This window comes from Nocardia rhamnosiphila NBRC 108938 (assembly GCF_000720425.1).
In the GTDB taxonomy this organism is placed as follows: Bacteria; Actinomycetota; Actinomycetes; order Mycobacteriales; family Mycobacteriaceae; genus Nocardia; species Nocardia rhamnosiphila.
The window spans coordinates 115,344-170,162 of sequence record NZ_JOAJ01000011.1 but is presented as its reverse complement, the minus strand read 5'-3'; the positions used below and the strand labels follow the sequence as shown (position 1 = coordinate 170,162).

Below are 54,819 nucleotides of genomic sequence, written 5' to 3'. Positions count from 1 at the left end.
GAGCCGAAACCCTCGCGTTCGGCGATGTGGGCGACGGCGACATCGTGGGCCCGGCGGCAGGCGCCGAGCCAGCGCATCACATGGGTCATCCGGGCCGGACCCAGCCGGACCTGCGCGTACTCGAAACCGCGGTCTACTGCACCGAGGACCGCGTCGTCGGGTACGAACAGGTCTTCGAAGAAGACCTCGCAGTGCCCACCGATCATGGCCCGGTCCAGGGTGTCGATATGCCGGCCGACACGCAGACCGGGTGTGTCGGCGGGCGCGAGGAACATGGTGGCGCCGCCGCGCTGACCCGGTTCCCCGGAGGTACGGGCCATGATGATGAAGAAACCGGCACCGTCGGCGCCGGTGATGAAGTGTTTGTGGCCGTTGATCCGCCAGCCGCCGTCCACTTTGGCCGCCCGGGTGGCCAGCGCCGAGGGATCCGAGCCGGCGCCGGGCGCGGGTTCGGTCATCGCGAAGGCGGAACGCAGGTCACCGCGGGCCAGCGGTTCCAGGTAGCGGGCCTTCTGCTCGGGGTCGGCGATATGCGCGAGCATGTGCACATTGCCCTCGTCGGGGGCGGCGATATTCAGCGCGGTCGGGCCGAACAGCGAATACCCGGCCTCCTCGAAAACCGGCGCGCGATCGGACATGGACAGCCCGTGCCCGCCGTACTCCACCGGGGCGTGCGGGGCGAATACACCGGCCGCCCGCGCCTGCTCCTGCAGGGTCACCCGGATCTCGTCGCCGCCGGCCGCGGTGATGTCGCCACCGTGGGCGTCCTCGACCGGCAGGACCGACTCGCGGACGAAGACGCGGGTGCGTTCCACCAAGGCTTCTACGTCGGCGGAATAGGTGAGATCGATCGGCATCGCAGTCCTCCTGGCGTTCCGGCGGATCGCTGAGACAACCGAGCGATCGCTCCGAATGAACACTCTCATCGGTACGGTCGGATGTCAAAAAAGTGCGTTGATATGCATATATAAGCGGTCCGCACCAAAGTGGAAGTGTTCGGTTATCCTGAACATCATGCCGGAACCGATCGTCGACGCCCCGCTACCGCCGCACGAGGCGATCCGGGCGGCGCGTCGCGGGGGCGGGTTGTCGCTGCGCGAGGTCGCGCGGCGGATCGGCGTGAGCCCGGCGACATTGAGCGCGCTGGAGAACGGACGCACCGGTCTCTCGGTGGATCGCCTCACCGAACTGGCCGCCGCCCTCGGCGTCCCCGCGCGGGATCTGCTCGGCGGGTCCGGTGCGGCGCGCCCGGCGGTGCCGGTTTCGCGCGACACGGCCGCGCCGGGGGAGTGGCGGGAGTTCGGTCCGCCCGGATTCGATCCGGTACTCACCGCCGCGATCGCCCTGTTCGTGGAGATCGGTTATCACGGCACCACGGTGCGGGCGCTGGCGCGGCGCGCGGGGACCAGCGTGCCCGGCCTCTATCACCACTACCGCGACAAACAGGAAGTGCTGGTGCGCATCCTCGACCTCACCATGGACGATCTGCACCGGCGGGTCCGCGGCGCGCGGGCCGAGGGCCGCGACGGCGTCGAGCGGGTGCGGCTGATCGTGGAGGCGCTCGCGCTGTTCCACACCCATCGCCGGGATCTGGGTTTCATCGGCGCCAGTGAGATGCGCAGTCTGCTGCCCGCCGATCGTGCCCGGATCGCCCGCTCGCGTCGCGAACTCCAGCAAATCCTCGACGACGAAATCGCCGCGGCCGCGGACGCGGGCGGCCTCACCACCCCGCATCCCCGGGCGGCGGGGCGGGCCATCGCCACCATGTGCACGGGAATCGCCCAGTGGTATCGGGAGGGCGGCGGTGCCACCGCGGAGGAGATCGCCGCCGAGTACGGGGAATTGGTCCTCTATATGCTCGGCGCCGCGCCGCGGTCATCGATATCATGACCGCACTGTTTTTCCAGTTCCGGCCAGGTGGTACGCCACCGGAGTGAACGCCGGATTCGGGGCAGGGCGACCGACCGGCTCGCCTCACGTCCGGCCGAAGCGTTTCCGCGAGGCTTCCGCGTGTGCCACCCGTCGCAACGCGGCGAGCAGGCTGTCGCCGAGTACCGTGCCGACCACCGCGCCCTCCACCATGTTCTCGGCCGAGCCCAGCCCGGCGAGGGCCTCGATATCGACGGTGGCCACCCGATCGGCGTGTTCGGCGTAGGCGGAGAGGTTGTCGAGCGGCCATTCGTGGCCGACCGCCCGATAGGTGCACAGCACCCCGGTCAGCGTTTCGATCAGCGGTGACCCCGGTGGCGGTTGCCAGCCGCGTTCCGCGACCACCTCGTCGATCCGGCGCGCGGCCCATTCGCGGTCGGCCGCGGAGACGGTTTCGGGGGGCACGGCCGGTAGGCCCGGCTGGGCGGTGCCGAGTACGTCGTGCAGTGAGCTGCCCGGTTCGTCGATCGCGGTGAGGACGTCGCGTACGGCGGCCACCGAGAGTCCGGCCACTTCGGTGAGCGCCCGGACGAGCGCGAGCCGCCGCACATGCGCCGGACCGTAGCGGGCCTGGTTGGGGCTGGTCAGTTCGCCGGGTGGCAGCAGTCCTTCGCGCTGGTAGTACTTGATGGTCGCGATCGCGACGCCCGACTCCCGGCTCAGTTCCGCCATCCGCATCCGCTGCCGCCTCATTTCTCACGTCGCCCCGGGGGTCGATCATGTCAGCCGTCGTCCCGGCCCGGTGGTCCGGTCGAGGCTCAGGCGGCGGCCGGCCGGGCGCGCCACCAGGCGAGCAGGAAGGCCGCGGCGAAAGCCAGATGGACGACCCCGAATACGGCGGCCACGTCCCGTGCTTCGCCGCTGAGTACACCCCAGACGTCATTGAGGGCGACCACCCCGAATCCGGTCAGATCGGCCAGGAGCACGGTATTGCGGATCGTGGCGGGGGCGAGCGTCCGCGACATCCAGTTCAGCAGCGCGATGCCGAGGAAGGGTCCACCCAGGAGCCGCAGCAGCGCGATCAGTTCGGGGGAGGCGTCTTCGGGTACCGCGCCGACGCCGAACTGCGCGGGGACGAGCAGGAGCGCGAGCCCGATGACCGCGAGGTAGAGCGCGGCGACGGTGAGGAGTGCCTTGTGCATTCGGGGACTTCCTGTCCACGTGTCGATCCCGTCGGGGATCGGCGGATCCGGCGGGCCGGGCCGGGTCCGCCATTATGGATAGGAAAACTATCCATAATGGAAAGCTACGCTATCCATTCAGGTCGTGTCCAGACCCGCGCGCCTGCTTCGGCGCAGTCGGAACGTAAGGATTTCCCGTGGAACAACCCCTGCGGACAATGGCTTTCGTCGTCTGCGAAACGAGGATTCCACGTACGATATCCGCCACCTGATCCTGCTGCGTGACCTCTCCGAACGGGCCACCATGACGGCTGTCTCTGAGCTGCACGGCATCACCACCTCGGCGATGATCCGCTGGTGCTCATCGCGCCCGCCGGACTGCGGGACGAGGTCCGGCGGCGTGGTCTGGCCGCCGTGCGCGACGCCGACTGGATCGCCGCGCGCGACGGCGCGCCCTCCATCGCCTCGGTCATGTTCGCCTGCCGCGAGGCGGGTTTCGCCCCGCGGATCCAGCACCGCAGCGGAAGTTTCGACGCGATGGCCGAAATGGTGGCGCACGGTCTCGGCGTGGCCATCGTGCCGGAGATGTCGCTGTCCGGCGACCATCGGGCACTGGTGGCCTGCCGGGTGGCCGACAGTGTCCGGCGCGTCGGCGTCACCTATCGGCAGGCCTCGGCCGCCCGGCCCGCGGTGGCCGCCGCCATCCGGATCCTGCGCAGCGTCGATACGCCCGCGGGAGCTGGCGTCCTGACACCCGCGGATGTCAGGCGGCGGCGTGCGTGGCCACCGGGCCGATCCCGAACCGCTCCCGCAGGGTCCGCTCGGTGTACTCGTAGCGGAACAACCCGCGGCGGCGCAGGATCGGCACCACCTCGTCCACGAATATCTCCAGGCCCTGCGGGAAGGCGTCGGGCATGAGGTTGAACCCGAGCGTCATCTCCGCGGTGAACACCGCGTTGGCCGTGCGGCCGGCGAGCTCCCGGCCCTGCGGTGAACCCCCGGCCTGCACGATCAGCGGATGGCCCTGGGGCGAGGCGGCCAGCGGCAGCCGTCCGGCGATATCGAAGAATTCGCCCCGGTGGGTGAAGTCGCGGCCCGCGACCGCCGCGCGCCACAGGCCGAGCACGGCGTCGACGAATTCCCCGGCCCGCCGGTAGCGGGTCGCCCGGTCGGGCGTCGTGGTGAGCCCGAAATTTCCCGCCGCCGCGGGGTTGTAGGTGGTGACCGCGTTCCAGGAGGCCCGCCCGTCGCTGAGATGGTCGAGGGTCAACAGTCGTTCGGCCAGTTCGACCGGATCGTTGAAGGTGGTGGACAGGGTCCCGATGAGGCCGAGGTGGCGGGTGGCGGCGGCGACGGTGGCCAGGATGGTGGTCGGCTCCAGGGCGCCATCTCACAGAACTACGACAACGGCGGATCGTGTCGCGCGGCAGCCCGGAGAGCTGCCAGGCCGCCGGGCTGATCCCGAGGCCCAGCACATGCCATCGCGGCCGGCTTTCTGCGTTCGGTGGCCGCCGACGCCGCCGAACTGGTGTGTTCGCGGGTGCGGAATTTCGTCTTCGCCAATACCGAGGAACCGCGCCACGATCCGCAGTTGCTCGCGGTGATCGGTGAACTGGACGCCGCCGCCTTCGCGGCGCAATCCCTCGTCCTCGCCGCCGCGGCCGCACAGGATCTCTCCTTCGCCGCGGCCCGGTCCACCGGGATCGATCCGGTCCTGGAGAGCGACTCCTCGCTGCGGGCCGCCCAGGCCAAGATCGTCATCGAGGACTTCGCGCTGCGCGCGGCCGGCCGGATCTTCGATGTCGGCGGCGCCTCCGCCACCCGCGGGTCGGCCGCGCTCGACCGGCACTGGCGCAACCTGCGCACCTTGTTCTCACACAACCCTGCGGCCTACAAGGCGCGAGCGCTGGGGAACCTACGGGTCAACGGCGAACCACTGCCCCCTGGCCGGCCATTTCTGACAGCGTGTCTGATAACTCGATGGTTATCGGACACCGCCCTTCTCGGGCGTCCAAGGCTCATACCCCGGCCGGGATAGGAGCCTTGGTTCCCGCGTCGTCCGGGCCGGTTGCACCGGCACTCCATCGGGTGCCGGTCAGCGCCTTCCCGTCGGCGGGCATTGGTAACCCGGCCCCCTGCTCGGAGGTCCCGGCGATTACGCAGCATCCCCGCCACATGCAGGTCCTCGACAACGAGCCGGTCGTGGGTTTTGACCAGCTCGTTGGTGACCTGATGCAGGAAATGACGGCGCACATTCGCGACGCGATGATGATGGCGGGCCAGCCGGGCGGCTGCCTCTCGCCGGTTGCGGGAGCCTTTCTCCTTCCTCGACAGGACTTTCGTCAGCCGCCGCTGCCGCGCCAACCCGCGAGCCAGGGGTTTCGGCGGATCATCGACCCGCGCCACTTCACGACCGTCGCTGGTGGCGGCGACCAGGAACGCCGACAACCCACGGTCGATACCGACGCACCCACCACCGTCGTCGGGGACCCGAGCCGGATGGTGGTGGCCCGGGTGCAGATCTGCGGCCTCGATACTCACGCTGATCCACCAGCGGCCTGCCCGCTGGGACACGGTGGCGGACAGGATCTTCGCCCGCCCGGTGGTGAGCATCCGGCGCAGACGGCGGGTGTCTTCTCGGACCCGGAGCTGTCCGAGGCCGGGCAGGGTCACCGACCGTGGGATATCGCCCTCTCCGATGCGGATCGTTGGACGCCCGGTTTTGGCGTGTTTGTTGCGGAGCCGGAACGATACGGTGCTGCTGGTTTTCTTCTTGAACCGGGGAAACCCGACCCTGCGGCCGCGGCGTTTCCCGCTGCGGGAGTCCGACCAGCCGGTCAGTCCGCGGCCGCAGTCGGTGGCGGCTTCCTCGAACACCTGCTGACACACCTCGTTGCGCCATGCCAGCCCGGTCACCTCGACCGTGGTGACCCCGCTGGGGTCGACGGTGAATATCCGGCCCGCGGCCGCGGATTTCTTCCAGGTGTTGAAGGCGTTGATCAGGTCGAACCGGGTCCACGGGACAGGGTGGTCGGGGTCGGTGCGCCGCTGGGTGAGCGCGGTTTTCACCAATGCCAGGCACTGGTTGTAGGCGAAGCGTGCCGCGCCCGCGTGCCGGGCCAGCACGGTCTGCTGCTCGACGGTGGGGTCGAGACAGTACCGGAACGCGGTGTGCCTACTCATCGCCGGCGACTATCACACAGGCCACCGACAACATCGCGAGATACGCGGCAACGACTCCTGCAAGCCGGTCCGAACCCCGAGCAGAACCGCAGGACAACACGGGTTTCCGCGCCCCTCCGGCAGCGCACACGGACCCTACGCCCCGGCCCACCGATCCGGACCCGGCAATCCGAAATCTCAGACACCCTCTGAGACGGCCGGTAGGAAGGTTTGGATTCAGAGTGATCGAGACCGGCGACGCCATGCCGGTCGCTCCTTAACGTCTTTTTCAGCATCCGGGAGACCGCCGTTGGGGCGGCACCGGCCCGACGATGCCGCGGCCGGTCTCCCGGCGCGGTGCGATCCGGAGAACTCGATGAAACGACCCGTTGCCCTGTTCGGGGTATTCGCCGCAACGTTCGCCCTTGCGGCGTGCGGAGGCGGGGTGACCCAGACCGGTGTCAGCGGTCCGCCGCAGCCCGGCGGAACCCTGCGGTACGGTCTCTCCCAGGCGCCGACCTGCTCCGATCCGGCGCAGGGCGGCACCAATCAGACGATCTACGTCAGCCGTCAGATCGCCGACTCGCTGACCGATCAGGACCCGAGGAGCGGCGAGCTCCGGCCGTGGCTGGCCGAGCGCTGGGAGGTGAGCCCGGACGCGCGCACCTTCACCTTCCATCTGCGCGACGGCGTGACCTTCAGCGACGGCACCCCGCTGACCGCGGAATCCGTCCGTGGCACGCTCGATTCCATCGTGCACGTCCTGGGCGGCGCCAAAGCGCCACTGGCAGCCACTTACCTCTCCGGCTACACCGGCACCGACGTGGTGGACCCGCGGACCGCGCGGGTGCGCTTCAGTACCCCGAATGTGCAGTTCCTGCAGGCGACGTCCACCCCGCAGCTGGGCATCCTCGCCGCCGCCACCACCGCGACAGAGGCCGAACAGCGCTGCCTCGGCGATACGATCGGCAGCGGTCCGTTCACCTACGCCGAGTACCGCCAGGGTGATTCGGTGACGCTCGCCAAACGCGCCGGCTACCACTGGGGCTCGGCGGTGTTCGCGCATCAGGGCGAGGCGTATCTGGACCGGATCGAATTCACGGTGGTCCCGGAATCCGGGGTACGCACCGGCAGCCTGGTATCCGGCCAGCTGGACGCGACCAGCGATGCCCTACCGCAGGACGCCCCGCAGATCGAAGCCGCGGGCGGACAGGTGGCCACCGCCTCCAACCCCGGAATCACCTTCGGTCTGCAGCCGAATGTGACGCGGGGCCCGCTCCGTGACCGCGCGGTGCGCACCGCGCTGCTGGCCGCGGTCGACCGTCAGGAACTCGTCGATACGGTGCTGGGCCCGCAGTTCCGGCCCGCGACCAGCCCACTGGCCCATACGACGCCCGGCTATATCGATCTGAGCGGGGAGCTCGGCTTCGATGTCGAGGCGGCGAAGCGGGCGCTGGACGCCGCGGGCTGGGTCCCGGGCGGTGACGGAATCCGTGCCAAGAACGGTGAGCGGCTGTCCTTCGGGGTGCTGTTCAGCGCGGCATTCGCCGGTAACCAGGCCATTCTGGAGCTCCTGCAGCAGCAACTGCGGGTGGCGGGTGTGGAGTTGCGGCTGGAGCCGGCCGCCAACGCCGACTACACCGTGCGGCAGAACACCAAGGATTTCGACACCATCTACTACAACGTGACCCGCGCCGACGGCGATATCCTGCGCACCAACTTCGGCCTGGATGCCCGGAACCTGAACGATCGCGGCCCGATCCCGCCGCTCGACGCCGCGCTGTCCGGCCAGCTGGCCACCGTCGACAACGCGCAGCGTGTCGAGCTGATCGGACAGGCGCAGCGGCTGCTGCTCGACGAGGGATTGTGGATCCCGACCATCGAGCTCTCCCAGGCCATCGGGGTCGCGAACACGGTGCAGGGCCTGACCTTCGAGGCCTCGGCGCGACTGCAGTTCTACGACACCTGGCTGAGCGGCCGATGACCACGCTGACCCGGTATGTGCTGCTGCGTGTGCTCCAGGCGGCCGGCGTGCTGTGGGCGGCGTTCACCGTTTCGTTCGCGGTGCTGTACCTGCTCCCCGCCGATCCGGTGCAGCTCGCCGTGGACGCCAGTCCCGGGACCCCGATCGATGCCGCCGCGGTCGCCGAACTGCAGGCCCGGTACGGGCTGGACAAACCGGTGTGGGAGCAGTACGCCACCGCGGTGGTGCACGCGGTGCGCGGTGACCTGGGGCATTCGCTGAGTACCGGGCAGACCGTCGTCGAGGCCATCGGGGAGGCGCTGCCCTCCACGTTGGCGCTGGCCGGTACGACGCTGGTGCTCGCCGTGGTGTTCGGCGCCGCTCTCGCGCTGGCCGCGGCCTATACCGAACGCACGTGGTTGCGCGACCTGCTGACCGCCCTGCCGCCGGTCGGGGCGGCCATGCCCACCTTCTGGGTCGGATTGATCCTGCTGCATCTGTTTTCGTTCCAGTTGCGCCTGGTGCCCGCGTTCGGCGGTACCGGGTTCAGCGGGACGATCCTGCCGGCGATCACCCTGGCCGTGCCGGTGGGCGCGGTGATCGCGCAGGTGCTCTACAGCAATCTGATCGCCACCTGGAACCAGCCGTTCGTGGCGGTCGCCTTCGCGAAGGGCGCGTCCCGCGCCTGGGTGCAGCGGCGGCATGTGCTGCGCGCGGCGGTCGGCCCGGCGCTCACCATCGCGGGAGTCTGGGTGGGCACGGTGCTCGCCGGGTCGGTGATCGTGGAGACGGTGTTCGCGCGCGCCGGTGTCGGCCGCCTGACCCAGACCGCGGTGCTGAACCAGGACATTCCGGTGGTGCAGGGCATCGTGGTGTTCAGCGCGGCGGTGTACGTACTGGTGAACCTGCTGGTGGATCTGGTGTATCCGCTGGTGGACGCGCGGGTGGTGGACGGGTTCCGCGGGAAGGAGACGGTCCGTGCCTGAGGTTCGCGAACTCGTGACACCGCCGCGCGAGAAGGTCCGGACACCGCGCGGCGGGCGGACCGCAGCCGGTGTGGTGTTCTCCGGGGCGGCGCTGATCCTGGTGCTGGGCTGGGCGACCGTGCCCGCCCTGTTCACCCGGGGCGACCCGCTGACCGGTGTACCGAGCGAGAAGTTCCGGGGCCCGAGCCCGCAGCATTGGTTCGGTACCGACAATCTGGGTCGTGACCTCTATACCCGGGTCGTGCACGCGGCCGCGCTGTCGCTGACGGCGACCGTGCTCGCCGTGGCGATCGGGCTGGTGGCCGGGTCGCTGCTCGGGGTGGTGTCGGGCGTGGTGGGCGGAACCCTGGACAGCATCGTCATGCGCTGTGTGGATGTGCTGCTGTCGATTCCGGAACTACTGGTTTCGCTGGCCCTGGTGACGGTGCTCGGTTTCGGCACCGGCAATGTCGCGCTCGCCGTCGGTGTCGCGCTCATCGCGCGGTTCGCCCGAGTGATGCGCGCCGAGGTGCTGCGGGTGCGGCAGGCGCCGTACGTGGAGGCCGCCCGCGCCTGCGGGGTGCGCTGGTACGGGGTGCTGTTCCGGCATGTCCTGCGCAATTCCTACGCGCCGGTGGCCGCGCTGGCCGCCGTCGAGTTCGGCCTCGCGGTGCTGGCGGTGTCGTCGCTGAGTTTTCTCGGCTACGGTGCCGCGCCACCGACTCCGGAATGGGGATCGCTGATCTCGGAGGGCCGCAACTATCTCGCCACCGCCTGGTGGCTGACCACGTTACCCGGTCTGGTCATCGTCGCGGTGGTGCTCGCCACCCAGCGTCTGGGCCGGGCCTTCGCCCAGGAGGGACTGCGGTGACACGTCAAGAAGTCGCCCGTGCACGGACCGGTCACCACACCGCCCGTACGTGGGCCGGCCGCGAAGCGGCACCCGTCGGATCGGAAGCCGGCGACCCGCTGGTGGCCACGGCGCGCCGGGCCCGCGGATTTCTGCGCGCCGGCTGGCGCTTCCAGTCCGGGCTGGCCGGACAACTGCCGCGACTCTTTTTGACCGGGTGGTCGTTGTGAGCGCGACGGGGGGCCCGCTGCTGCAGGTCGAGGATCTGGTGGTCGAGTACCGCACCGACGCGGCATCGACGACCGCGGTCGACGGGATATCCCTCACGATCGGCACCGGGGAGACGGTCGCCGTGGTCGGGGAGTCCGGTTCGGGCAAATCCAGTCTGGCCCACGCGGTGATCGGGTTGTTGAGCGGTGGCGGAGCGATCACCGCGGGCAGTGTGACCTTCGCCGGAGAGCGGCTCGACCGGCTACCGGCCCGCGGCTGGCGGCGGATCCGCGGCGCCCGGATCGGTTTGGTACCGCAGGACCCCGCGGTTTCGCTGAACCCGGTGCTGCGTATCGGTGACCAGGTTGCCGAAACACTGCGGATCCACGGCCGCGCCGACCGGCGTACCGCCGCTGCCGAGGCGATCCGGATCCTGACCGAGGCCGGAATCGATCGCCCGGCCCTGCGGGCCCGGCAGTTTCCGCAGGATCTGTCGGGCGGCCAGCGTCAGCGAGTACTGATCGGAATCGCCCTGGCGTGCGGTCCGCGCCTGGTCATCGCCGACGAACCGACCAGCGCGCTCGACGTCACCGTCCAGCGGCGCATCCTCGACCATCTGGCCGGTCGCACCGCCGAATCGGGTACCGCGGTCCTTCTGATCACCCACGACCTCGGCGTCGCCGCCGACCGCGCCGACCGTATCGTGGTGATGCGGCACGGCCGGATCGTGGAAACCGGTACCGCCGCCGCCGTGTTCACCGAGCCACGACACGAGTACACCCGCCGCCTGCTGGCCGCCGCCTCGGGAACGGGCCGGTCGCGCCGATCCGCACGTGCCCCCGCCGCCACACCGCTTTTGTCGGCCCACGGTCTGCACAAATCCTTCCGGGTGGCGCGCGGCACCACGCTCGCGGCCGTCACCGATGTCTCGCTGACCGTCGATCGCGGCGAAACCCTCGCGATCGTCGGCGAATCCGGCTCCGGTAAGTCCACGACCGCGCGGATCATCGCGCGGCTGGAGCGGCCCGACCGCGGCACCGTGGAATTCGACGGCACCGATATCGGCGCGCTGCGCGGGGCCCGGCTGCGGGAGTGGCGGCGACGCGTCCAGATCGTGTACCAGAACCCGTACGCCTCGCTGAACCCGAAACTGACCGTCGGCGCCATTATCGCCGAACCATTGCGGGCCTTCGAAGTCGGCGACCGGCCGGCCCGCGGTGACCGGGTCGCCGAACTGCTCGACCAGGTCGCGCTCCCGGTCACCGCCGCGCACCGCCGCCCGGCCGAACTGTCGGGCGGGCAGCGTCAGCGGGTGGCCATTGCCCGCGCCCTGGCCCTGCGCCCGGATCTGGTGATCCTCGACGAACCGGTGTCCGCGCTGGATGTCTCGGTGCAGGAACAGATCCTGGGCCTGCTCGACGCGCTGCAGACGGAACTGTCACTGAGCTATCTCTTCGTCTCCCACGATCTCGCGGTGGTCCGCGGGATGAGCGATCGGGTGGCGGTCATGCGGGAGGGCCGCATCGTGGAGACGGGCCGGACCGCGGAGATCTTCGAGGCGCCGCGGCACGAGTTCACCCGGGAACTGTTGCTGGCGGTGCCGGGGGCCGCGCGCCGGCACCGGCCGAGAGAAAGGACCGCCTGATGACGCAGGTGTCGCCCCTGCTGTTCGCTGTCGAATTGGCCGGTACCGGAGCACATCCCGCGTCCTGGCGGCGCGCGGATTCGCGGGCCGAGGACCTCTTCACCGGCAGGTACTGGGTCGACGCGGCGGCCGCCGTGGACCGGGCCGGCCTGGACCTGGTCTTCCTGCCGGATTCGTTCGCCCTGCAATCCGGCGGCGCGCGCGGGCGACTCGAAGCGGTCGGTATCGCCGCCCGGGTCGCGACGGCCACCACCCGGCTCGGCGTGATCCCGCAGGCCCCGGTCACCCATACCGAACCGTTCCATCTGTCGAAGGCGATCGCGAGTCTCGACTACGCGACCTCCGGCCGGGCGGGCTGGGAGGTGACGGTTTCGCCGGGTGCCGAACAGGCCCGCTTGTTCGGCCGCAAGGCCGAGCAGACCGCGGATTCGCTGTGGCGGGAAGCCGGCGAGGCGATCGAGGTGGTCACCCGGTTGTGGGACAGCTGGGAGGACGACGCCGAGATCCGCGACAGCGGCACCGGCCGGTTCATCGATCGCGACAAACTGCACTACATCGATTTCGCCGGGGACAACTTCTCGGTGAAGGGCCCGTCGATCACGCCGCGCCCGCCGCAGGGGCAGCCGCTGATCGCGGTGCGCGCCGCCGATCCGCACGCGACCAGGACGGCGGTGCGGTACGCCGATCTCATCCGGATCACCGCCCCGGACCCGGCCACCGCCGCGGAGACCCGGTCGGTCCTGCGTTCCGCGGTGGCGGCGGCGGGCCGCGATCCCCGGCAGGTGCGGGTGCTGCTCGATCTCGAGGTCCATCTCGCGCCGACGGCGGCGCGGGCCGCCCAAGAGGTGGCCGAACTGGAGGAGTGGAACGCCACCGCCGGCCCGGCCGGCCTTCGCCATGTGGGAACCACGGACACCCTGCGGGAGCTGGCCGAGCAGGTGCAGCGGGAATGCGCCGCGGACGGGATCGTGCTGCGGCCGCTGGCCCTCGCCTCGTTCCTGGACCGGCTCCCGGCGCCGCTCACCACCTTGCGCGGCAGGCTGGGCCTGCCGCGTCCCCACAACCGCTACGCGACCGAACGGGGCTGATATGCCGAAAGCACAGTCGGGTAGGCAGATCCATCTCGCCGCCCACTTCCCGGGGGTCAACAACACCACCGTCTGGACCGATCCGGAATCCGGTAGCCAGATCGACTTCGCATCCTTCGTCCACCTGGCCCGGACGGCCGAACGCGGACTGTTCGATTTCTTCTTTCTCGCCGAAGGTCTGCGGCTGCGCGAGCACCGCGGCCGGATCCACGATCTGGACGTCGTCGGCCGCCCCGACACCTTCACGGTGCTCAATGCCCTCGCCGGGGTCACGGACCGGCTGGGCCTGGCGGGCACCATCAACACGACCTTCAACGAACCGTTCGAACTGGCGAAACAATTCGCGACCCTCGATCACCTGTCCGGTGGGCGGGCCGCCTGGAACGCGGTCACCTCCTCTGACGCGTTCACCGGCGAGAATTTCCGCCGCGGCGGGTACCTCGAGCATGCCCAGCGATATACGCGGGCCGCGGAGGTGGTCGCGGCGAGCCGCACGCTGTGGGACAGCTGGCCCGCCGACGCGCTCGTCGTCGACCGGGAACAGGGCGTGTTCACGACGGCGCTCCCCGAGTTCCGCTACCGCAGTGATCAGTTCGATATCGAGGGCACGTTCGTCCTGCCGCGCAGCCCGCAGGGATATCCGGTGCAGTTGCAGGCCGGGGATTCCGAGGAGGGCCGGGAATTCGGTGCCGCCACCGCGGACGCGATCTTCAGCCGGCACGGTGAACTCGAAGCGGGACAGCAGTTCTACACCGATATGAAAGGCCGGCTGGCCAAGTACGGCCGCCACCGCGACGACCTGCTGATCCTGCCCGCGGCCACCTTCGTCCTCGGCGACAACCGGGCCGACGCCGAGGAACGCGCGCGGCACATCCGGCGCCGGCAGGTGGGCCCGCAGACCGCCATCGCCTTCCTCGAACAGGTCTGGGGCCGCGACCTGTCCGCCTACGACCCCGACGGCCCACTACCCGATATCGAACCGCTCGACGATGTGACCATCACCCGGGGCCGGGTGCGCCACGCCCGGGATCCGCGGGCCGTGGCCGAACAGTGGCGGGCCCGGGCCGAGGCGGAGAAACTCACGATCCGCGAACTGATCATCGAGGTCACCGCACGGCAGCAGTTCGTCGGGTCGCCGGCGGAGGTCGCCGCCGAAATCGACCGCTACGTCCAGGAGGACGTCGCCGACGGATTCATCCTGGTGCCCCACCTCACCCCGGCCGGGCTGGACGAATTCGTCGACACGGTGATCCCGGAACTACAGGACCGCGGCACCTACCGCACCGAGTACACCGGCACGACCCTGCGCGAGCATCTGGGTCTGCGCCATCCCCATCGAGCCGACGAGAAAGTGCGCGCCTCATGACGGTACCCCTGTCCGTTCTGGACCTGTCGCCGATCAGCACCGGATCCACCGCCCGGCAGGCGATCCGGAACACCATCGACCTCGCCCGGCAGGCCGAGGCGTGGGGTTACCGGCGGTTCTGGGTGGCCGAACACCATTTCGTCGCGGTCGCCTCCTCGGCACCGACCGAACTGATCGCCCTCATCGCCGGTGCCACCGAGACCATCCGCGTCGGTTCGGCTGCGGTCCAGGCCGGCTACCGTACCTCGGCCTCGGTCGTCGAATCGTTCGGCACCATCGACGCCCTGTACCCCGGCCGGCTCGATCTGGGACTGGGCCGTTCGGCACATCGGATCGGACAACTTCGGTCCGCGACCACCCCGGCCGCGCCCGCCCCGCAACGTCCGACCGAGGTCCGCGACGGTGTGGTGATCCCGCCCCCGTTCGCGCCCGACCGGATCCGCGATACCACCAGGCTGGTGGCCTCGCTGGAAGCGCTGCGGCTACCGGGCGCCGAACCCCTCGACTACACCCGGCAGGTCGAGGAGATCCGCGCGCTGCTCGCGGGTACCTATTCGACCGCCGACGGCGTCGACCTGCACGCCGTGCCCGGGGAGGGCGCCGGGGTCGAACTCTGGTTGTTCGGCAGCAGCGGCGGCGAGAGCGCCCGGCTGGCCGGTGCGCTCGGCCTGCCGTTCGTGGCGAACTACCACGTCTCCCCGGGGACCGTCCTGGAAACCGTCGAGGCCTACCGGACGGCATTCCGTCCCTCGCCGCGCTATCCGCGACCGTACCTGGTGGTTTCGGCCGATGTCGTGGTCGCCCCGCAGGAGTCGACCGCCCGCCATCTGGCCTCCACCTACGGCCACTGGGTGGCGGGTATCCGCAGTGGCGCGGGCGCCGCGGAATACCTCGACCCCGACACCGCGCCGCCGCTGACCGTCGACCAGCGGCGGCTGGTCGACGACCGGGTGAACACCCAATTCGTCGGAACCCCCGCCTCGGTCGCCGCCCGGCTGACCGCGCTGCGCGATCTCACCGGCGCCGACGAACTCGTCGTCACCAGCGTCACCCACCGGCACGAGGACCGCCTCACCTCGCACCGCCTGCTGGCCGAGGAGTGGGGCCTCAGCCGCGTCCGCGCCGCATAGCTGCGGCGGCTCGCTGCCCGGTCGATCCGGCCGATGGGGAGATCGACCAGGTCACTGCGGGGCATCGGTGAGCCGGCGCAGGCCTTCGGCGAGTTCGCTGCCGGTGGGGGCGCAGTGGGGGTCGATGAGGTACTGGGCCGCGATTCCGGTGAGTAGGGCTTGATAGAGGGCGCCGCGGCTGCGTGCGGCGGCGGTGTCGTTGTCGTCGGTGCCGTCGAAGAGCCGGGCCAGCCCGGCGCGGGCCTCGCCGAGATTGCCCGCGAGTTGCGCGCGTGCTTCGGGGTGGGCGAGGGCGTCGAAGGTGGCCGACCACACACCGCGATGAGCGGCGATCGTGGATGCCGCCGCGTCCCAGCGGTCGGCGAACCGCTGCCACGGATCACTGCCGGGGTCGGAATCTCCGGCCAACGCCCGCTCCAGATCGGCGCCCCATTCGCGGGTGGCTTCGGCCAGCGCCTCGGTGAGCAGGGCTTCCTTGGAGCCGAAGTGGTAGCCGATGGCCGCCATGCTCACCCCAGCGGCGGTCGCGATATCGCGCACCGTGGTGCGTGCGTAGCCCTTGTCGAACAGACACCGTCGGGCACCGGCCAACAGATCCTCACGATTTCCCATGGCCACCAGGGTAGCGCAATCGATTAATACGATCGTCTTGCGCATCTGCGCAATTTTTCTTAGTGTCTCTGGCATGCAGCAGATGAGCAACCGCAATGTCTTGATCTCCGGCGCCGGCATCGCCGGCCCCGCGCTGGCGTTCTGGCTGAAGCGATATGGGTTCACCCCGACGGTCGTGGAGAAGGCGCCGACCCTGCGTGAGGGCGGGCAGGCCATCGATGTGCTCGGCACCGCCACCGAGGTCGTGCGCCGCATGGGCTTGCTCGAGCGAGTGCAGGAACTCGGCACTGGTAAGCGCGGCACGTCCTACGTCGATGCGCGCGGAAGGGTACGCGCCAGCATCTCCAGCGAGACATTCAACGGTGTGGGCGCCAACGGTGACACCGAGATTCAGCGCGGTGACCTCGCCCGGGTGCTCTATGAGGCCACCCGCGACGTGGAGTACATGTTCGGCGACTCCATCACCGCTCTGACACAAGACCAGGACGGTGCGCGAGTGAGTTTCGAACACGCGTCGCCGCGTACTTTCGATTTGGTCATCGGCGCCGACGGTGCCCATTCGCACACGTGTGCACTGGCTTTCGGCCCCGAAGCGCAGTTCGCACGGCATATGGGCTACTACATCGGCATCTACACAGTTCCGAACTTCCTCGGACTCGATCACTGGGAGCTGGACTACAACACTCCCGGCATGATCGCGGGCGCCTACAGCGCCCGCGAGAACACCGAAGCCAAAGCGATTTTCGCGTGGGCATCGGATCCGATCGACTACGACCACCGCGACGCCGGGCAACAGAAGAAGATTGTCGCGGACGCTTTCGCGGGACAGGGCTGGCAAGTGCCGCAGCTGCTCGCCCACCTCGACGACGCACCGGACTTCTACTTCGACGCGATGACCCAGATCCACATGGACACCTGGCACAACGGCCGCGTCGCCCTCGTCGGCGACGCCGGATACTGCGCCTCCCCACTATCAGGCCAGGGCGCGGATCTCTCATTGGTCGGCGCATACAGCCTCGCCGGTGAATTGGCGACCGCCGCAGGCGATCACACCATCGCGTTTCCTGCCTACGAACAGCAGCTGCGCCCCATGGTCGACGCCTGCCAGAAGTTCGCCGAGGGTACCGGCGCCTGGTACGCCCCGGCCGGCAAAGTGATGATCGGCTTCCGCAATCTCAACGTGCGTCTGCTGCCCTACCTGCCGTGGCGTGGCCTCATCGGCGGTGCTCCGCAGAAGGTCGCGCGCACCATCGCAGCCAAGGACTACGCCGCCTGACCACCCGGTGCCCGACCACCTACTCCCTCCGCCACGATTGATTCAGGAGTACAGATGCGCGTCTTCGGCATCGAACTGTTGGCTCGTGCGTCGCGCCGGATCGCGGCGTAGAGCTCGGCCTTCGTCCGATTCGGCGCATCGACCCCCGATGCCGGCCACGGTTCAGAAGGCCCCGCCCGAGGCGGGTAGGGACGCCCCGGTGATCCACCGGGCCTCCTCGGAAACGAGAAAGCCCACGATATCGGCGATATCGGCGGGTTCGCCGATTCGGCGCATCGGGATGGTCGCGGCGATCCGGTCGACCTGCCCGACCCCCGCGGCGGCCAGCGCGTCGGTGCGTACGGCGCCGGGCCGCACACTGTTGACCGTGATCGCGCGTGGGGCGAGTTCCCGGGCGAGTACCCGCACCAGCTGTTCGGACGCGGCCTTTCCGGCCGCGTAGAGCCCGGAGCCCGGCCGGTGGGTGACGGTCGCGCCGGAGGACACCAGCACGATCCGCCCACTGTCGCGCAACCGGTTCGCGGCCTCGCGCAGGACGTAGAAGGTGGCTTTCGTATTGATCGCGAACTGTTGATCGAAATCGTCGTCGGTGGCCTCGGCGAGGGGAGAGAAGCGGGCGATTCCGGCGTTGCTCACCACGATATCGATACCGCCGAATGTCTGCTCGGCGGTATCGAACAGGGCGCGGACCTGGTCGGAATCGGCGACATCCGATCGCACGGATAGTGCACGGCCGCCTCCGGTTTCGATGGCGTCGACGACCTCCGCGGCGGCCGCGCGGTCGGTTCGGTAATTGACGACGACCGAGGCGCCGGTGCCGCCGAGTCGCTGGGCTATCGCCCGGCCGATGCCGCGGGAACCTCCGGTGACCACTGCGACGGGCACGACTGCCTCCAAAGGTATGGTGTATGGATAGTCGCTATACTCGACTAACTATCCTGCCTCGTCAACCGTCGATCATCTAAACTGCTCGTCGTGGCAGTGAACGATCACGACCTGGTTGCCGCCCTCGGCGGGCTCTACCGTGAGGTGAACGCGTTCTATGGGGCGGTAGCCCGCGAATTCGGCCTCACCGCCCAGCAGATCGCGCTGCTCTGCCTGGTCCAGGCCCGGCATCCGACATTCGGCGAACTCGCCGCCGCGCTCGGCTGCGACAAGACCAATATCACCGGCATGGTGGACCGGCTGGAACGCCGCGGTTACGTAGCGCGGCAACCTGATCCGGCCGACCGCCGGATCAGCCGGGTGGCGCCGACCGCCGCGGGCGTGGCGATCGGCGCGGATATCCAGGCGGCCATCGCCGGAAAGCTCGCCGCCACCCTGCCACATGTCGCGCGGATCGAACTCGCCACCGCCGCGGCCGATCTGGTCACCGCCCTGTCCGACCGCGGCGGAGCGCGTTAGCCGTCGCTATCCGGCCACCGGCTGCGGCGCGTAACGACTCGCCGGTTTGGGCAGCCCGAAGTGGTCGCGCAGGGTGGTGCCGGTGTACTCGGTCCGGAACAGCCCGCGCTGCCGCAGGATCGGAACCACGGTTTCGGTGAAGACCTCGAGGCCGCCGGGATAGTAGGGCGGCATCACGTTGAAACCGTCCGCGGCACCGGAGCGGAACCACTCCTCGATGGTGCCGGCCACCTGCTCCGGGGTGCCCGCGAAGACCCGGTGCCCGCGCGCGCCCGCCAGCCGGTGCAGCAGACCGCGCAGGGTCGGCCGCTCCCGCTCGACGATCCCGGCCACCACCTGACGCCGGCTCGCCGAATTGTCGGTGACATCGCCGGCATCGGCGAACAATTCGACCGGTACCGGTTCGTCGAGTTCGAGATGCCGCAGTGATTCGTTGGCCAGCGATTCCAGCTGCGTGATGCCGTACTCGGGCACGGTGAGCTCGTTGAACTCCCGCTCCAGCTGTTTCGCCGCCGACTCGGTGCCCGCGATGAACGGACTGATGCCGGGCAGGATTTTCACCTGGTCGGGTGCGCGGCCGAAATCCGCCGCCCGCTTCCTGATATCGCGGTAGAACGCCTGGGCGTCGCTCAGCCGCTGATGCGCGGTGAAGATCGCCTCGGCGTACCGCCCGGCGAAGGCGCGGCCGTCGTTGGACGCTCCCGCCTGCACCAGCACCGGATATCCCTGCGGCGTGCGGGCCGAATTGAACGGCCCGCGTACCCGCAGGTGTTCGCCCGCGAAATCGATGGGATGGATCTTGTCCGGGTCCGCGTACCGGCCGCCGGCGCGGTCCAGCAGGATGGCGTCGTCCTCCCAGCTGTCCCACAGCGCGGTGACGGCGTCCACGAATTCGCGGGCCCGCGCGTAGCGCTCGGTGTGATCGGGATGGCGATCCAGCCCGAAATTGGCGGCGGCCAGATCGGTGCCGGTGGTGACGATGTTCCAGCCCGCCCGGCCGCCGGAGATATGGTCCAGCGAGGAGAACAGCCGGGCCAGATTGTAGGGCTCGTAGTAGGTGGTGGACGCCGTGGCGATCAGGCCCAGATGCGTGGTCGCCGCGGCGATCGCGGTCAGCAGCGTGATGGGCTCGAGGCCGGGCGCGGCGTTGTAGGCGACATTGGTTCGCAGTGCCGGTCCGTCGGCGAAGAACACCGCGTCGAAGGTCGCGGCCTCGGCGGTTCGGGCGATCTCCTGGTAGTAGCGGACATCGTAGATCCGGTCGGGGCGGCTGGCCGGATGGCGCCAGGCCGCCTCGTGGTGCCCGGCGGGGTAGATGAACGCGTTGAGACTCAGCCGGCGTGGTTCGGTCATCGGGCATCGTCCTCGTACTGAGTGGGTTCGGTGGAGACACCGAGCGCGGCCAGGAGTTGTTCGCGGTAGTGGGCGACGGCGGGATCACCGTGCCGGCGCGGGCGGGCCTGCTCGATGGACAGGTCGACGGCGATGCGGCCCTCGTCGAGGACGAGCACCCGGTCGGCGAGTAGCACCGCCTCGTCCACATCGTGCGTGACCAGTAGTACCGCGGGGCGGTGCCGGGCGCAGAGATCCTGTAGCAGTCCGTGCATCCGGATCCGGGTGAGCGCGTCCAGCGCGCCGAACGGTTCGTCGGCGAGCAGCAGTGCCGGTTCGCGGACCAGGGAGCGGGCCAGCGCCACCCGCTGCTGTTCGCCGCCGGACAGTTCTCGGGGCCAGGCCTTCTCCCGGCCGGCCAGGCCGACCTCGGCCAGCGCGTCACGGCCACGCTGCGCGGTGCCCGGACCGCTCACACCGAGCGTGACATTGTCGAGCACCTCGAGCCACGGCAGCAGCCGGGAATCCTGGAACACCACCGACCGCTCCCGAGGAACCGTCAGCTCACCGTCGCCGGCGACATCGTGGTCCAGTTCACCGAGTGCCCGCAGCAGGGTGCTCTTACCGGAACCGCTACGGCCCAGCAGCGCCACGAACTCGCCCCGCGCGATATCGAGATCCACCCCGCGCAATACGATCCGGTCACCGAACCCGCGCCGCAGCGCACGGACCCGGACGGTCAGTCCGACAGTGTCTGTCGCCATGCCAGCGCCCTCCGCTCCAGCACGCGGACGGCCAGGTCACCGAAAAGACCCAGCAGCCCGTAGATCACCAGTCCCACCACGATCACGTCGATCTGCCCGTAGGTGCGTGCCTGGGTCATCAGATAGCCGATACCGCTGGTGGCGTTCACCTGCTCGACCACCACCAGGGCCAGCCAGGAGATGGTGACCGCCAGCCGCAATCCGGTGAAGAAGCCCGGCAGAGAACCGGGAAGCGCGACCCGGCGGATGAAACCCCACCGGGACAGGCCGACCGTCTGCGCCAGCTCCACATACCGCGCGTCGACTCCGCGCAGCGAGGCGTGCGTGTTGATGTACACCGGTACCAGCACACTGGCGGTGATGACGATGAGCTTCATCTCTTCGCCGATCCCGAACCACACGATGAACAGCGGGATCAGCGCGAGGGTCGGAATGGAGCGCTTGATCTGCACCGGGCCGTCCACGAGCGCCTCACCGATCCGGCTCAGGCCGGAGACCAGTGCGAGAACCACGCCGATCGACACCCCGAGCACGAGAGCGATCGCGGCCCGCTGCAACGAGGTGAGCAGATTGGACTGCAGGGTGCCCGCGGCGATCAGATCACCCGCGGTCCGGGCCACATCCCACGGCGCGGGTAGCGTCTCGGCATCGAGAGCGCCGGACAGCGAACCGATCACCCAGGCGGCCAGCAGTAGCACGGGACCCAGCGCGAAACCGAACGGGATCGGCCGGCCGGGCCCGAGGCGGACCCGGCGCCCGGACCGGGCGGACCGGGCCGATGGTGCGAGCGGCGCGGAATCCGCCCGTGCGCCCGCGGAGATATCCAAGGTGGCCACTACTGTGCCTCCCGTTCGAATCGTGCGCCCACGGCGGGCACGGTCTCGCTGATCACCTGGTCGAACCGGGTATCGAAACCGTCCGCGGCCTCGACCTTGCGCGGCAGCTGACCGGCTGCGCCGATGACATTTATGGTCGCCTGCTGCGCGTCGATCAGCTTCTGATCCAGATGGGGGAAGGTGAATTCCCCGAGCGAATCGACGATCCGGCCGGCATCGTCGGCGCTGAGCTTCTGATTCTCGATGTAGTAGATCCGGGCCCACTCGTCCCGGTGCGTATTGGTCCAGTGGAACGACCGCACGAAGGCCCCGACGAGGGCGCGCAGCGCGGCGGACTTCGCCGGATCCTGGGTGGCTTCCCGCCGGGAGTACAGATAGCCCAGGCCGTAATAGATACCGGTGGTTTCCGAATCGGCGATCACGGTCGCGCCCGGAGTACGCAGGAACCGGGTGAGCCGCGGCTCGTTCAGCGGGGCGATATCGACCTGCCCGGTGCGGACCGCATCGTTGAAATCGGCCAGCTGTAGCCGCACCAGCTCGACATCGGACGTGGTCAGACCGGCCTTGTCCAGTGCGCGCAATACCGCCGCCTGCTGAGCCGTCCCTTCGGCGTAGGCGATCTTCTTACCTGTCAGATCGGTCAGCCGGGTCGCCGTGACACCCGGCGCGACAGCGAGTTTGATCCCCGCCGGATCGCTCTGATAGGCCGCGATGATCGGCACGTCCTGACCGGCGGCGAGGGCATGGATCGGCGGCACATCACCCACCGGCGCCACATCGGCCGCCCCTGCCCGGAATGCCTCCAGGATCTCCGGGCCGCCGATGAAATTCGCGAACTCCACCTTGAACGGCAATTTCTCCAGTTCGCCGGAGGCGCGCAGCGCGGTCTGGAAACGTTCCTGCTGGTCGGCGACCACCAGGGTGGTGCCCGGCGGAACCTCGGTGGGTAGCGGCGTATCGAGTGCGGCGCCACCGGGGCCGTCACTACTGTTGCACCCGGTCAGCGCCATTCCGGCAGCGGCGACGGCGAGGAGCATCGCGACCGACCGGAGTCGGAAACGCGCGGCAAGAGAACGAGACTGGTGCATAGCGGCATTGAAACAATGTCGCGGTCACGGGGGAATGATTAATAAGACGGTGATCCGAACTGTATCCATCTGTCCTGCCTCCGCAGCAGCAGAACCGGAGGCCGGCCGTCCGAGTGGACGGCCGAAGTGACCCTCGGTTCTGCCGACGGATCACCCGCCCGGCCGGAGGCGGCCGCCGTGGGGCAGTTCCCAGGCGGCCGCCATTCGGACGCCGGTGCCTGCGTCGGTGACATCTCCGACGTAGTACCACTCCATCCGCACTCGATCGGGTACGAGTTCCACCACGCCGTAGCCGTGGGAATCGAGTTCGGTGTAGTGGATGTGCTTGTTGAGCGCCCGCACCGACTCCGCGAGCGCGACCGAAGCCGTGCGCCGCGGGGGCGGCAGCATATCCCCGATCCCGGTGGAGGTCACCGACGGCACCACGAATTCGGCTCCCGCGGTAGGGCCGCCCGGGTAGCGCGCGGCGTCGAGCGGGACGTCGGAGGCCCAGGAGCTGTGGATATCGCCGGTGAGGAAGACGACGTCGCCGACGCCGCGGTCGGTCAGGGCTTGAAGGAGGCGGCGGCGGTCGGCGGGATAGCCGTCCCACTGGTCGGTGTTGAGGGCCAGACCCTCGCGGGGGATACCGAACACCTCGGTGACGGCCGCGGTGGTCCGGGGGTCCAGTGGTGGGAACGCCAGCGGCGCGATCATGACCGAATTACCGACCACCTGCCAGCGCGCGGAGCCGGAAACCAATCCGGCGGTGAGCCATTCCATCTGACGCGAACCGGTGATCGTACGGGCCGGGTCGTCACCTTCCCGGGTACCGAGCTCGGGTTGGCGGTCCCGATAGCTGCGCAGATCCAGCATCGACAGCTCGGCCAGAGTGCCGAACCGCAGCCGGCGGTAGATCCGGGTCTCCCCGGCCGTGGTCTGCAGCCGGACCGGCATCCATTCCGCGTACGCGCGGATCGAGGCGGCGCGCCGATCCGCCCAGCTGCCCTCGGACGCGGGGTCGTGGTTCTCCGCGCCGCCGGACCATGCGTTGTTCGCGGATTCGTGGTCGTCCCAGGTGCAGATGAACGGCACCCGCGCGTGCAGGGCCGTGAGGTCGGGGTCGGTTTTGTATTGTCCGTGCCGGATCCGGTAATCGGCGAGCGAGACGATCTCGTGCACCGGCTCGTGCCGCCGGACCGTCCCGGCGCGGCCGTCGAAGGATCCGGAGCGGTATTCGTAGAGGTAGTCGCCCAGGTGGACGACGGCGTCGAGATCGTCGCGGGCGGCGAGGTGACGGTAGGCGGCGAAATACCCCGCTTCCCAGTTGGCGCAGGAGACCACGCCGAAACGCAGCCGGGCGGGGGAGTCCGCATCGGCCGGGGCGGTGCGGGTCCGGCCGGTCGGCGACGTCGCACCGAGGGCATGGAACCGGTAGTGGTAATCGTGGGCCGGGCCCAGACCGCGTACGTCCACCTTCACCGTGTGATCGGAGTCCGCGCTCGCGGTGAGCGAGCCGGCGGCGACCACCGTGGCGAACCCCGCGTCCTCGGCGATCTCCCACCGGACGGTGGCCGGGGCGCCGATTCCCGATCCCGGCAGGGCCTGTGGCCCGACGGTCACCCTGGTCCAGAGGACGACGCCGTCGGGTAGCGGATCACCGGAGGCGACGCCGTGCCCGAACACCGGGCTCGCCGCATACGCGGTGGGGACGGGTAAGGCGGCCGCCGCGGCGGTCACCGCCCCCGCGCGTAGTACGGTCCGGCGGTCCGGTGCGACCGGGACCCCGATGTTCGAAACGCTGCCGTTTCCGCTCACGTTCTCCGATCACAGCCGATCGGGCGGAATTCGGCAAATCGGGGAGACTTCAGGCCGCGTCGGCGTCCCGGTAGCGGAGTTCGAGGGTCACCCGGCGCGCGAGATATCCGGTCGCCCACGGGGCGAATTCGCGGGCGATCCAGGCGCCGTGCCGGTCATCGAGCCCGAGGAGCCGGCAGGCGTGCCGCAGGTCCTCACGCATTCGCAGGGTGTCGCGCTGGGTGGTGTCGCTCATAGCTGCTCCGATGTGCCGGGAAAGGGGAAAGCGCGTTGTCCGGACATCGTGATTGCGGCACCGGATGTTTCGCGGCCCACTCGGCTCGCCGTCACCGGCAGCTGTCGGGATCCTGGTGTTTCGAGTGCTTCTGCCTGCGGCGGTACTGCTTACCGGACGGGATCGGCCGGGCGGCGTTCGATGCGCGCCGGGCGTGCCGGCGCCGCCAGCCGGTGAGGTCCGGGCGTTCTTCGGGGGGTCGGGAGTCGGGCGGAGCCGGTATCGGGGTTCGTGGTGGCACAGGGCAACGATCCGGATCGTGCGCGCGACGCGCAACCGAAATATGGTCCCGCGCGTTGTTGTGGCCGCCCGATTCGGGAACCGGGAGCGCGGTGTGCCCGGGTTGCCGCCGCGGCGGTAGCCCGTGGTTGACCCCGGTGCCGCCGGCGGGCATGGTGAGGCGATGACCAGTGACGAGGTCCGCCGCGGGGTTCCGGTGACGAATCCGGATCAGCCGCTGTTCGACGGCGCCGAGGCGACCAAGCGAGACCTGCTGGACTATCTGGAGGCGGTCGGGGAGCGCCTGGTGCGGGTGCTGCGGGACCGCCCGCTGTCGGTGGTCCGCGTCCGGCCGGGGCAGGAGTCGTTCATGCAGAAGAACCTGCCGAAGTACACGCCCGAGTGGGTCCGGCGGACGACGGTCTGGGCGGAGAGTTCGCGGCGCGAGATCTCCTATGCGCTGTGCGACGATATGCCGACCCTGCTGTGGTTCGGTAACCAGCGGGCTGTCGAATACCACCCGACCCTGGTCACTTCCGACCCCGGAGCCGGGCCGACGTATCTCGTTCTCGACCTCGACCCGTCACCCGGGCAGACCTTCCGGCACGCGGCGAAGGCGGCACAGTTGATCCGCGCGGCGTTGACGGACGCCGGATTGACCGGTGCGGTGAAGACCAGCGGCGCCAAAGGAGCCCATGTGTTCGTGCCGATCGCGCCGGGTACCCGCCACGAGGACGCGGCCGCGGCGACGCGGGCGATCGCCGCCCGGGCCGAGCGCCTCGATCCCGGTTTCGCCACCACCGCGTTCATCAAGGAGGACCGCGGGGGCAAGGTCTTTCTCGACCCGACGCGCACCGGCGGCGCGACCGTCGTCGCGGCCTACAGTCCGCGTATCCGCCCCGGTGTTCCCGTCTCGTTCCCGCTCGCCTGGGCCGACCTCGACGAGGTGACGCCGGCGGACTTCACGATACGGACGGTGCCTGCTCTGTTGGCGGATACCGACCCCTGGTCGGCCGCCATGCCCGGACCGCAGGCGATTCCGGCCGATCTGGTCGCCGAGGGACACACGATCCCGGTTCCCCGGGTCCAGGCGATGCACGAGGGCAAACGGCGTGCCCGTGCCCGCCGGGCCACCTGATAACGCCCATCCACCGGGCAGGAACCGGCGGCGTCGGAGCCGAGCCGCCGCGGCCTGGCGGATACCGAGCGAGCGGCGGGGCGTTCGTGCGAGGATCGACCGGGGGGCGTAGCGGTATCCCGGCCCGCGGCCGGCAGCGGGTAGGACGGCGCAATGTACTGGGTGGCAGGTGTTTTCGCGGTCCTGCTGGCCGGGTGTGCCGACCGGTACGGGTACCACCGGGACGAGATGTACTTCCTGGCCGCGGGGCGGCGGCTCGACTGGGGGTATGCCGACCAGCCGCCACTGGTGCCGTTGCTGGCCCGGGCGATGGCCGCGATCGACGCGGATTCCCTGGTGGTTCTTCGGCTCCCGGCGATCGTGGCGGCCACCGCGGTGATCGTGTGTACCGGCTGGGCGGCCCGTGAACTGGGCGGCAGCCGGGCAGCGCAGACCCTGGCCGCCGCGGCGGCGGCCTCTTCCGCGCTACTCCTCGGCGGCGGTCATCAGCTCGGCACCGTGATCTTCGACCTGGCGGTGTGGTCGGCGGTGGTGGTGACAGTACTGCGGCTGCTGCGGCCGGAATCGGATCGGCGCTGGTGGTTGCTCGCCGGAGTGCTGGCGGGTATCGGTTTGCAGAACAAGACACTGCTGGCGCTGCCGCTGCTGGTTCTGGCGTGCGCATTCCTGCTACTCGGCCCACGGAAACTCTTCGTCACCAGGTATTTCCCGGTCGCACTCGCGATCGCCGCGGTCATCTGGGCGCCGAATCTGTGGTGGCAGATGCGCAACGGACTGCCGCAGCTCGAGATGAGCCGAGCCATCGCGGGCGGCTCGTCGGGCACCTCGGACGGCCCGGCCGCCTTCGTACTGCTGCAGTTCGGCCTGATGGGGCCGCTGATGGTGGTGCTGTGGGGCGCGGGTCTGTGGTGGCTGGCCCGGCAACAGCGCTGCCGTGCCTTCGCGCTCACCTACGTATTGTTGTTCGTGGCGTATCTGACCGCCGGGGGCAAGGCCTACTACCTGGGTGGGATGTACCCGGTGCTGCTGGCCGCGGGCGCCACCGCGCTGGTGCCGGCGCTGACCCGTACTCGGGCGCGACTCGCCGCGACCGCCGCGGTTGTCGCGCTGAACGCGGCGGTATCGGCGGTCCTTTTCCTGCCGGTTCTGCCGGTGGCCGCCCTGCGCGATTCGCCGATTCTCGCGCTCAACTACGACGCCGGCGAAACGGTCGGCTGGCCGCGGTTCGCCGACCGGATCGCCGAGGCCAGGGCCCGCTCGGCACCGGACGCGGAAATACTCACCGCCAACTACGGCGAAGCCGCGGCCATCGAGCGTTTCGGTGCCCCGTACGACCTCCCGGTTCCGCGCAGCGGCCACAATGCCTACTGGTGGTGGGGGCCACCGGCCGATGCCCGCCCGATTCTCACCGTCGGCCTCACCCGCGCGGAAGTCGCGCGTTTCTGTGCCGATTCCGCTCCCGAATCGGCGGGCCGTATCGACAACGGGCTCGGAATCGACAATGACGAGCAAGGGGCGGCGATGTACGTGTGCCGTACCGTACGGGCGCCCTGGGCGCAGCTGTGGCCGGCGCAGCGGCAGCTGGGTTAGCCCTCCTGCCGTGGATTCGGGGCGCCGGCCGCGTCGGAGCGTGCCGTTCCGGATCCGCGGGTCCGGCCCGCGCGGACGAGCTGCGCACCGCCCACCACCAGACCGAGTCCCAGCAGGATCAGTCCGCGCAGCCACACCGCACCGTCGATCCGCGTGAACAGGAAAAGGCAGGATGCCAGGCCGAGCCAGGGCACCACGGTCGGGACCCGGAACGCACCCGTGCCGTCCGGTTCCCGGCGCAGCAGGAGCACCGCCACGTTGACCGCCGTGAACACGACGAGCAGGAGCAGGACCAGTGTTTCGGCGAGGGCCGCGATTTCGCCGGTCAGTGCCAGCAGCAGCGAGAGAGCCGTGGTCGCGAGTACGGCCACCCACGGGGTCCGGCGGTGCGGAAGCAGCCGGGCCAGGCCCCCGGGCAGCAGACCGTCGCGGGCCATCCCGTAGGCGAGCCGGGAGGCCATGATGCCGGTCAGCAGTGCGCCGTTGGCGACCGCCACCAGCGCGATCACGGCGAACAGGCGTTCCGGTACCCCGCCGGCCGCCCGGACCACCTCCAGCAGCGGACCGCTCGACTCCGCCAGAATCTCGGTGGGAACGACCGCCCCGGCGACCACCCCGAGTAACACGTACACCAGACCCGCGGTCAGCAGCGCGCCGAACAGTGCCCGCGGGTAGGCCCGGCGCGGATCCCGCACTTCCTCGGCCAGATTCACCGAGGTCTCGAACCCGACGAACGAGTAGTAGGCGAGTACCGCGCCCGCCAGGGTCGCCCCGACCGCGCCGTGTTCGGCGGTGCCCAGCTCGAGGAGCCGGCGCGGCTCGCCGTCGCCGCGGACGAGAACCCAGGTGCCGAGACCGATGACCAGGAGCAGCCCGCCGACCTCGACGGCCGTGGCGACCACGTTCGCACCGAGCGATTCCTTGACACCACGGATGTTGAGCAGTGCGAGTGCGCTCAGGAACAGCACGACGACGGCCGCGGTGGGCACGGTGATCAGTTCGGCCAGATAATCCGAGGCGAAGCCGCGCGCCAGCGCACCGACCGAGACGACGCCCGCGGCGAGCATGCAGAAGCCGATGAAGGCGCCGGCGGCCGGCCCGAGCGCCCGGGTCACATAGTGGGCCGAGCCGCCCGCTCGCGGAAACCGAGTGGCCAGTTCCGCGTACGAGCCCGCGGTGAGACAGGCCAGTACGAGCGCGGTGAGCAGCGGCACCCACACCGCGCCACCCGACTGCGCGGCGATGTCGCCGATCAGTACGTACACCCCGGCGCCCAGCACGTCACCGAGAACGAAGAAGTACAGCAGGTGGGTGGGCACAGTGCGCCGCAACGTCGTCGCCATAGCGCCCGTATACCCCCGGCATGCCGCTCTCACCAGCGGATCGGCCGACCCGGGTGGGCCCCGGGTTTGCCGCTACCGCGAGCGGGAAGCCCCGCCCCATGACGACGGTGCGTACCCGGATCCCGGCCCGCCTCGACCGGCTCCCCTGGGCACGCTGGCACTGGATGATCGTGGTCGGATTGGGCGCGGTGTGGATCATCGACGGCTTCGAGGTCACCGTCGTCGGCAGTGTCGCGACGAGACTGTCCGAGCCCGGCAGCGGTCTGGCCATTTCGTCGGCGCAGGTGTCCGGGCTCGCGGCGGCGATGTATGTGGCGGGCGCGTGTATCGGGGCCCTGGTCTTCGGCCGGCTGACCGACCGCTACGGCCGCAAGAAGCTGTTCATCGTCACGCTGGTGGTGTATCTCGTGGCCACCGCTATGACCGCCTTCTCCTTCTCGGTCTGGTGGTTCGTCCTGTTCCGGTTCCTCACCGGACTCGGCATCGGCGGTGAGTACGCGGCCATCAATTCCGCGATCGACGAACTGATTCCCGGCAAGTACCGCGGCCGGATCGATATCGTCATCAACGGCACCTATTGGCTGGGCGCCTCCGGCGGCGCGTTGCTCTCGGTGGCCGCGCTGAATCCGCAACTGCTCGCGCCGGATATCGGCTGGCGCCTCATGTTCGGCATGGGTGTGCTCTTCGGGCTGCTGGTACTCGTGGTGCGTCGGCATGTTCCGGAAAGCCCCCGGTGGATGTTCATCCACGGCCGTGACCGGCAGGCCGAGGAACTGGTCGACGCGGTGGAGGAGCAGGTGCGCCGGGACACCGGTGCCGACCTGCCACCGGTGGCGGAGACCATCGAGGTGCGGCAGCGGCGTTCCACCGGGTTCGGCGAAATCGCCTCGGTCATGTTCCGGAAGTATCCGCGCCGCAGCGTACTCGGGCTGGCGCTGTTCATCGGCCAGGCGTTCCTCTACAACGCGGTCACCTTCAATTTCGCCGTCATCCTCGGTGAATCCTTCGACGTACCCAGTGATCGCACGGGCTACTTCTATGCCGTCATGTGCCTGGGCAGTTTCTTCGGGCCGCTGCTGCTCGGCCGTTATTTCGACACCATCGGCCGTAAGCCCATGATCGCGGGCTCCTACCTGGGATCGGGTGTGCTGTTGCTGCTCACCGCGTTACTGCTGGTACGTGGTGACCTCACCGCCGTCACGCTCACCGCCTGCTGGACGGCGGTGCTGTTCGTGGCCTCCTGCGGCGCGAGCTCCGCCTATCTGACGGTGAGTGAGATCTTCCCGATGGAGACCAGGGCGATGGCCATCGCGTTCTTCTACGCCCTGGGCACCGCCGCGGGCGGTATCGCGGGACCACTGGTATTCGCGGAGCTCACCGGGGACGGCGACGCCGGTCGTACCGCGCTGGCCTTCACCATCGGCGCGGTCATGATGATGCTCGGCGGAATCGTCGAGTTGCTCTTCGGGGTGCGTGCCGAGCGGCAATCGCTGGAAGACATCGCCGCGCCGCTGAGTTCGCAGCGCACCGGCTGAAACCGGGGTCCGGCCGGTATCCCCGCGCCCACGGCAGGGCGCGATCGCGACCTTCCCGAACCCCCTGTGCCCGGGTAACATTCCGGGCATCGGGGCGTCGTCCCGCACCCTGGGGGAGTTGTCATGGCTCATGATCCGTCGGATCTCGCGCAGCTGGCCGCCCGTGCCGTCCTGATCATGGCCGACGGCTCGCCTACCGATTTCGAGGATGTGTTCCATCCGGAGGCGCTCAATCGGGAGAGCGCCGCCGAACCGCCCGAGTGCCGTGCACCCGGCCCGGCGGGTTTTCACGCGAGCGCGATCTGGCTGCGGCGGACCTACGCCGATCTGCGCTGGAAGATCCACGAGGCGACCGCGTCCCAGGACATCGCGGCCGTGCACACCACCATGTCCGGCCGCCAGATCGACACCTTCGTGGTCTACGACGCGCAGGGCGTTCCCGAACAGGCGTTCCCGGCCACCGGCCGATCGTTCGCCGTCACCCAGACACACTGGTTCCGGATCGCCGACGGCACGGTCCGGGAGCACTGGGCGAATCGGGACGATCTCGGTCTGGCCCAGCAGCTGGGCTGGGTGCCGCCGACACCGGTCTATCTGTTCCGGATGTGGCGGGCCACCAGGGCGGCGCGGTGGGCGCCGGTGCCGTCCGCCGTCACCGGTTGACCGCCTCCGCACGTTCGGCGGGAGCCTGTCGGTGCGTTGCGGTGGCGGCGGGTGTGGCTACCCGGTGCGTGCGCCTCGAACAGCACCGGTCGACCGCTTCGCCGCCGGTGAGCGGCCTCCGCCGGGTCCGCCGCGCGGTCTCCGCCGCTAGGCCGCTCTGCCGTAGCGGCGCTCGTAGGCCAGGCGGTCGTCGGCGTGCCGGCGACGTTCCGCCATATCCGCGAGATCGGGGTCGAGACCGTGCTGGATCAGGCGGTGGCGACGGTAGACGTAGAGCAGCGCGACGGTGAAGTAGACGAGCGGAATGTAGAGCAGTCCCATCATGGACAGGTGCATCCACAGCGGCCCGGGCAGCAGTAGGAGCAGGCACAGCGGCGCGATCACCGGCACCAGGAAGCGCAGCAGATAGCGCCGGGTGGCTCCGGGCCCGGTGAGGTCCACCAGCACCCAGTCCGTCAGCGGGGCGGGTAAGGATTGGCCGCAGATATAGCGGATCCGCTGCACGGGGGTCGGCGTTGGTCGTGCGGGCATCGGCAGCTCCTCGACTCCGGGTGGCAATCGGACGACTCACCCGTTCCAGTTGTCCGATAATGTATCGTACACTAACGATTAGCGCGCGACTTATTTGCCGTACGGCTCCCGCAGGCCAAGCGGGGCACGGACGTATCATCCGATCTCCGAGGAGGTGTCCATGGACAGCACGATCGAGGACCCGCTACGGCTGGAGCGGCAGGTGTGCTTCGCCCTGGCGTTGGCCAACCGCGCCGTGCTGGCGATCTACCGGCCGCTGCTGGAGCCGATGAAGCTCACCCATCCGCAGTACCTGGTGATGCTCGCCCTCTGGGGCGACGCCCCGCTGTCGGTCAAGGAGATCGGCGAACTGCTCCAACTGGATTCGCCGACGCTGTCCCCGTTGCTCAAACGTCTCGAGGCATTGGACTACATCACCCGCACTCGCGACCCGCGTGACGAACGAAACCTCGTCATCGACCTCACCCCCGCCGGCCGGGCACTGCGTGCCGAGGCCGAGAAGATCCCGCCGGCGGTGGTCGAACGGCTGGGTGTGGGCCTCGACGACCTGGAGGAACTGCATGCGGTCCTGACCCGGGTGAACCGGGCGGCCCGCGGTTAGGGCGTGTATCGAAGTCGCTGATGGGGTGGCACCGCGAATGAAGCGGTGCCACTCCATCAGTTTTTTGGTGAAAGACTCTGTCCGTGTTGGCGGATGGGCGAGGTCTCCGGTAAGTGGGTTGGACGACCGAGCGCAACCGGAACCAAACCGGAGACCTCGTGATCACGGTAGCGGTGGTGGGGCGCGCGGACCTGACCGATGCTCAATGTGACGTTCCACCCCACTACGGGTCCTGGCCCGCGGTCTACGGGCTGTTCCGGCGATGGCAGCGGGCAGGGGTGTGGGCGCTGATCCTGAAAATGCTGCAATGCTTCGCCGAGTCTGTAGGCCGGATCGGGTGGCGGATCAGCGTCGACTCCACGATCATGCGGACCCATCAGCACGCGGCCGGAGCCCGCCGCGACGGCCACACTCAGGCCGAGCCACCCGGCGGACCGGCAGGCCTGAGCCCAGCGACCATGCACTCGGCCGCTCCCGCGCTATGCAGCCTGGGGTTATAGGGTTTCCAGCTGAGGACCGGCCCCCATGGTCCGGGTCGGAAGGCCGGAGATGCGAGATGCCCGGAACGCGATCACAAATGCCAGGCTGGCGGCGGCGAACAATGCGATGGGGGGAAGTGGCAACAGCACTGCCGCGTTGATCAGCATTGCCACCGAGGCGACCGCGCCGGTCAGTGCTGCGGTCCGCGCCTGTCCGGCCGCCCGGCCGAGCATCAGGAACAGAACTCCCGCCGAGAACACCGTGAGGCCGACGCCGAAGCTCAGTCCGTTGAGCATGTCGTTGTAATTGCGTTGCAGCCCAGGGAAGTCGAAAGGTTGTGACCGCATCACTTCCTCGATTGCTCTCTCAGGGGCCGACTTGGGTAAAAGGATCATGGCGATGTCCGCGGCGGTATGTCCCGTGCCGGTCGCGATCCAGCACCAAGCGCCGATTTTATAAGCGGTGTTGAACGACATGACAATCCTCCAGATCCACTACATCTGTAGCAATTACTACAAATGTAGCATGTAGCTGTGGGCGAAATACAGACCAATCGCAAGGCATTGCTGACCAACAGCGCGACCACCGTCGTCGCAGACCAGGGTCTGCGCGGTTTGACCCACCGGGCAGTCGACCGCGCCGCCGGGCTGCCGTCCGGTACCTGCAGTTATCATTTGCCGACTCGTCAAGCCCTGTTATCGGCCATGCTCGATGCCATTGCCGCTTCGGAAATGGCCGAGATCGACGCCGTGCTCGCCGGCCGCCGGCTGATGGAACTGCCGGTGGAAGAGCGGATCAGCAGAACCACGAGCCTCCTCCTTCATTGGCTCGGGCCGGCACGCGCGCGCAGTCGCGTCCGGCTGCTGCTCATGCTCGACGCACCGAGCCGCGAACTGGTCGAACTATCCGCCACAGCCTTCACGGCAGGCTTTCATACGCTGGCGTTTCGCGAACTGGCCGATTCGGACTTGGCCGGATTGATGATTGCCCTGCTCGACGGGCTGCTCGTCAGTGAACTCACTGAGGGGCGAACCCCGGTCGATCCGGATCGCCTGCGCGGCCGCATATCGGCGATCATTACCGGCCTTCTACCCGAGCCCGGAGAAAATCGTGGACCGAGGGCAGCGCTGGTCGAGGGCACGCCACCTGCGCCGCAGTAGTTTCCGGGCACGCCACCCGCGGACTCACACCGCGGACAGCGTGACGTCGAGCGCGGACAGACGGCGGCCAGAATCCTCGCGAGACCACCGACATCAGAATGGCGGGTCGGGCATGCCGTCCATGATCATCGCCGTAGGTTGGTGGTCGCGTGGCCGGCCTGACCGGATCCGGCGGCAACGAGCGGTTCGGCCGGCGACCAGCACACAGTGACGTAGCCACTTACCGGGCAGTCGATACGGCCCCGGGCGCCGCGGCTTTCGTCGGTACGAGCAGTGGATCCGGCCCGCAGAGGCTAAGGATTGTTTCGTATCCATTCGAGTACTGGCGGTGCGACCTGCTCGAGGGCTGATTCGGCGATGATCCAGTGTGGCAGTCGGGGATGAATCCAGTGTTCGGCGTGGTAGCGGGCGGCGAGGCGCCGCGAGATCCACGGCGCAACGTTGCGGTCGGCGCCGGCACTCACGCAGAGTACGGGACAGGTGACCGCGGCGGCGTCGACCCGGACCGACGGTGTCCCGAAGCTCATCGCACGGAAGACCCGGCCGGAATCCGGAACCAGTTCCGGAATGAGCCGATCCCGTTCCTCGGCCGGTAGGGTGCTCAGCGGGACCTCACGCATGGTGCGTGGTCCGGGCAGGAACGGGCGTCCGGCCAGCACGGCGGGAAGGATGGGGAGCAGGTGCGGTAGCGGAAGCAGTTGCGGCCACAACACGCCCGGCGGAATCGAGGCGAGCAGTACGATGGAATGCGGGTTGCGGAGTTCGGCCACCTTTTGGGCCAGTAGTCCCCCCAAGCTGTGCCCGATGACGATCGCGTCCCTCACCAGGCTGTCATAGGCATCCAGCGCGACTGCCACGCATTCGCCGACGCCGGTACGTCGAAGCGATGCCGGATCGGTCGGCTCGCGGCCGGGCATGGCCGGTGCACAGCATTCGTATCCGGCGTCTCGCAGGAATCGAAGCCAAGGTTCCAGCAGTGCCGGTCGGCCGAAGACACCGTGCAGGAACAGAATCGGCGGAAGTCCGACGTGGTTGTTCTCGATACCGGTCACGATCGTTCCTCGGCTTCGGCCAGTGCGGCTGCGGAGAACTGCTCAGCATACTCCGTAGTGGGCGGGATCGGAGTGATCACGTCGATGAGCACCCCATCGGGCCCGGGAAAGATCGTATGCCGTTGACCGAAATCCTCCGAGCGCAGCGGCAGCACAGGGGTCAGGCCGTCCGCGACGAGGCGGTCGTGGACGGCATCGACGTCGTCGACCTCGATATTGAGAAGGATGCCGCCTGCGGTGCGCGCACTGAAATCCTCAGGGATCGAGGGGTGACCCACCTGGAGTAACGCCAATTCCCACCGATCCAGTCTCAGACCGACGTACCAGTCGGACTCGAAGGTCGTGCCGAACCCGAAGTGCGTGCGGTAGAAGGCGGCCGCGTCGGCTACATCCGCCGTCATCAGCACGGGATAGAGGCTGGTCGGAATCATCAATACTCTCCTCAGACAGGCGTTTCGTACGATGGGCTCACCACGGAACGACTCGGCAGCCGCCGGCCTGGCTCGGTGGCGATTAGGCGTGTGCCGAGGCAATCCGGATGGGTGGCTGTGGGGCAGGGGGTGGCTCGGTGTCCGTGGGACGGTGCAGGTGACGCTATCGAATGGCGCATCTCCATTCGAGTGCCGATGGTCATGATCTCCCAGGTGCCGGGGCGACCGCCTAACAGTATCGAGCCGACGTCCTGCCTTCTTTCCGCGAGATTCGTTGCAGCTGCCAGGCATGACCTTTGGCACGGTCGACGCGGGGATCGGTCGTCTAGGCTCTGCCAATGAGACCCACCGAGCCGCCGCGGACAGTCTCACCCGACGTCGGTCATCCGTGCAGGCGACCACGCCGCGGCACGAGGAGAGCAGCAAACACTGTTCGGGACGTCGAGAGATGAGCGCACCGATTCGGGTGTTGGTCGTCGATGACCAACACCTCGTGCGGGAGGGAATCCGAAGCCTGCTGGCACTCAGCGACGTCGTCGAGGTGGTCGGTGACTGTGCGGACGGCGACCAGGCCCTGGCATTTCTGGCCGTCCGGGAGATCGATGTCGTCCTGCTGGACCTTCGGATGCCGGAGCGTGACGGCATCGCCACGCTTACCGCTATGCAGGATCGAGGGCTCGACGTGCCGGTGCTGGTGCTGACGACATTCGATGACGACGAACTCGTCCTGGCCGCGCTCCGCGCCGGAGCCAAGGGTTACATGCTGAAGGACGTCACCTTGGAGCAGTTGCTCGCCGGTGTCCGCGCCCTCGCGACAGGAGGAACACTTTTGCAGCCCGCGCTCACCGACCGGTTGTTGCGCACTGTATCCCGTGCGAGCCGCACAGCCGAGCCTTTCTACCCCCGGCAACAGCTCACCGAACGCGAGCTCGACGTCCTCCGGCTCGCGGCGAGCGGTTGGTCGAACCGCCAGATCGCCCAGGGACTGCACCTGGCGGAGGGCACGGTGAAGAACCATATGTCCAGCGTGCTGCTCAAGCTCGGGGTGAACGACCGGACCAAGGCGGTGTTGCGCGCGCTGGAGTCGGGGATCCTGAACGCTGAGAACCACGGTCCTACCGACCGGCCGGCGGGAGGCTGAGATGAGCCGGTGGTGGAGCGCCCGGAATCCGCTGATCCTCACGAGTGTCGTCTGCACTGTCGCGGTGGGTATGGCCGCGGGTTTCGAAAGCGTTCTCTCCCCGACGGGCGGCCCGCCGATGTTGTGGTGGGGCGCGTACTCCCTGTTCTTCCTCTTGCTGCTGGCGGTACACGACTGTATTCCCCGCCCCCGGCGGGTGTCCGTCGATGCGTTGTTGACCGTGATGCTCGCCTTGGGCGCGGTGCTGGTCTTCCTGTTCTCCGAACAAGTGTGGATGGCGTTGCTGTTCGTCCTGACCGCGGCGGTCGCCGCCTTCTTCTGGACTCGTCGCATGGTAGGCGTTCTGATCGCCGTCCAGACTCTGTTCGTCGTGTTCGCGGCGCTTGCGGGCGGCTTGTCTGCTGTTGATCTCGTCGTGGGTACGACCGTGTTCGGCGGGTCTCAGGCGTTCAGCGCACTGGTGGTTTTCACCGCGCGGAGCGAGGCGGACGCACGCAATGAGCTCGCCGTCGCGCACGTCGAGCTGTGCTCGACCACAGCACAGTTGGAGGTGGCAACACGAGAAGCCGAGCGACTGCGGATCGCGCGCGATCTGCACGATCTCGCCGGTCACCATCTTGCCGCGCTCTCTTTGGAACTCGAAGTGGCCGCGCATCTGACCGAGGAGGGCGCGGGTCACGAGCATGTCGTGCGAGCGAGGTCGATTGCCAAGGACCTGCTGAACACTGTACGGACAGCAGTCGGCGAAATGCGCACGGAAACCCCGTCACTGGAGCCCGCACTGCGAAAAATCGCGGCAGACATCTCGAACCTGGATATTTCGGTGGAGGTGACGGGTCGCGTCGACCTGACCATGGAGCAGACCGTCGCGATCCTACGGTGCGTGCAGGAGTCGATCACCAACACACTGCGGCATTCCGATGCGCACGACATGCATATTCGTATCGGTGCCGACGGCGATGAGGTTCGACTGGTCGTTACCGACGATGGTGGCGGAGTCGCGCGAATCGTACCGGGCCATGGTGTGAGCGGTATGCAAGAGCGCTTCGAGTCTCTCGGTGGCGACCTCCGGATACAGTCCTCCCTCGGGGCCGGATTCGCGATCATCGGTCGATTGCCGCATCCATCGACCACCGTTCTCGATGGTGACGTCTGACAGAGGCGGAGAGCGGCACTGCGCCCACCGTCGACGAGAACCCCTCGGATGAAGCGAGCCACACCACTGCCGGTCGGTCGCGAGTACGACGCGCGCAGGGCCGCAGGTGATCTTTCGACGCACGCGTCTGGGCCCCTCGACCCATGACCGTTGGCACATACGGCGCCACACCGATAACGTATGAATTCAGATGTCTCCGGGACCGCGCGAGGGCGCATCCCGAGCCGCGGCGGCGTTCGGAGGCGGGAGGTATTCAGCGTCTTGGCGCAATCCGAATGGCTCGGATAGAGAGCGGGGCCGGCGATGGGCGCGGAGACGGCGCGAAGCCTCCTCTGCGCGGTCGCAGCAGGTAGCGGTTACATACTCTCAACCGATCGAGATCGCCAGCACTCCGCTCAGCGCGGTGGCTATGCCGATCTGCTGGTGGCGACCGAGCTCTTCGCGCAGAAAGATCCGAGCGAGCGCGATCGTGACGAAGGTGTGCAGGGAACCGAGTACCGCGACGATGCCGATCATGCCGAGAGCGGAGGCGGTCGCGTAGAGGGCGTCACCCACCACTATCAGGCCGCCGATGAGCGCGAGCGAGGGAAGCGCCGCGGCCCGGAGGGCAACCCGGTGTCGCAGGATGACGACAGCCGCGACGAGAAAACCAACGGCGGTGAGCCGGGCGGTGAGCAATGCCCAACCGATATCTCCCGCACTTGCGGTGTCCATCGCGACAAAGAAGGTCCCGAAACCGGCCGCGGCGAGGAGACCGAAGCCGATACCGGCCCACGTTCGGTTACTGGTGTCGGGCCGACCCGCACGGTACGAACCGATCAGCAGACCGGCGAGCGCAAGACCGAGACCGGCCAGCCGCAGAACGCCGGGCACCTCGCCGAGAACCATGCCGGCCAGCAGGGGCACCACCGGTGCGAAGGCAGCGAAAGCGGCGACGAGGGCGATGACACCGACTGCCATACCTCGGTACAACGCTGCGATAGCGCAGGTTTCAGCGGCACCTGCCAGTACGGCCCATCCGAGCGATGCGGCATCGGGTATGACCGCACGACGGACGACAGCGATGACCGCCAGCATCCCCAGTGCGGTCGTCTGCGATACCAGCAACACCGACAGCAGGGGAATCGTGCGGCTTTTGACACCGCCGAGAAAGTCGGCGACACCCCAGCCGACGGCCGCGCCGAGTGCGAGCACGATCATCATCAGGTGACCGGGCGCTGCCCGGCGACACGCCGCACGGAGGTGTGCGCGAGTACCTCGGGAACAACGACGTCCCAGGTATGTAAGGGGAAGACCTCATGGCCGGTCCCTTCCAACGGCACGAGACGGGCGTCCGCGATCTCGGCGGCCAGGGCGCGGCCGTGCTCGATGGGCAAGAACGGGTCTTCGGTGCCGTGCAGCACGAGCGTCGGTATCCGGATCTGCCTCAGCCGCTCCCGCCAGGGATCCCCGGCATCGATCAAGAATGGATTGGACAGTTGCGCAGCGATATCGATGGCGCGGTCGACGACCCGGCGAGCTCGCCGCCGCTGCGCTCGGATGTCGAACGGCCGGGTAGCAGCAGCGAACGGGCGTGTCACAGCGATCAGGTATTCGACCACCGCATCCCGGTCCGACCAGTCCGGAGCAACTGGTTCATCACCGAAATAGGCTTCCAGCCCGGGCGACATGCCCGGCAAATCGACCTGTTCGTGTCCCGGGCCGCCCGGAGTGCCGGAGGCGAGGGACAGCGAAGCAACCAGATCGGGGTGTTCCAATGCGGCCAGCTGGGCGACTGCCGCGCCCTGTGACATGCCGACCAGATGCACCCGGCCCAAGCCGAGCGCCTCGATCAAGGCAGCCAGATCGGAGACCAGATCTCGCAGCCCGTATGCCGGAGCCCCGACCGGATAGACGGTGGACCTGCCGGCATCGCGGCTGTCGTAGCGAATGACGCGACGGTCGCCTGCCACGAGCCGTCCGACGAACGCGTCGTCCCATGTGAGCATGGATTCCCCGGCGCCGTGGAGCAGCACGATAGCCGGATCGGCCGGATCGCCCATGCTCTCCACACATATGCCGACATCGTCGACCTCAATGATTTGTTCCCCGAGGTACATGCTGCCTCCAAATCGTTACATGTAACGGAGACCGTAGCACGGATTCGTTACATGTAACGATAATTTTGCTAGACTCGGCTCATGAGCTGGACTGAGGATCCGCCGATCGACGACCGGGCACGCGCAGCGTGGTCCGCGTATCGCCGGCTCCGCGAGCGTGTGGACACACAGGTCGCACGCGATCTCGAACACCTCTGCAAGCTCTCGATAGTGGATTACGAGGTACTGGCCGCCTTGGCTGAGTTGCAGAGCCGAGAAGAGTGCGTCCGGGTGCGCGGCCTGGCGACTGAACTCGACTGGGCCCACAGCAGACTGTCGCGTCAACTCGGCCGCATGGAACAGCGCGGGTTGATCGCGCGAGAGCCCTGCGAGCGCGATGGCCGCGGCGACGATGTTCTGCTCACCGAGGCGGGTCGCGCCGCGGTAGACGCCGCGAGGCCCGCGCACGACGCGGCGATACGCGAGCACCTGACCGGCCGGTTGACCGCACATCAGATCGCCACGCTGATCGATATCGAACGAGCGACCGACAAGGCCCACACCCGTCCAGGTGAGTCCGCCACCCCGGGGAGGCATCGGGGCCGAGCCGCTCGATAGGAGTGGCCCGGACCTCTAACCGCCTCGCGGATATGGTGAGAAGGTTTGGACGATGCCACCTGAGAAGCTCCTGAAGCTGCCGTGGGTGGCACCGTGTGGACGTTGCGCCGCCAGACCACGCCGGCCCGGTGGCATGCAGGACAACGGTGTGAAAGGCAAACGAACATGCCGGGTTCAGGGCGGCCCGTCGGCCCGCGCCCCTGCTCGCCACTTCGACACACGCCTAGGTGCGCGGACGCGGGCCGGATCGAATTCTCACCCGGTCGCGGTGTCGTTTGGCCCGGGATCCGGCGGGTATCCGCCCGCCGGACAGGAGGTAGCACATGACTCGGACGGCACAGCCGCCTACGCGGCAGTCAGGGGACGACCGGTCGGTCGGCGAACTCGTCGATGTGGCCACCATCCAGGTGAGCAGGCTGGTGCGTGACGAAATGCGCCTGGCCCGGCTGGAGATGCAGGAAAAGACGAGCGCCGCGGCCAAAGGCGCCGGGCTCGCGGGCGCGGGCGGACTGCTGATGTTCTACGGCGGTGCGGCATCGATCGCGGCCGTGGTCCTGGCGCTGGCGCTGGCTCTGCCGGGGTGGGCCGCGGCCCTGATCGTCGGCGCCGTATTACTCGCCGGTGGGGCCGCCCTCACCTGGCTCGGGAAGCGGAACATCACGGCGAGCGCGCCGCCGGTGCCCACGGACGCCCTGGCGGGGGCACGCGCCGATATCGAGACCGTCACCCACCGGAGGTAGCGATGAACGAGAACGGAGGACGATCCGTCGACGACGACCGGGACGCCTTGCGGCGCGACCGCGATCAGGTCCGGGAGGAACTTCGCGAGACGGTGGACGAGCTCGCCGGGAAGTTCGATGTGCGGGCGCGAGCGCAGGACACCGCGCACCACGCCGCCGAGGAGGTACGGCACCGGGCCGGAGAGGTGGAGCGCACGGTCCGCGATCGCGCCGGCCAGGTGCAGGCGCAGGCCCATCAGCTCCTCGAACGGGCCGAGGCCGGGACACCCGAGCCCGTGGCGGCGGGCGGCCGGAAGACGGCAGAACTGCTGCGCGGCTATCCGGTACCCGCCGTGACCGCGGCCCTCGCCGCCGCGTTGGTGGCGTGGCTGCTCGTACGAGGCAGGAAATCATGAATTTGCTGTACAAGCCGATCGGCACGGTGGCCGGGGTCCTCGGCGGGATGGCGGCGCACACGGTGTTCCGTCAGCTCTGGCGCCGGGCCGCCGGCCAGGACGAGGCCCCGGCGGCGACCTCTCCCGACTACGGCTGGCGCGAGGTCCTGCTCGCGGCCGCACTCCAGGGCGCGGTGTTCGGCCTGGTCAAAGCATCCGTCGACCGTGCCGGGGTGCTCGCGTACCACCGGATGACCGGGAAGTGGCCGACCTGAGAAATCCGGAGCGGCGAACGCGTCTCGGCCGCCGACCACTATCGGACCCGCGGTGTGGCCGTGCCGGTGCGGAGCCGATCGGTCCGGTCCGATCCCGATCGAGGTGACCGTTTTCCGGCCGTCAGCGGCAGGTCACTCCGGCGCAGGCGGTGAGAGCGGCCAGGCGTCGGTCGAGGGTGGCGACCAGGTCGGCGTGCGCGGCGCGTCCTTCGGGGGTCTTGATGAGATTGGTCAGCTGGTACGGGTCCGTGTGCAGGTCGTACAGCTCATATTCGCGCTGGTCGAGCGGGCGTTCTCGTTCGTACCAGCGGGCGTACAGGTAGCGGTCGGTGCGGACAGCGCTCCAGGACGGCATATCGAGTGTGTAGATCAGCGGAGTGTCGGTACCGGGGATCTGTTCCTGGGCGATGCCGTCGCGGCCCTCGCTACCCGGACCCCCGTACTCGGCGACGAAATCGTCACGCCACCCGGCGGTCTCGCCGGCCAGCACGGATGTGAGCGAGCGGCCGTCGGTCCGATCGGGGATCGGGAGGCCGGCCCAGTCGAAGATGGTCGGGGCGAGGTCTGTGGACAGGGCCATGGCACCACTGTGGCCGGGCCGGATTCCGGGTCCGGTGACGGCGAGCGGCACCCGCATGGATTCTTCGTAGGGCGCCATCTTCTGGGTCAGCCGGTGCGCGCCGAGACTGTAACCGTTGTCGGAGGTGAAGATCAGATAGGTGTTGTCGAGTTCGCCGGTGCGGTCGAGGGTTTCGACGATCCCGGCGACCATCTCGTCGAGGGAGTTCAGCGCCCCCAGCCGATTGGTGTAGTCGGGATCGTTGGTGACGGTGATGGTCGCCGCCCGCGGGTTCGCGGTATCGATCAGCCACGACGGCTTATCCGATACGTCGGGCTCCTGATAGTTCGGTGACCGGGGCGCGGCTGTCGGCCGGGTCTCGGCCAGGTGCCGGGGCGCGGGCGGAATCGGGAAGTGCGGAGCGGTGGAGGCGGCGTACCAGAAGAACGGCTGCCCCGCGGCGGCGGCGTCGGTGATGAACCGCTCGGATTTGGCGCGGATCACGTCGGTTTCGTAATCCTGCGGCGCCACACCGTATTTCACGAAGGTTCCGTTTTCGTTGAGCGTGTAGTTGTAGCCGGAGTACAGGAAATTGTCGACGCCGGCGTGCCAGTCGTCCCAGCCGGGCGGGATGTGCCCGGGGTCGTCCTCCAGCCCGTTGAGGTACTTGCCGGCCATACCGGTTCGGTACCCCGCGCCGTGCAACGCGGTGGCGATGGTGTGGGACTCGTTGCCCCGGGCGCGGAAGGTCTCGAAGCCGCCCACTTCGCCGGCGTTGGTGAGGACACCGGTGTTGTGCCCGTACCGACCGGTCAGGATGGAGGCACGGGCCGCGCAGCAGATCGGCATCGGCGCGAACGCGTCGGTGAACTCCATCCCGCGGTCACGGATGAGTGCGGCGGTCCGCGGCATCGCCTGCCACACCGGCGTCGTCGCCGAATCCAGGTCGTCGGCGAGGATCACGACCACGTTGGGTCGCTGATCGACGGGTTCCGGGGCGGCGGACACCACGGATACACACCCGGTCGCCGCCAGCAGCACCACGATCACCGCGGACAGGGAATTGCGCACGGACCGAGCAGAACCCATGAGAACTCCTCGCGAGCGTTGGCCGACGGCCGTCCGGGCGGCACCCGATATCCGGCGGCCACAACCCTAGCCCAGCGAGCCGGCCCGATGTCTCAGCGCCGCCGCGATCCTCCCAGGCCACCGCATGCGGTGCGGACCGGCGGCGTGCGTCGGCCCTCGAAAGCTTCGACGGGCTCGCCCGCCAACGCCACCGACTCCCGCCCGTCCGGACCCGTGGGCACATCACCCACGAGGGTGACCCGGTAGAGCCGCCGGTCGTGCTCGAGGGCCAGATCCAGAGAACCTCGCTGTGCCGAGTGAACGAACGCACCGTGACGCGCAGGCCCTTCCGGCGCCCGACCCCTCCACGAAGCCCTCAGCGTGCAACCGGATCTCGGAGACCGGTGACGATGGCGTCGCGAACGCGTTCTTCGCGGCTCACCGGCCGCCCCGGCCCGGCGCATGACCCACCGCGGTGCGCCGGGACGCCGGGCGGCGGGTTCACGACGCGTTCGGCCGCGCGATCACCGACGTCGATTCCATGTCGCGGTCCGGTCGCCAGGCCTGGGTCAGCAACATCAGCAGGTGCTGTTTCAGCTGAGACGTGCGCGGATCGTCGGACCGTCGAGCGGCCAGCGCCGCACCGGTCATCCGCAGGAACTGCTGCCGGGTGACTCCGAAATTCAGGAAGAGTTCCTCGGCGGTGGCGCCGCCGAACGGAGCCCAGCGGATCGCGAAGACGAGCATCGGTTTCGTCCCCGGAAGCAAGGATTTCGTGGCGTCCAGGGCGGCGCACTGCCGTAATGCGGTCCGGACCCAGGTGGTGGCAACGGAGTAGTCGGTGTGCGGCCGGTCAGGTGCGGGCATGTTCGCCTCCGGAGCGGTCGGCGGTGCGGTGGCCGTGGGTATCGGTTTCGGTGGCGACCGTGAAAACCGGGAATCTGCCGTCCCGGGGCCGCGGCCGGAAACGCACCCGCACCGGGTCGGTGGCGACCAGCGGAATGTTGCCTTCGATCGAGGTGTAGACCCACGGTCCTTCGTCGAGTTCGACCACGGCGACCGTCAGCGGCGTCGTCTCCCCGCGCCCGCCGATGACCCCGCGGTCGACCACCCGCCACGACAGGATCGAACCGGCGCCGCTGGACGGCACCCATTCCAGGCTGTCCGAAGCGCATGACGCGCAGTCGACGGTCAGCGGGGCGTACAGCCTGTCGCACCGTGCGCATCTGCGGATCATCAATATGTCTTCCGAGGGCGGAACGCCCACGTCGCCGCTGGTGCCGGTGTGGTTTCGATCGGAGGGATACATGGAGACCTTCGCGGAGTGAGCCGACGGATTCCTCCAGCGTGCTCGGCGCGGGGTGGTCTCGACCACGGTCGAATGACCGGGGGTATACCTATTTGTGATGTGGACCCCGTCACTTCCGCGGCACCGGCGCCGCCGCGCCGCGTCGTCCGGCGAGGGTCGGCTCCGTCCCTAGGACTCGCGGTGGAACAGTGGCCCCGCGACCAGGACTATCTGGGCGACGGCGCGGTCGATGGTGCCGGTGGGCTGGAAGAGGTGGCTCAGTACCAGCCGCACCACCGCTTCGACCCGGCCGTCGATCTCCGGCTCGCCGAACGCGTCGAGGGCGTACCGGGCGCGGAGGATGGCCGCGAAGGCGGCGGTGGCCCGGCCCAGGACGGGTTCGGGTTCGGTCATCAGGGTGGGGAGCAAGGTGGTGTCGGCTCCGGAGCGGCCGGCCAGTACGGCTTTGAGCAGGGTGTTGTCGGCCGCGGTGCGCAGGGTGTACTCGGCGGCGGCGGTGATCGCGGCGAGTAGGCCGCCGGGCTCGGCGGTGACGGTTTCGGTGACGCCGGCGAGGAAGGAGTCGAGCTCCGCCGCGATGACGACCTCGGCCAGATCCTGTTTGGTGCCGATCTCCTTGTAGAGCACGGGGCGGCTCACCCCGACCTCCTTGGCGACCCGGGACATATTGACCGCGCCCCACCCCTCGGTGCAGACCAGCTCGCGCGCGGTATCGATCACCCGCTCCCGCAGTAGTCGGCGCATCTCGTTCTGGAAGTTCGGCGCGTCAGCCACGGCAATCACCTTACATCACATGCGTAAATGCTCCCCTATTGACAGAATATGACGCTGTGTATGTAATAAATACACTTATTGAAAAAGTGTAAACGGCCGGTGCCGGTGAGGTGTGCGCCGACCGAGCGCCCGTCCGGAGCGGCGGCCGCACGGAAGTGAGGAGGGCGACGATGACGACGTCCGAGAAGAGTTCGCACGGCGAGGTGACACCGCAGTGGCGTGACCGGAAGCGGTACCTGTGGTTGTTCGGTCTGGTGGCGCCCACCTCGCTCGGTCTGGCCGCGGTACTGGTGTGGGCGTGTCACCAATTGGGTTGGGAACGGCCGGCGGCGGTGTGGTGGTGGATCGGCCCGCTGCTGGTCTATGTGCTGCTGCCGGTCCTGGACCGGTTCTTCGGGCCGGACGGCCAGAACCCGCCCGACGAGGTGATGGAGCAGCTGGAGCACGATCGCTACTACCGCTGGTGCGTCTACGCCTTCATCCCGTGCCAGCTGACGAGCCTGGTGTTCGCCGCCTACCTGTGGACCGCACCGGACCTGTCCTGGCTGGGCATCGAGGGCGGGCTCGGGTTGTGGTCGAAGATCGGGGTCGCGTTCACCGTCGGCGTCATGGGCGGCGTGGGTATCAATACCGCCCACGAGCTCGGGCACAAGAAAGACGAACTCGAACGCTGGCTGTCCAAGATCACGCTGGCGCAGACCGGTTACGGGCATTTCTACATCGAGCACAACCGCGGCCATCACGTCCGGGTCGCCACCCCGGAAGACCCGGCCAGCGCCCGGTTCGCGGAATCCTTCTGGAGCTTCCTGCCCCGCAGCGTATGGGGCGGGCTGCGGTCGGGGTGGGCGCTGGAGCGCACGCGGTTGCAGCGTATGGGTAAGGGCCCGTGGACCGTGCGCAACGATGTGCTCAATGCCTGGGCGATGACCGTGGTGTTGTGGGGTGCGCTGGCCGTGCTGTTCGGGCCGGGCGTGCTGCCGTTCCTGCTGCTCCAGGCCGTCTACGGATTCTCGCTACTGGAGACCGTGAACTACCTCGAGCACTACGGCCTGCTCCGGCAGCGCACGGAGTCGGGTCGCTACGTCCGGTGCACGCCGGAGCACAGCTGGAACTCCGATCACCTCGTCACCAATATCTTCCTCTTCCACCTGCAGCGGCACAGCGACCATCATGCGGCGCCCACCCGGCGCTACCAGACCCTGCGCAGTATGGACGGCGCGCCCGAACTGCCCGCCGGGTACGCCGGCATGATCACCCTGGCCTACTTCCCGCCGCTGTGGCGGAAAGTGATGGACCACCGCGTGCTGGCCCACTACCGGGGCGACATCACGCGCGTGAACATCCAGCCGAGCAAGCGGCACCGCGTGCTCGCCCGATACGGGGTGGCGGGCTGATGGCCGTCTTCTCCTGCCCGGTGTGCGACTACCGCTACGACGAGACCACCGGCGCCCCGCGGGAAGGTTTTCCCGCGGGCACGGCGTGGTCGGCGGTGCCCGACGACTGGTGCTGCCCGGACTGCGGTGTGCGCGAAAAGATCGATTTCGAACCGGCCGTTCCGAAGAAAGGACAGTGAAATGACCACCGGATACAAAGTGTTCCAGTGTGTGCAATGCGGTTTCGAATACGACGAAGCGCTCGGCTGGCCCGAGGACGGTATCGCACCCGGTACCCGCTGGGATGATATTCCCGACGACTGGTCGTGCCCCGATTGTGGAGCGGCGAAAGCCGATTTCTTCATGGTGGAGGTGGACCGCGCCTGATCGGATCCGGAAGCTACCGGTTCGGTTCCGGCCGTAGGACCAGGGGGCCGTACCAGTGGCACAGCAGCAGGGCCAGCTCGACATCGAGCCGGTCGGCGCCGATCGGGCGGCCGCGTCGCGCGATCGCGCGCCCGACCCGGTATTTGACGGAGTTGGAATGCAGATTCAGCTCGGTGGCGGCGGCCTTGTAACTCGATCCGGTGCCCAGGAACAACCGGAGCGTATTGCGCAGTCGCGCGTCGTGCTCGTTGTCGCCGGCCAGGCCGCCGAGCACCTCGCTCACCCAGTCGCGCGCTTCCTCGACGCTGCCGCCGAGCAGCGCCGCGGTTGTCAGCCCGGGGTCGTCGGCGGCCACAACACCAGGAGTGGACAGCCCGTGTGCCCGAGCGACGGAGCATGCGCGCTGTGCGCTGCGATGGGAGCGGCGGAATCCGTCGACACCGGCGCCGAGGGTGCCGATCGCGACGTCCGGGGCATCTCGGCGGCCGGATACGAATCTCCGTACCGCGGCTACCAGGCCCGCACGCTCGGAGCCGAAGGGCAGCCACGCCCAGACGCTGATCCGGTCGGCGGCGATGACCAACGGATTGGATGCCGCACCGAGGGCGTCGGCCAGTTCGCGGACGAACCGCTGCAGATTCGAGACGGCTTCGCTGTCGATCTCGCCCTCGGGGCACCAGAGGATGAGAGCGAGGTGGTGCCGGCGCAGCGGATAGTTGATCGCCTCGGTGACCGCGTCGACGTCGACGGTCTGGCGGCTGCCCAGCACCTCGCGCGCCCGCACCGCGCGGATGTTGTTCCGGCTTTCCAGCCATTGCTCGCGCTCGTCACTGTAGATGCCGAGGACCTGTTCGGTGATGTGGTCGATGTATTCGAACAGCGCGGAGGCGACGCGTTCGACCACGCCGATTCGTTCGGTGAGGGGGATGTCCATCGTGTGCAGTTCGGCGAACACCATCTCGGTCAGCCGGCGCTGCCCGACGCGATAGGCGCGAGCCAGTGAGTGGGCCGGTACGCCCTGCTGAGCCAGGCGCCTGGCGTAGTCCACGGCGGCGGGCGCCGCCTGGATATCGGCGACAGGGAGGTGATAGCGCAGGGCGTGCAGCGCGGTGGCGATATTCGATTCGACGCTCTCGCCGAGTAGGTCGCCGGTTCGCGGATCGTGGCGCAGATCGGCGATATCATCCTCGATATAGGTGCGGATGGCCGCGCTGATCTCGCCTACCCGTACGTTCATCCGGGCAGCTGTCTCCGCGATGAAGCGGTCTGCGTACGCGGTGTCGTGACGTGCGGTCGTCACACCGTCAACCGTACCTCTGTCCGGGCCGCCCGCAGGAACTGTCCATCCGCTTGTTTCCCGGAGACAAAGACCACCGTGGACTTCATCGGCGCGCGACGGAGACCCGGCGGCCGGAAATTCCTACCGTGGACGCACAACACCTGGACCACTGCCCCGAGGATCGCCTATGAACCTTGCAGTACTCCCGGACTGCCGTGCGGTACTCGCTCCATACGCCGCGGCCGTCTCCGACGACAGCACCGAACTGAACAATGCCGCGTTCCTGGACGCCGTGCGGCGGGCGACGACCTCGCTGCGCGCCGCCGGCGTGTCGACCGGCGACGTGCTCGCGGTCATGCTGCCCGATACCGCCGCCTTCGTCGTCACCCTCTTCGCCGCGTGGCGGGTGGGCGCCGCTGTCGCCCCGCTCGATCCGGCGTCACCCGCCGGAGAAGCCGGCCGCCGCATGGCCCGCGCGGGCGCCCGGGTTCTGGTCGCCGCGCACGATCCGGCTCCTGCCGGCCCGGTGCGTTCCGTCGTTTCCGCCGACCGGCTCACCGCAGCCGATCCCGACACTGCTGAGCCGGCGCGGGTGAGTGACGACGCACCGGCACTACTCGTGCCCGTCGGGGGATCCGGGGACGAGTCGACGATTGCCGTGCTCGACCATATGAACCTCAACGCGCTGTGCCGATTGGCGATCGAGATCTTCGCGATCACCGGCACCGACCACAGTCTGTCGATCCAGCCGCTGTCCCATGTCGACGGCATCGTCCTGGGGGTGTTGGCGCCGCTGCTCGCCGACGGACGTGCCACCATCGCCCCGTTCGATCCCGCGACATTCTTCGACCGGATCGAGTCCAGCGGCGCCACCTGTTTCGCGGCGGCCCCGGCGGTGTACCGCCGGCTGTCCGAGCTACCCGGCGGGAGCCGACCGCATATCTCGTCGGTGCGGATCGCCATCTGTAGTACCGCGCAAACCGGCCCGGAACTGCGGACCGCTTTCGAGCGCCGCTACGGCATACCGATAATGCACGATCACGGGCTGACCGACTTCCCGCCACGACCACGGCCCGTTCGCACACCGGCCCCCGAGATTCGGCCGCCCTCGTGCCGCCCGCGCTCGATGACATGACCGGGCCACAACCCCGATACGTGACGGCGGAGCCGAACACGCACCCGTGATGTCCCGGCCGGTCATGACGGGTGCGTGCGCCGGCAGCCCATCCCCCGGTGACCCCCAGGGGCGACCGGGGCACGGCCGGTCGACGGTCGCCGCGGTCTCGGGGAGCGGGACGGCCCTCTTCATGATCACGGTTTAGTAACAGGAGGGGTGGGTAGCACGGCCGGTGTCGGCGCTCCGGGGCAGTACGGGAGCGGAGCAGCGCAGGAGTGAGGAGCCGTGATGGCGAACGGATATCACGAGTCGAATCTCGAGTCGGAAGTGTTACCACTGTCGGGGATGCGATTACAGTGGCGCGGCTCCGATCGCTGCTTCCGGGTAACCCAGCCGCAGCCGGGTGGGGAGATCGTGACCGAGGCCGGCGCGGACGAACTGCTGTGGCGGCCGTGGTCGGGGCGCGCGGATATGGCCGTCGGGGTGTCGGGGCCGATCGCCTCGAACACTCCGGGCCGATGGTGGGTGGTGTGGGGTGAATACGTGGGCGATCCGGTGAGGGTCACCCTCGCCGATGGCGCCACACCCCCGGTGTGGATCGTGGGCGGGTTGTGGGTCAGCGAATGGAGCGGGCCCGAACAGGCCGCTGTGGTCACCACGGCCACGCAGCGCACCGACGTGCGATTCGCTCCGCCGTCGTTTCTGCCCCCGCCGCTGGCCGCCCTGGGCGACGGCGCGAGCGGCTGCTGGGTGCATGTGGAGACCCCGGCCGGTTTCCGGCGCCGCGGCACCGTCGCCCCCGCGTAGCCTGTCCCGGACAGGCATGCCCGGTCGGAATCCGTTCCGCTGACCCGGGTTTCGTGTGCCCGGGTCGCCGGCGTCGGCCGCCGCCGGTTTCTCCGCGATCGTCGCGGGTAGCCGAGGGCTCGATGAGTGGTGCCCCCGGGCACAGTGTGTGAGGAGACGATTCGCGCGTGTGGGATGTGTTGGTCGCGGGCGGCTGGGGATTGCTGGCCGGATCATCGCTGCTGCTGGGCGCCCTGGTCGGGTACCTTGCCCGGATACCGGTGGCGATCGTGGCCAGTGTGATGGCCTTCGGCAGCGGTGTCTTGCTGTCGGCCGTATCGTTCGAGTTGATCGCCGAAGCCCACGAACGGGGCGGAATGGTGCCCACCGCGTTCGGCGCGATCGCCGGGGCACTGATCTACACGTTCGCGAATATCGTGCTGGCCCGGCGCGGGGCGCGGCACCGCAAACGCTCGGGCGACCAGCAACCCTCGGAATCCGAACAATCCGGTTCCGGCACCGCGATCGCCCTGGGCGCGTTACTGGACGGAATTCCGGAGTCGATCGTCATCGGCACCACCTTGCTCGGAGGCGGCGCCGTCAGCGCCGTGACCGTCGCGGCGGTGTTCATCAGCAATGTCCCCGAAGGACTGTCCAGCGCTTCGGGGATGCGCCGCGCCGGCCGCGGCCCCGGGTATGTGTTCACCCTGTGGGCCGGTATCGCGGTGATCAGCGGCGCGGCGGCGATGGCCGGTTACGGCTTGCTCGGCGGTGCGTCGGCGACCGTGCTGGCCGCGATCACCGCGTTGGCCGCCGGGGCGATCCTGGCGATGATCGCCGACACGATGATCCCGGAAGCGTTCGAACACGCTCATATCTGGATCGGCCTGATCACCGTGTCCGGCTTCCTGACAGCATTCGCCCTGTCCCAGCTCGACCCCTGATGACCGTGCTCACCCCGTGGCCCCGTGCGGCGCCGACCGGGTCACCGGCACATCCTCGGCGAAGTCGACCACGAGGTCCCGCCGGGAGAACAACCAGGCACCTTCGGTGTAGAGGAAGGTGTCCTGATATCGGAGGGCGAGGCGATGGTCCCGGTGCCCGTCACCCCGCGAATAGATATGGTGCGCCGTGCAATAGGTCTCACCGTGGGCGTCGCGGGCGGTGGCGGGTTCGAGTATCTGCTGTTCGACGACGTGTCGGGTGGCCACCAGATGCGATACCGATTCCACCACCGACCGGGCCACCGGCTCCCGGCCGCGTAGTTCGCTCGGTGCGTTCGTCCTGTTCAGTTCGGGCGGCAGCAGCAGCACCATCTCGGGCGCGAACAGGGATTCCAGCGCCGCGGGATCCCGGCGATCGACGGCCTGCGCGTATCGCGCCGCGAGCGTGAGTACGGCAAGACGGTCGGTAGGTTCCATACTCTCCATCTCAGCTCGAATCGCCCCTGGGCCGAACCGTCTTCTCGGTGGGTGGGACTTCGACGCCCGCTCCCTCGGTGCGCACCACTAACCTCCGGGCCACGCCGCGAGATATCGACCGGCGCCTACCCGCGTCACTCTGGAGGTTCGATGAGCCACGGTCCGAACGTTCGTCCGACAGTGGACGATTCTCCGGATGGCACGGTGCTGACCTCGGCACCGGGGGACGCGCCCGTCGACCGCGCGACTGCCGCGGCGCGGCGGGTGGTCGACGCATTGCTGCGCACCGACCGCGCGAATGCGAACCTCGATCGCGTGGCCGAAGAACTCGACAGTATCGCCGACCATCTCGAGCAACACGCCCCGGCGGTTGCCGAACGGCTGGTCGATATGTGGCACGGGGAGGGCGTCACCCGCCATGACCCGGTGACCGGCCCGGAGAACGCCATCGCACCGCCGCTGGTGCTCACCGGTCGCGGGGAGGGGTCGGTCGACGGGGTGGTCACGTTGACCATCCCGTATCAGGGGCCGCCGGGCCATGTGCACGGGGGAGTGGCCGCGCAACTGCTCGATCACACCCTCGGGGTCGCCAATACGTGGGCCGGACGCAACGGTCCTACCGCGCAGCTGAATGTGCGGTATCACCGGCCGACGCCCTTGTTCGTGCCGCTCACGGTGCGGGGCCGGATGGTTTCGCAGGAAGGTTCCAAGATCAACTCGATCGGCGAGATCCGCACCGCCGACGGGACGCTCTGTGTCTCCGTGGCAGGCCTGTTCATCGACAAGACGGTCGCCCGCCCGCGCTAGTGCCGGGCGACCCGGACAGAACGCCGGCACCGCCCGCGACCGTCGGATGCTGCGCTTGTCGGCGGCCGGTGCCGGTTTACGGCGCGCGTCGCGCGTGCTCGCTGAGGTCGCCGGTGTGGTCGATGCAGCACAGTCGCCGGGTGAACCGCCAGCTCCCGGCGCCGAACGCGAACTCGTCGAAGTAGCGGCCGGTGAGAATGGGCTGCAGCGGCAGTTCGCCGGCTGCCTGCACCACCGTCACGTACGACAGCGCGGTCGCCTCGGTGTTGTTGTCCGCGACCTGGATTCGGACGTTCGTGGTGAGGTGCTTCGTCCGCGGCGACTCCGGCACGCCGTGCATTTTGATGAATCTCCGATTGGCGGCCAGCACCGCCCGCGCGTCCGCGATGATGAGTTCGCCGATCGGAACGCCCGCCCCGTCACACCGGCCGTACACCGCGTCCGCGAACAGCTCCGCCACTTCGTCGAGCGCGCCCCGGTCGATCAGATGGGAATAGGCGAAGATCAGGTCTCTGATCGCCTCGATCGCGGCGAGCCGGGTGATCGTGTGCTCGAGGTCCATGGAGACAAGATCGCACGGCTCGGCGCGAGCGCGCGGCACCTTTCCACTGGCCGAGACCGCACCGACGCGCCGGGCGCCGAGATGGATAGCGTCGGAGCGAGATGCCGACGCGGAACCAGCGGGACCGGATGGCATCCGGAACGAGGACAGGAGCCGAGTTGGAACGCGTGACGATAGCGGAGATGCTGCTCGATCGTCTCGGCGACACACATCCGGGTGTACGGACCCGGGAGCGGGACTGGACCTGGGACGAGACGGTGCGCGAGAGCGCGGCCCGGGGTGCACTGGCCACCTCGCTGCGCGTCGACGGCCCGTTCCATATCGGTGTGCTGCTCGAGAACACTCCCGAGTTCCTGTTCTGGCTCGGCGGTGCGGCCCTGAGCGGGGCGGTGATCGCCGGCATCAACCCGACGCGGCGTGGCGCCGAACTCGAGGCCGAGATCCGCTATGTCGACTGTCAACTGATCGTCACCGATTCCGCGGGCATGGCGCGGATCGGTGATCTCGACCTCGGGTTGAGCGCGGACCGGTTCCTCCTCGTCGACACACCGTCCTACCTCGACCGGGTGGCCGCGCACCGGGTCGAGGAGCCCACGGCCGGCCCGGCGGTGGTCGAATCGGCGCTGTTCCTGCTGTTGTTCACCTCCGGAACCACCGGGATGTCCAAGGCGGTGCGGTGCAGCCAGGGCCGGTTGGCACGCCTCGCGTACGCGAACACCGAGAAATACGGTCATGTGCGCGCAGATGTCGACTACTGCTGTATGCCGTTGTTCCACGGCAACGCGCTGATGGCGTTGTGGGCACCGGCCCTGGCCAATGGTGCGACCGTCTGCCTGACACCGAAGTTCTCCGCCTCCGGATTCCTACCGGATGTGCGGTTCTTCGGCGTCACGTTCTTCACCTATGTGGGCAAGGCGTTGAGCTACCTGATGGCCACCCCGGAGCGGCCCGACGATACCGACAACACCCTCGTCCGCGGGTTCGGCACCGAGGCATCGCCGGAGGACCGGGCGGAGTTCTCGCGCCGATTCGGGGCCGAGCTGCTGGAGGGTTACGGGTCGTCCGAGGGCGCCGGGTCGGTGAAGCCGGACCCGGATACACCCGCGGGCGCGCTGGGCCGGCCGGCGCACAGCGATATCGTCGTGGTGCACCCGGAGACCCGGCGTGAATGTGCCCGGGCGGAACTCGACCGGCACGGCCGGGTTGTCAACCCGGACGAGGCCATCGGCGAGATGGTCGACAAGGGCGGCGCGAAACGTTTCGAGGGGTATTACAAGAACGAGTCCGCGGTGGCCGAGCGGATCCGGCACGGCTGGTACTGGACCGGTGATCTCGGCTATATCGACGAAGCCGGGTTCATCTATTTCGCCGGCCGGCGGGGCGACTGGATCCGCGTGGACGGGGAGAACATCTCGGCGCTGCTGATCGAGCGGATTCTGC

58 protein-coding genes and 3 pseudogenes (2 of these 61 running past the window's edge) are annotated in these 54,819 nt (G+C 68.7%); 34 read left to right on the top strand and 27 right to left on the bottom strand.

What is annotated here, in order from left to right; genetic code table 11:
* A protein-coding gene (locus tag IG75_RS0131840) for an acyl-CoA dehydrogenase family protein (protein WP_030525054.1) crosses the window boundary here: on the bottom strand, window positions 1-857 show its 5' portion. Its footprint begins 346 nt before the window's first position; 857 of the gene's 1,203 nt are visible here — the first part of the coding sequence; the start codon lies at window positions 855-857; its stop codon lies off the left edge, out of view.
* Between the two features lie 157 nt (window positions 858-1,014).
* Between IG75_RS0131840 and IG75_RS0131835 the strand changes: the two genes are divergently transcribed.
* Window positions 1,015-1,890: a TetR-type transcription factor C-terminal domain-containing protein gene (locus tag IG75_RS0131835; protein WP_051715334.1), complete on the top strand. Its 876-nt coding sequence runs from the start codon at window positions 1,015-1,017 to the stop codon at window positions 1,888-1,890.
* Window positions 1,891-1,974: 84 nt separating this feature from the next.
* Here IG75_RS0131835 and IG75_RS0131830 read toward each other — a convergent pair whose 3' ends face one another.
* The gene (locus tag IG75_RS0131830) at window positions 1,975-2,601 is read right to left on the bottom strand and encodes a MerR family transcriptional regulator (protein WP_210436864.1); all 627 of its coding nucleotides are present in this window, start codon (window positions 2,599-2,601) and stop codon (window positions 1,975-1,977) included.
* 86 nt (window positions 2,602-2,687) lie between these two features.
* Window positions 2,688-3,071, bottom strand: coding sequence for a membrane protein (locus IG75_RS0131825; protein ID WP_030525051.1), 384 nt, complete (start codon window positions 3,069-3,071; stop codon window positions 2,688-2,690).
* Window positions 3,072-3,389: 318 nt separating this feature from the next.
* Here IG75_RS0131825 and IG75_RS38650 point away from each other — a divergent pair.
* Window positions 3,390-3,968 (top strand): annotated as a pseudogene (locus IG75_RS38650) (LysR substrate-binding domain-containing protein); the annotation flags it as partial.
* 10 nt (window positions 3,969-3,978) lie between these two features.
* On the opposite strand, the pseudogene IG75_RS0131815 reads toward IG75_RS38650, so the two are convergent.
* Window positions 3,979-4,434: pseudogene (locus IG75_RS0131815) on the bottom strand (LLM class flavin-dependent oxidoreductase); the annotation flags it as partial.
* A 120-nt stretch (window positions 4,435-4,554) separates the two neighbouring features.
* Here IG75_RS0131815 and IG75_RS40485 point away from each other — a divergent pair.
* Window positions 4,555-4,872 (top strand): annotated as a pseudogene (locus IG75_RS40485) (acyl-CoA dehydrogenase family protein); the annotation flags it as partial.
* A gap of 68 nt (window positions 4,873-4,940) precedes the next feature.
* Here IG75_RS40485 and IG75_RS38645 read toward each other — a convergent pair.
* Window positions 4,941-6,233 (bottom strand): RNA-guided endonuclease TnpB family protein, encoded by a 1,293-nt coding sequence (locus IG75_RS38645; protein WP_081883047.1) that lies wholly within the window; start codon window positions 6,231-6,233, stop codon window positions 4,941-4,943.
* 355 nt (window positions 6,234-6,588) lie between these two features.
* On the opposite strand from IG75_RS38645, the gene IG75_RS0131795 reads away from it, so the two are divergent.
* Genes IG75_RS0131795 through IG75_RS0131760 form a run of 8 tightly spaced genes read left to right on the top strand, consistent with a single transcriptional unit; the run spans window position 6,589 to window position 15,429 of the window.
* Window positions 6,589-8,196, top strand: a complete 1,608-nt coding sequence (locus IG75_RS0131795; RefSeq protein WP_030525046.1) for an ABC transporter substrate-binding protein — start codon at window positions 6,589-6,591, stop codon at window positions 8,194-8,196.
* 5 nt (window positions 8,197-8,201) lie between these two features.
* Window positions 8,202-9,161 (top strand): ABC transporter permease, encoded by a 960-nt coding sequence (locus IG75_RS0131790; protein WP_030525045.1) that lies wholly within the window; start codon window positions 8,202-8,204, stop codon window positions 9,159-9,161.
* Window positions 9,162-9,174: 13 nt separating this feature from the next.
* Complete coding sequence (locus IG75_RS0131785; protein WP_051715356.1) at window positions 9,175-10,011, top strand: ABC transporter permease; 837 nt, start codon at window positions 9,175-9,177, stop codon at window positions 10,009-10,011.
* Complete coding sequence (locus IG75_RS0131780; RefSeq protein ID WP_030525043.1) at window positions 10,008-10,220, top strand: hypothetical protein; 213 nt, start codon at window positions 10,008-10,010, stop codon at window positions 10,218-10,220. Before IG75_RS0131785 ends, IG75_RS0131780 begins: the two co-directional genes overlap by 4 nt.
* The gene (locus tag IG75_RS0131775; protein ID WP_425600715.1) at window positions 10,208-11,845 is read left to right on the top strand and encodes a dipeptide ABC transporter ATP-binding protein; all 1,638 of its coding nucleotides are present in this window, start codon (window positions 10,208-10,210) and stop codon (window positions 11,843-11,845) included. Before IG75_RS0131780 ends, IG75_RS0131775 begins: the two co-directional genes overlap by 13 nt.
* A complete protein-coding gene (locus IG75_RS0131770) occupies window positions 11,845-12,933 on the top strand; it encodes an LLM class flavin-dependent oxidoreductase (protein WP_030525041.1) in 1,089 nt (362 codons plus the stop codon). Before IG75_RS0131775 ends, IG75_RS0131770 begins: the two co-directional genes overlap by 1 nt.
* A 1-nt stretch (window position 12,934) precedes the next feature.
* Window positions 12,935-14,299, top strand: a complete 1,365-nt coding sequence (locus IG75_RS0131765; RefSeq protein WP_030525040.1) for an NtaA/DmoA family FMN-dependent monooxygenase — start codon at window positions 12,935-12,937, stop codon at window positions 14,297-14,299.
* Window positions 14,296-15,429, top strand: a complete 1,134-nt coding sequence (locus tag IG75_RS0131760; RefSeq protein ID WP_030525039.1) for an LLM class flavin-dependent oxidoreductase — start codon at window positions 14,296-14,298, stop codon at window positions 15,427-15,429. The genes IG75_RS0131765 and IG75_RS0131760 overlap by 4 nt, the downstream gene beginning before the upstream one ends.
* Window positions 15,430-15,480: 51 nt before the next feature.
* On the opposite strand, the gene IG75_RS0131755 is transcribed toward IG75_RS0131760, so the two are convergent.
* Window positions 15,481-16,041 carry a TetR/AcrR family transcriptional regulator gene (locus tag IG75_RS0131755; RefSeq protein ID WP_030525038.1) on the bottom strand — a complete coding sequence of 187 codons (561 nt, stop codon included), beginning with the start codon at window positions 16,039-16,041 and terminating at the stop codon, window positions 15,481-15,483.
* Between IG75_RS0131755 and IG75_RS0131750 the strand changes: the two genes are divergently transcribed.
* A complete protein-coding gene (locus tag IG75_RS0131750; RefSeq protein WP_245713380.1) occupies window positions 16,040-17,317 on the top strand; it encodes an FAD-dependent monooxygenase in 1,278 nt (425 codons plus the stop codon). The two genes, IG75_RS0131755 and IG75_RS0131750, sit on opposite strands and share 2 nt — an antisense overlap.
* A 162-nt stretch (window positions 17,318-17,479) precedes the next feature.
* Here the strand turns inward: IG75_RS0131750 and IG75_RS0131745 are convergent, their stop codons facing one another.
* Complete coding sequence (locus IG75_RS0131745; RefSeq protein WP_030525036.1) at window positions 17,480-18,202, bottom strand: glucose 1-dehydrogenase; 723 nt, start codon at window positions 18,200-18,202, stop codon at window positions 17,480-17,482.
* Between the two features lie 90 nt (window positions 18,203-18,292).
* Between IG75_RS0131745 and IG75_RS0131740 the strand changes: the two genes are divergently transcribed.
* Window positions 18,293-18,721 (top strand): MarR family winged helix-turn-helix transcriptional regulator, encoded by a 429-nt coding sequence (locus IG75_RS0131740; RefSeq protein ID WP_051715324.1) that lies wholly within the window; start codon window positions 18,293-18,295, stop codon window positions 18,719-18,721.
* Window positions 18,722-18,727: 6 nt separating this feature from the next.
* Here IG75_RS0131740 and IG75_RS0131735 read toward each other — a convergent pair whose 3' ends face one another.
* From IG75_RS0131735 to IG75_RS0131710, 6 genes are all read right to left on the bottom strand, one after another.
* A complete protein-coding gene (locus IG75_RS0131735; RefSeq protein WP_030525034.1) occupies window positions 18,728-20,074 on the bottom strand; it encodes an LLM class flavin-dependent oxidoreductase in 1,347 nt (448 codons plus the stop codon).
* A complete protein-coding gene (locus IG75_RS0131730) occupies window positions 20,071-20,817 on the bottom strand; it encodes an ABC transporter ATP-binding protein (RefSeq protein WP_030525033.1) in 747 nt (248 codons plus the stop codon). Before IG75_RS0131730 ends, IG75_RS0131735 begins: the two co-directional genes overlap by 4 nt.
* Complete coding sequence (locus tag IG75_RS0131725; protein ID WP_030525032.1) at window positions 20,793-21,653, bottom strand: ABC transporter permease; 861 nt, start codon at window positions 21,651-21,653, stop codon at window positions 20,793-20,795. The genes IG75_RS0131730 and IG75_RS0131725 overlap by 25 nt, the downstream gene beginning before the upstream one ends.
* Window positions 21,653-22,741, bottom strand: coding sequence for an ABC transporter substrate-binding protein (locus IG75_RS0131720; protein WP_030525031.1), 1,089 nt, complete (start codon window positions 22,739-22,741; stop codon window positions 21,653-21,655). The genes IG75_RS0131725 and IG75_RS0131720 overlap by 1 nt, the downstream gene beginning before the upstream one ends.
* Window positions 22,742-22,891: 150 nt before the next feature.
* Window positions 22,892-24,538, bottom strand: coding sequence for an alkaline phosphatase D family protein (locus tag IG75_RS0131715; protein WP_373863784.1), 1,647 nt, complete (start codon window positions 24,536-24,538; stop codon window positions 22,892-22,894).
* A 49-nt stretch (window positions 24,539-24,587) separates the two neighbouring features.
* Window positions 24,588-24,773, bottom strand: a complete 186-nt coding sequence (locus tag IG75_RS0131710; RefSeq protein ID WP_030525029.1) for a hypothetical protein — start codon at window positions 24,771-24,773, stop codon at window positions 24,588-24,590.
* Window positions 24,774-25,215: 442 nt separating this feature from the next.
* Here IG75_RS0131710 and IG75_RS0131705 point away from each other — a divergent pair, with 442 nt between their 5' ends.
* Both IG75_RS0131705 and IG75_RS0131700 read left to right on the top strand, forming a co-directional pair.
* Entirely contained in the window at window positions 25,216-26,169 is a 954-nt protein-coding gene (locus tag IG75_RS0131705) for a DNA polymerase domain-containing protein (protein WP_030525028.1), read from the top strand.
* A 153-nt stretch (window positions 26,170-26,322) separates the two neighbouring features.
* On the top strand, window positions 26,323-27,759 hold the full coding sequence (locus IG75_RS0131700; RefSeq protein ID WP_030525027.1) for a glycosyltransferase family 39 protein: 1,437 nt from the start codon (window positions 26,323-26,325) through the stop codon (window positions 27,757-27,759).
* Here IG75_RS0131700 and IG75_RS0131695 read toward each other — a convergent pair.
* A complete protein-coding gene (locus IG75_RS0131695; RefSeq protein ID WP_051715318.1) occupies window positions 27,756-29,102 on the bottom strand; it encodes an APC family permease in 1,347 nt (448 codons plus the stop codon). The genes IG75_RS0131700 and IG75_RS0131695 overlap by 4 nt on opposite strands.
* A 98-nt stretch (window positions 29,103-29,200) precedes the next feature.
* On the opposite strand from IG75_RS0131695, the gene IG75_RS0131690 reads away from it, so the two are divergent.
* Complete coding sequence (locus IG75_RS0131690; RefSeq protein WP_156059302.1) at window positions 29,201-30,637, top strand: MFS transporter; 1,437 nt, start codon at window positions 29,201-29,203, stop codon at window positions 30,635-30,637.
* 123 nt (window positions 30,638-30,760) lie between these two features.
* Entirely contained in the window at window positions 30,761-31,300 is a 540-nt protein-coding gene (locus IG75_RS0131685; RefSeq protein WP_030525024.1) for an ester cyclase, read from the top strand.
* 147 nt (window positions 31,301-31,447) lie between these two features.
* Here the strand turns inward: IG75_RS0131685 and IG75_RS0131680 are convergent, their stop codons facing one another.
* The gene (locus tag IG75_RS0131680; RefSeq protein ID WP_030525023.1) at window positions 31,448-31,831 is read right to left on the bottom strand and encodes a DUF5313 family protein; all 384 of its coding nucleotides are present in this window, start codon (window positions 31,829-31,831) and stop codon (window positions 31,448-31,450) included.
* Between the two features lie 160 nt (window positions 31,832-31,991).
* On the opposite strand from IG75_RS0131680, the gene IG75_RS0131675 reads away from it, so the two are divergent.
* The gene (locus IG75_RS0131675) at window positions 31,992-32,432 is read left to right on the top strand and encodes a MarR family winged helix-turn-helix transcriptional regulator (protein WP_030525022.1); all 441 of its coding nucleotides are present in this window, start codon (window positions 31,992-31,994) and stop codon (window positions 32,430-32,432) included.
* 158 nt (window positions 32,433-32,590) lie between these two features.
* On the top strand, window positions 32,591-32,932 hold the full coding sequence (locus IG75_RS36770) for a transposase (RefSeq protein ID WP_063045395.1): 342 nt from the start codon (window positions 32,591-32,593) through the stop codon (window positions 32,930-32,932).
* On the opposite strand, the gene IG75_RS39605 is transcribed toward IG75_RS36770, so the two are convergent.
* Window positions 32,927-33,388, bottom strand: coding sequence for an LIC_13387 family protein (locus IG75_RS39605; RefSeq protein ID WP_162183818.1), 462 nt, complete (start codon window positions 33,386-33,388; stop codon window positions 32,927-32,929). The two genes, IG75_RS36770 and IG75_RS39605, sit on opposite strands and share 6 nt — an antisense overlap.
* A gap of 57 nt (window positions 33,389-33,445) precedes the next feature.
* On the opposite strand from IG75_RS39605, the gene IG75_RS37635 reads away from it, so the two are divergent.
* Complete coding sequence (locus IG75_RS37635; RefSeq protein ID WP_051715312.1) at window positions 33,446-34,072, top strand: TetR/AcrR family transcriptional regulator; 627 nt, start codon at window positions 33,446-33,448, stop codon at window positions 34,070-34,072.
* A 293-nt stretch (window positions 34,073-34,365) separates the two neighbouring features.
* Here the strand turns inward: IG75_RS37635 and IG75_RS0131655 are convergent, their stop codons facing one another.
* Both IG75_RS0131655 and IG75_RS0131650 read right to left on the bottom strand, forming a co-directional pair.
* Window positions 34,366-35,124: an alpha/beta hydrolase gene (locus IG75_RS0131655; RefSeq protein ID WP_030525018.1), complete on the bottom strand. Its 759-nt coding sequence runs from the start codon at window positions 35,122-35,124 to the stop codon at window positions 34,366-34,368.
* Complete coding sequence (locus IG75_RS0131650) at window positions 35,121-35,555, bottom strand: VOC family protein (protein ID WP_030525017.1); 435 nt, start codon at window positions 35,553-35,555, stop codon at window positions 35,121-35,123. Before IG75_RS0131650 ends, IG75_RS0131655 begins: the two co-directional genes overlap by 4 nt.
* Window positions 35,556-36,003: 448 nt before the next feature.
* On the opposite strand from IG75_RS0131650, the gene IG75_RS0131645 reads away from it, so the two are divergent.
* Together IG75_RS0131645 and IG75_RS0131640 are read left to right on the top strand one after the other, a co-directional pair.
* Window positions 36,004-36,696 carry a response regulator gene (locus IG75_RS0131645; RefSeq protein WP_030525016.1) on the top strand — a complete coding sequence of 231 codons (693 nt, stop codon included), beginning with the start codon at window positions 36,004-36,006 and terminating at the stop codon, window positions 36,694-36,696.
* A 1-nt stretch (window position 36,697) separates the two neighbouring features.
* A complete protein-coding gene (locus tag IG75_RS0131640) occupies window positions 36,698-37,852 on the top strand; it encodes a sensor histidine kinase (protein ID WP_051715309.1) in 1,155 nt (384 codons plus the stop codon).
* Window positions 37,853-38,218: 366 nt separating this feature from the next.
* Here the strand turns inward: IG75_RS0131640 and IG75_RS0131635 are convergent, their stop codons facing one another.
* Both IG75_RS0131635 and IG75_RS0131630 read right to left on the bottom strand, forming a co-directional pair.
* On the bottom strand, window positions 38,219-39,055 hold the full coding sequence (locus IG75_RS0131635; protein ID WP_051746283.1) for a DMT family transporter: 837 nt from the start codon (window positions 39,053-39,055) through the stop codon (window positions 38,219-38,221).
* Complete coding sequence (locus IG75_RS0131630; RefSeq protein ID WP_036515683.1) at window positions 39,055-39,951, bottom strand: alpha/beta fold hydrolase; 897 nt, start codon at window positions 39,949-39,951, stop codon at window positions 39,055-39,057. The genes IG75_RS0131635 and IG75_RS0131630 overlap by 1 nt, the downstream gene beginning before the upstream one ends.
* A gap of 81 nt (window positions 39,952-40,032) precedes the next feature.
* Between IG75_RS0131630 and IG75_RS0131625 the strand changes: the two genes are divergently transcribed.
* From IG75_RS0131625 to IG75_RS0131610, 4 genes are all read left to right on the top strand, one after another.
* On the top strand, window positions 40,033-40,548 hold the full coding sequence (locus IG75_RS0131625; protein WP_051715300.1) for a MarR family winged helix-turn-helix transcriptional regulator: 516 nt from the start codon (window positions 40,033-40,035) through the stop codon (window positions 40,546-40,548).
* A 323-nt stretch (window positions 40,549-40,871) separates the two neighbouring features.
* Window positions 40,872-41,288, top strand: coding sequence for a phage holin family protein (locus IG75_RS0131620; RefSeq protein WP_030525011.1), 417 nt, complete (start codon window positions 40,872-40,874; stop codon window positions 41,286-41,288).
* A gap of 2 nt (window positions 41,289-41,290) precedes the next feature.
* Window positions 41,291-41,683: a DUF3618 domain-containing protein gene (locus IG75_RS0131615; protein WP_030525010.1), complete on the top strand. Its 393-nt coding sequence runs from the start codon at window positions 41,291-41,293 to the stop codon at window positions 41,681-41,683.
* Window positions 41,680-41,937, top strand: coding sequence for a DUF4235 domain-containing protein (locus tag IG75_RS0131610; RefSeq protein ID WP_030525009.1), 258 nt, complete (start codon window positions 41,680-41,682; stop codon window positions 41,935-41,937). The genes IG75_RS0131615 and IG75_RS0131610 overlap by 4 nt, the downstream gene beginning before the upstream one ends.
* A gap of 121 nt (window positions 41,938-42,058) precedes the next feature.
* Here the strand turns inward: IG75_RS0131610 and IG75_RS0131605 are convergent, their stop codons facing one another.
* The 4 genes from IG75_RS0131605 to IG75_RS0131590 all read right to left on the bottom strand — a co-directional run bounded on the left by IG75_RS0131605 (window position 42,059) and on the right by IG75_RS0131590 (window position 45,647).
* Window positions 42,059-43,585: a sulfatase family protein gene (locus IG75_RS0131605; RefSeq protein WP_051715296.1), complete on the bottom strand. Its 1,527-nt coding sequence runs from the start codon at window positions 43,583-43,585 to the stop codon at window positions 42,059-42,061.
* Between the two features lie 480 nt (window positions 43,586-44,065).
* Entirely contained in the window at window positions 44,066-44,431 is a 366-nt protein-coding gene (locus tag IG75_RS0131600) for a hypothetical protein (protein ID WP_051715293.1), read from the bottom strand.
* Window positions 44,418-44,714: an OB-fold domain-containing protein gene (locus IG75_RS0131595; RefSeq protein WP_245713379.1), complete on the bottom strand. Its 297-nt coding sequence runs from the start codon at window positions 44,712-44,714 to the stop codon at window positions 44,418-44,420. Before IG75_RS0131595 ends, IG75_RS0131600 begins: the two co-directional genes overlap by 14 nt.
* A 327-nt stretch (window positions 44,715-45,041) precedes the next feature.
* Entirely contained in the window at window positions 45,042-45,647 is a 606-nt protein-coding gene (locus tag IG75_RS0131590) for a TetR/AcrR family transcriptional regulator (RefSeq protein ID WP_063834218.1), read from the bottom strand.
* 170 nt (window positions 45,648-45,817) lie between these two features.
* Here IG75_RS0131590 and IG75_RS0131585 point away from each other — a divergent pair, with 170 nt between their 5' ends.
* From IG75_RS0131585 to IG75_RS0131575, 3 genes are read left to right on the top strand one after another with little or no spacing between them, the layout of a single operon-like run.
* Window positions 45,818-47,041, top strand: a complete 1,224-nt coding sequence (locus tag IG75_RS0131585; RefSeq protein WP_030525004.1) for an alkane 1-monooxygenase — start codon at window positions 45,818-45,820, stop codon at window positions 47,039-47,041.
* On the top strand, window positions 47,041-47,220 hold the full coding sequence (locus tag IG75_RS0131580) for a rubredoxin (protein ID WP_030525003.1): 180 nt from the start codon (window positions 47,041-47,043) through the stop codon (window positions 47,218-47,220). Before IG75_RS0131585 ends, IG75_RS0131580 begins: the two co-directional genes overlap by 1 nt.
* Window position 47,221: 1 nt before the next feature.
* On the top strand, window positions 47,222-47,407 hold the full coding sequence (locus IG75_RS0131575; RefSeq protein ID WP_030525002.1) for a rubredoxin: 186 nt from the start codon (window positions 47,222-47,224) through the stop codon (window positions 47,405-47,407).
* A gap of 13 nt (window positions 47,408-47,420) precedes the next feature.
* On the opposite strand, the gene IG75_RS0131570 is transcribed toward IG75_RS0131575, so the two are convergent.
* Complete coding sequence (locus IG75_RS0131570) at window positions 47,421-48,707, bottom strand: PucR family transcriptional regulator (protein ID WP_051715290.1); 1,287 nt, start codon at window positions 48,705-48,707, stop codon at window positions 47,421-47,423.
* Window positions 48,708-48,873: 166 nt separating this feature from the next.
* Between IG75_RS0131570 and IG75_RS0131565 the strand changes: the two genes are divergently transcribed.
* The 3 genes from IG75_RS0131565 (at window position 48,874) to IG75_RS0131555 (ending at window position 51,533) form a co-directional block, all read left to right on the top strand.
* On the top strand, window positions 48,874-49,821 hold the full coding sequence (locus IG75_RS0131565; RefSeq protein WP_051715288.1) for an AMP-binding protein: 948 nt from the start codon (window positions 48,874-48,876) through the stop codon (window positions 49,819-49,821).
* Between the two features lie 270 nt (window positions 49,822-50,091).
* The gene (locus IG75_RS0131560; protein WP_030524999.1) at window positions 50,092-50,610 is read left to right on the top strand and encodes a hypothetical protein; all 519 of its coding nucleotides are present in this window, start codon (window positions 50,092-50,094) and stop codon (window positions 50,608-50,610) included.
* Window positions 50,611-50,777: 167 nt separating this feature from the next.
* Window positions 50,778-51,533, top strand: a complete 756-nt coding sequence (locus IG75_RS0131555; RefSeq protein ID WP_030524998.1) for a ZIP family metal transporter — start codon at window positions 50,778-50,780, stop codon at window positions 51,531-51,533.
* 9 nt (window positions 51,534-51,542) lie between these two features.
* On the opposite strand, the gene IG75_RS0131550 is transcribed toward IG75_RS0131555, so the two are convergent.
* A complete protein-coding gene (locus tag IG75_RS0131550) occupies window positions 51,543-52,010 on the bottom strand; it encodes a nuclear transport factor 2 family protein (RefSeq protein WP_030524997.1) in 468 nt (155 codons plus the stop codon).
* A 150-nt stretch (window positions 52,011-52,160) separates the two neighbouring features.
* Between IG75_RS0131550 and IG75_RS0131545 the strand changes: the two genes are divergently transcribed.
* Window positions 52,161-52,817 (top strand): PaaI family thioesterase, encoded by a 657-nt coding sequence (locus tag IG75_RS0131545; protein WP_030524996.1) that lies wholly within the window; start codon window positions 52,161-52,163, stop codon window positions 52,815-52,817.
* A 76-nt stretch (window positions 52,818-52,893) separates the two neighbouring features.
* Here the strand turns inward: IG75_RS0131545 and IG75_RS0131540 are convergent, their stop codons facing one another.
* Entirely contained in the window at window positions 52,894-53,379 is a 486-nt protein-coding gene (locus tag IG75_RS0131540; RefSeq protein ID WP_030524995.1) for a nuclear transport factor 2 family protein, read from the bottom strand.
* Window positions 53,380-53,507: 128 nt separating this feature from the next.
* On the opposite strand from IG75_RS0131540, the gene casI reads away from it, so the two are divergent.
* Window positions 53,508-54,819, top strand: partial view of a steroid-22-oyl-CoA synthetase gene (gene casI, locus IG75_RS0131535; RefSeq protein ID WP_030524994.1) — the 5' portion only. 398 nt of this gene lie beyond the right edge of the window; 1,312 of the gene's 1,710 nt are visible here — the first part of the coding sequence; the start codon lies at window positions 53,508-53,510; the stop codon falls past the right edge of the window.

Bases quoted from the DNA above. Each gene is read 5' to 3' on its own strand.
- IG75_RS0131600 (WP_051715293.1), bottom strand. From the start codon at position 44,431: ATGCCCGCACCTGACCGGCCGCACACCGACTACTCCGTTGCCACCACC.
- IG75_RS0131650 (WP_030525017.1), bottom strand. From the start codon at position 35,555: ATGATTCCGACCAGCCTCTATCCCGTGCTGATGACGGCGGATGTAGCC.
- IG75_RS0131585 (WP_030525004.1), top strand. From the start codon at position 45,818: ATGACGACGTCCGAGAAGAGTTCGCACGGCGAGGTGACACCGCAGTGG.
- IG75_RS0131760 (WP_030525039.1), top strand. From the start codon at position 14,296: ATGACGGTACCCCTGTCCGTTCTGGACCTGTCGCCGATCAGCACCGGA.
- IG75_RS0131630 (WP_036515683.1), bottom strand. From the start codon at position 39,951: ATGTACCTCGGGGAACAAATCATTGAGGTCGACGATGTCGGCATATGT.
- IG75_RS0131635 (WP_051746283.1), bottom strand. From the start codon at position 39,055: ATGATGATCGTGCTCGCACTCGGCGCGGCCGTCGGCTGGGGTGTCGCC.
- IG75_RS0131580 (WP_030525003.1), top strand. From the start codon at position 47,041: ATGGCCGTCTTCTCCTGCCCGGTGTGCGACTACCGCTACGACGAGACC.
- IG75_RS0131720 (WP_030525031.1), bottom strand. From the start codon at position 22,741: ATGCACCAGTCTCGTTCTCTTGCCGCGCGTTTCCGACTCCGGTCGGTC.
- IG75_RS0131645 (WP_030525016.1), top strand. From the start codon at position 36,004: ATGAGCGCACCGATTCGGGTGTTGGTCGTCGATGACCAACACCTCGTG.
- IG75_RS0131565 (WP_051715288.1), top strand. From the start codon at position 48,874: ATGAACCTTGCAGTACTCCCGGACTGCCGTGCGGTACTCGCTCCATAC.
- IG75_RS0131770 (WP_030525041.1), top strand. From the start codon at position 11,845: ATGACGCAGGTGTCGCCCCTGCTGTTCGCTGTCGAATTGGCCGGTACC.
- IG75_RS0131575 (WP_030525002.1), top strand. From the start codon at position 47,222: ATGACCACCGGATACAAAGTGTTCCAGTGTGTGCAATGCGGTTTCGAA.
- IG75_RS0131605 (WP_051715296.1), bottom strand. From the start codon at position 43,585: ATGGGTTCTGCTCGGTCCGTGCGCAATTCCCTGTCCGCGGTGATCGTG.
- IG75_RS0131560 (WP_030524999.1), top strand. From the start codon at position 50,092: ATGGCGAACGGATATCACGAGTCGAATCTCGAGTCGGAAGTGTTACCA.
- IG75_RS0131620 (WP_030525011.1), top strand. From the start codon at position 40,872: ATGACTCGGACGGCACAGCCGCCTACGCGGCAGTCAGGGGACGACCGG.
- IG75_RS0131835 (WP_051715334.1), top strand. From the start codon at position 1,015: ATGCCGGAACCGATCGTCGACGCCCCGCTACCGCCGCACGAGGCGATC.
- IG75_RS0131625 (WP_051715300.1), top strand. From the start codon at position 40,033: ATGAGCTGGACTGAGGATCCGCCGATCGACGACCGGGCACGCGCAGCG.
- IG75_RS0131690 (WP_156059302.1), top strand. From the start codon at position 29,201: ATGACGACGGTGCGTACCCGGATCCCGGCCCGCCTCGACCGGCTCCCC.
- IG75_RS0131795 (WP_030525046.1), top strand. From the start codon at position 6,589: ATGAAACGACCCGTTGCCCTGTTCGGGGTATTCGCCGCAACGTTCGCC.
- IG75_RS0131765 (WP_030525040.1), top strand. From the start codon at position 12,935: ATGCCGAAAGCACAGTCGGGTAGGCAGATCCATCTCGCCGCCCACTTC.
- IG75_RS0131675 (WP_030525022.1), top strand. From the start codon at position 31,992: ATGGACAGCACGATCGAGGACCCGCTACGGCTGGAGCGGCAGGTGTGC.
- IG75_RS0131825 (WP_030525051.1), bottom strand. From the start codon at position 3,071: ATGCACAAGGCACTCCTCACCGTCGCCGCGCTCTACCTCGCGGTCATC.
- IG75_RS0131545 (WP_030524996.1), top strand. From the start codon at position 52,161: ATGAGCCACGGTCCGAACGTTCGTCCGACAGTGGACGATTCTCCGGAT.
- IG75_RS0131540 (WP_030524995.1), bottom strand. From the start codon at position 53,379: ATGGACCTCGAGCACACGATCACCCGGCTCGCCGCGATCGAGGCGATC.
- IG75_RS0131700 (WP_030525027.1), top strand. From the start codon at position 26,323: ATGTACTGGGTGGCAGGTGTTTTCGCGGTCCTGCTGGCCGGGTGTGCC.
- IG75_RS0131610 (WP_030525009.1), top strand. From the start codon at position 41,680: ATGAATTTGCTGTACAAGCCGATCGGCACGGTGGCCGGGGTCCTCGGC.
- IG75_RS39605 (WP_162183818.1), bottom strand. From the start codon at position 33,388: ATGTCGTTCAACACCGCTTATAAAATCGGCGCTTGGTGCTGGATCGCG.
- IG75_RS0131695 (WP_051715318.1), bottom strand. From the start codon at position 29,102: ATGGCGACGACGTTGCGGCGCACTGTGCCCACCCACCTGCTGTACTTC.
- IG75_RS0131750 (WP_245713380.1), top strand. From the start codon at position 16,040: ATGGCCACCAGGGTAGCGCAATCGATTAATACGATCGTCTTGCGCATC.
- IG75_RS0131685 (WP_030525024.1), top strand. From the start codon at position 30,761: ATGGCTCATGATCCGTCGGATCTCGCGCAGCTGGCCGCCCGTGCCGTC.
- IG75_RS0131710 (WP_030525029.1), bottom strand. From the start codon at position 24,773: ATGAGCGACACCACCCAGCGCGACACCCTGCGAATGCGTGAGGACCTG.
- IG75_RS0131830 (WP_210436864.1), bottom strand. From the start codon at position 2,601: ATGGCGGAACTGAGCCGGGAGTCGGGCGTCGCGATCGCGACCATCAAG.
- IG75_RS0131705 (WP_030525028.1), top strand. From the start codon at position 25,216: ATGACCAGTGACGAGGTCCGCCGCGGGGTTCCGGTGACGAATCCGGAT.
- IG75_RS38645 (WP_081883047.1), bottom strand. From the start codon at position 6,233: ATGAGTAGGCACACCGCGTTCCGGTACTGTCTCGACCCCACCGTCGAG.
- IG75_RS0131730 (WP_030525033.1), bottom strand. From the start codon at position 20,817: ATGGCGACAGACACTGTCGGACTGACCGTCCGGGTCCGTGCGCTGCGG.
- IG75_RS0131550 (WP_030524997.1), bottom strand. From the start codon at position 52,010: ATGGAACCTACCGACCGTCTTGCCGTACTCACGCTCGCGGCGCGATAC.
- IG75_RS0131640 (WP_051715309.1), top strand. From the start codon at position 36,698: ATGAGCCGGTGGTGGAGCGCCCGGAATCCGCTGATCCTCACGAGTGTC.
- IG75_RS0131680 (WP_030525023.1), bottom strand. From the start codon at position 31,831: ATGCCCGCACGACCAACGCCGACCCCCGTGCAGCGGATCCGCTATATC.
- IG75_RS0131755 (WP_030525038.1), bottom strand. From the start codon at position 16,041: ATGGGAAATCGTGAGGATCTGTTGGCCGGTGCCCGACGGTGTCTGTTC.
- IG75_RS0131615 (WP_030525010.1), top strand. From the start codon at position 41,291: ATGAACGAGAACGGAGGACGATCCGTCGACGACGACCGGGACGCCTTG.
- IG75_RS0131735 (WP_030525034.1), bottom strand. From the start codon at position 20,074: ATGACCGAACCACGCCGGCTGAGTCTCAACGCGTTCATCTACCCCGCC.